A 45,180-nucleotide genomic window follows, 5' to 3' on the forward strand; every position below is an offset into this window, starting at 1 on the left:
CTGGCTGCGACTTCTTCCATGCCGCGCAGCGCCACCCGCTTGATGATCCAGAACACGGCCATGTAGATCAGCATCGAGACGAGCAGCCACATTTGAAACAGCAGCCGGATGTTCGTCAGTAGCATCGCGCCGCCTGTCAACCAGAGCGTCCAGTTGGCGGCGGAGTCGAATTTTTTATATTTCGCCAGGAACGACTGCACTTGCGCGACGTTTTTCAGCCGCGGGATCATAAACAGCAGTCCCAGCTTGCATGCCACAGCCGCCAGATGCAAGGCCAGCACCAGGTAAAAGGTGATTTTCAATGGCGGCTCCTCCCCTCGTAACAAATGAAAATTGGTTTGCACCCTTATTGTAGCAGATTTACAAGTTGATTTCCTATCTTGCTATCGTTGGAAAATTAGAACTTTGCGAACTGCAAGAAACCCCTCTGTTCAACCGATCGGCCGGCGTGTAGAATGTAAACAATTGGGAAGAGGGAGGGAGAACATGAGTCGATTTTCACTGCGAACCATCGTCAACCGGTATGATACGGCCATCTGGGTGAGGGTGTTCGGGACGATCCTGACGACGGTGGCCGGTTTTATGATCAAGCCCTTTCTCGTCCTGTACCTGTACAACAAGCTGGGCGGAGCCGTGTTGTTGCCGATGGTGATTTTGGGACTGCAGTCGGCGAGCGGTGTGCTGCTGAATCTGTGGGGAGGGAGCCTCACCGACCGGTATGGCCGGAGACCGTTGATGCTGATTGCGTTATCGATTGAAATGCTGGCGATGATCGGCTTTATGTTTGCTGATTCGGTTTGGGAATTTGCCTTGTTTGCCACGCTCAACGGGGTGGGCATGGCGTTATTCTTCCCGGCGGCCAACGCCCAGGTGACCGATGTGGTGCCGGAGGAAAAACGGGCGGAAGTGTTTGCGCTGCTGCATACGGCATTGAACGTGGGAGCTGCTGCCGGACCGTTGTTGGGGCTAGCCGTGTTTAAGTACAGCCCGCAACTTGTATTTGCCATCTCGGCCGGCGCGTTCCTGATTTATACGTTGATCGTCTGGTGGAAAGTGCCGGAAACCCTGCCTGTCGGAGTCAGGGACAAGAAGCTCCGCAGCCAGGCGCCGAAGTTGCGGTTTCGTGAGCACCGAAAGCTGTTTTGGCTGACGTTGTACGCTTTGCCGGTCGGGATGCTGTACGCACAGGTGGAATCCACGTTTCCCCTACACTTAAAGGACACGTTCGAAAATTACCAGTCGGTGTTCGCCTGGTTGATGACCATCAACGGGACAACGGTGATCCTGCTGCAGATGTGGATCGCCAGATACACGGAACATCTGGCTCCGCACAAGGTGATTTTTGCTTCCTATTGCCTGTTCGCGATCGTGGCCGTCGGCTACGGGTTTGCGCCGGCCTTCGCGCTGCTCGTGCTGGTCGAGTTGGCGTTCACGCTCGGGGAGATGATGAACGGGCCGCATATTCAAAAAGCGGTGTCGCTGATGGCGCCGCCCGAAATGCGCGGACGGTATTTTTCAGTATTTAGCTTGAATTGGCAGTTGTCCAGGGCGGTCGGGCCGTTCCTGGGCGGACTGGTGCTGACCGAATGGGGCGGACAATCGCTGTTCGCGATTCTCGCGGGTTGCCTGTTGGCGGCCGGCTGGGCGCAATACCGGCTGATCCGTAGTCTGCAGGCCAAGCAATCCGAACCTGTCGGAATGGCGGTGGCGGCCGAGTAACGAAAAAAATCGAAAACCCCGCTATTCACAGCGGGGTTGATTTTCGGAAGGATCATCCTGCGTTTTTTGCTTTTTCGCAGATCGATGCGAAAGCTGCTTTGTCGTTCACGGCGAGATCAGCCAGCATCTTGCGGTTGACTTCGATGCCCGCTTTTTTCAGGCCGTTGATCAGCTTGCTGTAGGACAAACCGTTGGCGCGCGCTTGTGCGTTGATCCGCGTGATCCACAACTTCCGGAAATCGCGTTTGCGCTGACGACGGTCGCGGAACGCATACAGCAAGGATTTCATGACCTGGGCGTTCGCCGTCTTGAACAGACGATGTTTCGAACCGCGGTAGCCGCGGGCCAGTTTCAGGATTTTCTTATGACGACGGCGTGTAACCGTACCACCTTTGACGCGAGGCATTTGCCTTCACTCCTTCGACGAGATTAGATGTAGGTAACGATTTGCTTGATCCGCTTGTAATCACCGGGCGAAACGAGCGCCGCTTTGCGCAGATGGCGCTTTTGTTTCTCCGATTTGTTCAGGAACAGGTGACTGGTGTAAGCGTGCGAACGCTTCAGCTTGCCGGAGCCGGTGCGCTTGAAACGCTTGGCAGCGGCGCGTTTGGTTTTCATTTTCGGCATGTGTATTTCAACCCTTTCTTGGAGCAAGAATCATAATCATCTGGCGCCCGTCCATGTTCGGGGCACGTTCCACAAGCGCCAATTCGCTGGTTTGCTCGATCATGCGCTCGAGTACTTTCTTACCGATATCCGCGTGCGTTATCTGGCGTCCGCGAAAACGAACGGTGACCTTCACTTTGTCGCCATTTTGGAGAAACTTGACTGCGCTCCGGAGCTTGGTTTGAAAATCATGCTCGTCGATCGTCGGAGACAGCCGAATCTCCTTGATGTTGATCACTTGCTGATTCTTGCGAGCCTCTTTTTCTTTCTTTTGTTGTTCAAACTTGTATTTCCCGTAATCCATGATTTTACATACGGGGGGCTTTGCGGTGGGTGCAACATTGACCAGATCCAGGTTGCGTTCTTCTGCGATTTGCAGAGCCTTGTGGAGAGGCATGATGCCAAGTTGTTCCCCTTTATCATCGATCAATCGCACTTCCCGTGCACGAATCCCTTCGTTGATCTGAACTTCGTGATCGCGACTAATAGTGAGTCACCTCCAAATAGAATGAAAAAGCGGACGCACGTGCGCCCGCGGAACATACGAACCATATCGTATCCCATCCGAAACCCGATCGCATGTTGCAGCGAGTAGGTGAGAAGCGAGCGCTTCTGCTTTCTAATCAATAAGAATAGCGGAACGTTATGCGATTGTCAACGAAATTCTTACCCTTCGACCGTGTACGGCAGCAGCGCAATGATGCGTGCGTTCTTGATTGCTTTCGTGACTTGCCGTTGGTGGTGCGCACAGTTGCCAGAAATCCGCCGCGGCAGGATTTTTCCGCGTTCGGTGATGTACCGGCTCAAACGGTTGACATCCTTATAATCGACATGCTGCACTTTGTCAACGCACAGCTTGCACACTTTACGGCGTTTGCCGCGTTTTTTCTTGAAATCGCTCATGTTCAAAATCTCCTTCCTCGTAGAATTAGCGCTCCGTCACAGTCGTCAGGATCCGAATCACGTCATCGCTGATGCGAAGAACGCGTTCGAGTTCCTGCGGGACTGTGGTGTCCGCCTTGTAGTTCAACTGGACGTAGTAGCCTTGCTTGAATCCTTCGATCTCATACGCAAGACGACGCTGGCCCAGCTCGGTCACTTTCTCGATTTCACCGCCGTTGTCGGTGATGACCTTGTTGAACTTCTCTACGAGGGCTTTGCGTGCTTCTTCATCCAGATCGGGACGAAGAATGTACATCGTTTCGTAAGAACGCATTCGGCTGTTTCCTCCTTTTGGACATATGACCCTCACTCGGACGCAGCCCGCCAGGCAGTTCAGCGTGGCGTACCAGTGCCCTTATCGCAATAAGGGGTGAGAGTAAGGTGGGCTGATACACAGATTTAAATTATATGCGGTTGTGGCGGGAAATGCAAGTGTGTATTTTGAGCTGTGTGTCAGCAGGTATCCAGCCGGGGGATTATTGACAGAATAATCGGATAGAATTAAAATTTATATTGAACGTTCAATATAGAAAAGGAGACGCCTATGCCAAAGATAGGAATGGAGCCAATCCGCAAGGAGCAGGTGATCGAAGCAACAAAGCGATGCATTGTCAGAAAGGGACTTGCCAACCTGTCGATCAAGGATATTGCGGCGGCGGCCGGAGTGAGCACAGGAATCATCTATCACTACTTTGAAAACAAGGAGGATGTATTACTGCAGGTTCTGAAAGAATCATTCCGAACATCGCACGAGAAAGTCATGCAAACGGTGGAACCCTTGCCAAACCCAGTCGACAAATTTTTTGCACATCTGGAAAATATCAACGCAGTGCCAAAAGACAATCCCGAATTTTACATCGTGTTGCTGAACTACCTGGGACAGTCGACACACAATCCGCAGATCAGGAAAATTGTAACCAAATTTTTCTATAACTTGCGGTCGTATACCGAGAACTATTTGCGCATCAAAACGGAAGCCGATCCGACAGCCGCGTGCCATCTGAAAAATCTGCCCGTCATTCTCTATGCTTTGGGGTTGGGGCTGGGCATCATGTGGACACTGGACAACGATTTCTATGATATCGAAGAAATGGGAGAGAGTCTGAAGGAATGGTTGGCCAAGTACCTCGACCTCACCGGAAAGGGGCCTCAGGATGGAAGTGTTGGTTGAAAAAAAAGGAAAAGTTTGCACGATCACGATCAATCGGCCGCATGTGAAAAATGCTGTGAACCGGGAAACCGCCAAGCAACTGGCCGATGCTTTCCGTACGTTTGAACGGGACGACGGGCTGCATGTGGCGGTTCTCTATGGGGTAGGCGGCACATTTTGCGCAGGTGCGGACCTCAAGGCGATTGCTGAAGGAAAGGGGAACCTTATGGAGACCGACATGACGAAGGACGGTCCGATGGGGCCGACCCGGATGCGTCTTTCCAAGCCGGTGATTGCGGCCGTTTCGGGGTATGCCGTTGCCGGAGGGCTTGAACTGGCTCTGTGGTGTGATCTTCGTGTGGTCGAACGTAACGCCGTTTTTGGAGTCTTCTGCCGCCGCTTTGGCGTACCTCTGGTGGACGGAGGAACACAACGGTTACCAAGGCTCATCGGGATGAGCAGGGCGCTGGATCTGATTCTGACGGGCCGTCCGGTGGGAGCGGAGGAAGCACTAGCAATGGGGCTGGCGAACAGAGTGGTGGAGCCCGGAATGGCGAAAGAAGAATCGGAAAAGCTGGCCGCCCAAATCGCGGAGTTTCCCCAACGATGCATGCGCAGCGACCGTGAAGCGGTTTACCGCGGGTTTGACCTGGATTTTGACAAAGCAATGGAGCTGGAGTTTCGACTTGGTTTGAACGTCATGAACAGCGGAGAAACGCAGCAAGGCGCGATCCGTTTTGCCGCCGGGGAAGGCAGGCACGGACAATTTTGATACACCCGACAAAGGGGGAAACGGGAATGGTTGTCAAAGAGTTGATTCAGCGGGGAACCAAGTTCTATCCTCGACAAACCGCCGTTTTATACCAGGGAGAGACGCTTACGTTCGAACAGGTGTACAGCAACAGCAACCGGCTTGCAAATGCCTTGCTGAAACTTGGCTTGCGAAAAGGGGACCGAGTGGCGTTTTTACTTGCCAATTCACTTCAGAGCATCGAAATCGATTTTGCTCTCCTGTTGAGCGGGTTGGTGAGGGTTCCTCTGAACACCCGTCTCTCGGAGGCAGAACATCTTCACATGATCCGGGAAACGGAGGCCAAAGCGATTCTCTTTACGGAAGAGTTCAGCGGTCGGGTAGTCTCGTTGCAGCCGAACCTGACGACTGTCCAATTTTATTGCCAGACCAATGGAACGCCGAAATTTCCATGGATTCTGTCCATGCCGGATGTGGCCAGCTCGGTCACCGACTCGGAACCTGCCGTTAAGGTGGAGGAAAGCGATCTGGCTACGATCCAGTACACTTCAGGGACGACGGGAAAATTGAAAGCGGCCGTGCATACACAGGCAACATGGGTGGCCATCTGCAACAATATCCTGTCATCGGTTGATATTGAGCACGGGGACAGCATGCTGCATGCGGCGCCGTTGACGCACGCCTCAGGGACGTTGGTGCTGCCGCATTGGGTCAGGGGAGCGTCCAATATAGTGCTGCCGGGTTTCAATCCGCAGGAATATTTGGAAACGGTTGATCGTGAGAAGCCGACTACCCTGAACCTGGTTCCGACGATGATCGTGATGCTCCTGAATTTTCCCGGAGTCGAACAATATTCGTTCGCATCGGTTAGAAACATCATTTACGGCGCTTCACCGATGCCGAGAGAAGCATTGCGGCGAGGGTTGGCCTTATGGGGTGCGAAGTTCGTCCAATATTATGGACAGACAGAAGCTCCCTTGATCCTTACACTCTTAAGCAAACGAGATCATCTCGCCGACGGGCCTGAAAGCGAGCGTAGACTGTTATCCTGCGGCCGTTGCGACCGAAATCCCCCGCGGCTATGCGGGGGATTCGTTTTCGCCCAAGCTGTGTATGCATCCCGCCTATACGGAACGGTTCGTGTTTTGGCCCGTGATCTGTTCAATCGGGTACACGCGCCAGACGGCCACTGTGACGGCTGCACAGATCAGCGCTTTCAGGAAGTCGCCTGGCAGGAACGGCCACATGCCGGCAACCAGCGCCTTTGCCAGCGGCAGGTTCAGTTTGTGTGCCAGCCAGCCCACTCCTGTGGGATACAGGAACAAAGACCCGAACAGGAAATTGACGGCGGTCAGCTTCCAGAAAGAAGGCCTGTCCGCCCGCATCCGCTCTGCAAAAAAACCGATCAATAACGCAGCGATTGGTTGTACCCAAACAAACCCCCCGGTCGGCCCCAGCATCAAAGACACGCCGCCGCTCCCCCCGATCACCGGCAATCCGGCCGCTGCCACGCCAACCGCCAGCAGAAGCGCCAAAAATCCGTATCTCGCGCCGAGAATCGAACCGGCGATCATCGGCCCGAAGTTGATGAAGGAAATCGGAACCGCCGTAAAGGGCAGCTTGAATTTGAGAAAGCTGAATGCCATTGTGATCGCGGCGAACAAGGCGCTGAAGACAAGGCCGCGGATCGTCCATTTGCCCATTTTTTTGTTGCCCCCTTTATTGTTAACCGATTAAGATTGATGTAGTTGACCAACCGAATCATACCATGTGCACCTTTTGGTTGTGAAGAGAGGATTTTCGATGATCGACGTGCAAAACGTAACCTATATATACCGCGACGGGACACGGAGAGTGCCCGCCCTGCGCGGCATCGACCTGCAGATCCGGCGGGGCGAATGGGTGGCGGTGACCGGTCCCAACGGATCGGGAAAATCGACCCTGGTGCACCTGCTCAACGGACTGGCGGTCCCGGCGGAAGGCCGGGTATCGGTGGCTGGCCTGGATCTGGCAGTGCCGGCGCACCGGGAACGGGTAAAGCAACATGTGCAGGTCGTGTTTCAAAATCCGGATGCGCAAACGGTCGGCACAACGCCAGCGGAAGACGTGGCGTTTGGCTTGGAGAACCGCGGCGTGCCACGGGAGGAGATGGAGAGCCGCGTCGAGCGGGCGCTGCGGCAAGTCGGGCTGCTGGACAAGCGGTTTGCACCGGTGTCCAGTTTGTCGGGCGGCCAGAAACAGCGGCTGGCGATTGCGAGCTGTCTGGCGCTAGAACCGGATTGCCTGATTTTTGATGAAGCGACTTCGATGCTCGACCCGGCCGGGCGCCGGCAGATTTACGCGATCGCCCGTTCCCTGTGGGAATCGGGTGTCACGGTCGTCTGGATCACCCAGCGTTTGCCGGAACTGCTGGAGGCCGGTCGGATCGTTGTGTTGGAAGCCGGCCAGATTGTATACGGCGGGGATGCGCGGACGCTTTTTTACGATTCGGACATTCCGCAACGTTGCCAATGGGACGTGCCGCCGCTTGTCAAAATCGGCCTGTGGCTGAAACAGCGCGGCCTGCCGCTGGAATCGCTGCCTCTGCGGGAGGAGGAGGTGGAGGAACTGCTATGCGCGTGGAGCTGTCAAACGCAGGATTTCGCTATGAAAAAGAGCTGATTTTGCAACATGTAGACCTGCAGATTCTACCGGGCAGCCTGACGCTGGTTTGCGGGCAAACGGGCAGCGGCAAGTCGACGTTGCTGCAATTGCTGGCCGGGCTGGAGACTCCGACAGAAGGCCGGATTCTGTATGCGGCCAGGTCGGGAAAGCTGGCGGTACGGGTGGACGATCAGAGGGATGCGGGCGGTCCGCATGCTGCGGGCGAGTCGGTGGTTCTCGATCGTCGCTTGGCCTGTGAGCGGATCGCGATCGTGTTTCAGATGCCGGAAACGCAGCTGTTTGCAGCCACGGTGCGAGAAGATGTCGGGTACGGATTGAAATTGCGGAAAGTGCCGCAGGAGGAACGGATGCGGCGGGTGGCAGCGGCGTTGCGGGCAGTGGGGCTCGAGCCGTCCGAATTTCTGGAGCGATCGCCTTTTTTGTTGAGCGGCGGCGAAAAACGGCGGGTGGTACTGGCTGGTGCGCTTGTTCTGCAGCCGGAAGTCCTCTTGCTCGACGAACCGACAGCCGGGCTCGATCCGCAGGCGCAGCGCGAGTTGCTGGAAGTGATCGTCCGGCTGCGGCAAACGGGGGTTACATTGGTCGTGGCGACGCACGATCTCGATTTGTTTTTCCCGTTGGCCGATCAGGTGGTCGTGCTGCAAAAAGGGCGGGTCGCGTTCGCGGGTTCGGTGAGGGAACTCGCGGCACAGCCGGATTTGTTGGAAAACGCCGGCCTGCAACCGCCGTTTGTCGCACGCATCGCCTATCGCTTGCGAAAAAAAGGACTCGATCTGGGAAATCCGCTGACTGTTGAGGAGTTGCTCGGGCGGCTGGAGGATTTTACCGCAGGCTGCGTGCCGTTTGATTCGCCTGCGCCCTCGTCGATAACAACGCCATCGTTGGCAGCGCGATCGCCTGCAGCACCATGGCCGGCGACGCGCAGCTTTCCGCCATTGCCCGTCGAATCGCCGATTCACCGGCTCGATCCACGCATGAAATGGTTTGCGATGATCGCTCTTTCGTTCGCCTGTCTCAACGTAACCGGTGGAATCGGACTGGCGGTGTCGCTTGGGGTTGTGATCGCCCTTTTCTGGTTGGCAGGCGTTTCGTGGCGCAAAACGCGGGCGTTTTTGCGTCCGTTTTGGCTGATGTTTCTGTTGTTGCTGGCGGTGTCGGCGATCACTCTCAACCATCCGGACGTACCGCTGTTCGGCCCGGTCGGTTTCAGCTGGCAAGGAGCGGCATCTGGCGGTTTGGGCGTCGCCCGTTTTCTGCTGGTGATTCTGCTCGGATTGCTGTTTACCGAGACGACCACCGGCACACCCTTGCGGGAAGGGTTCGAATGGGCGATTCGTCCGCTCCGGAAGGTGAAGGTGCCGACCCGGGACCTGTCCCTGGCTGTTTCGATTGCGCTGCAGTTTGTCCCCTGGATTTTGCAGAAAATCGGGCAGCTGCAAAAAGCGCTTGCGGCAAGGGGGCAAGCGCCCATCGGCTGGCGCAAATGGACGCCGCGCCAGATTTCCGTACTGGTGGTGCCGCTGCTGATCTCCTTGCTGAAAATGGGCGACGAGTTGGCGACTGCCATCGAATCGCGCGGCTACGACAGGCAAGCGGAACGCACCGCCTGGCACCCGCTGGAGTGGAACCGCAGTGATTCGCTCGCTTTGGTGGTGACAGCGGCGATCGCCGGTTTTATCTGGTGGCTCGGATAGAGGTGAAATGATCGGATAGAGCGAAACAGAAGGAGGGATCGCGAATGACGACCCTTTTTGTCAATGGGCGGATCTATACCATGGAGAGGCCCGGATCGTGCTATGCAACTGCGGTGGCGGTGCAGGAAGGGCGGATCGTCGCGGTGGGAGATACGGAGGAGATCAAGCTGCAATTGGGACGGGCCGGGACACGAGTCATTGACTTGGAAGGCGCCGCCGTTATCCCCGGGCTGATCGATAACCACTTGCATTTGGCGAGCTGCGGGATGAAACTGGCGATGCTCGATTTGTCGGATGCGGCCGATTCGCGGGAGATGCTGCTCGCATTGCGAAGATGGGCGGAAAAAACGTCTGCCGGTGAGTGGATTGTCGGAATCGGGTGGAACGAAAACCGGTTTGCCGACAAACGGATTCCGACGATTGCGGAACTGGACGAAGCGGCACCGAATCATCCCGTTTTGCTGACCCGCATTTGCAACCATGTGTACCTGGCGAATTCGCTTGCGTTTGCGCGGGCGGGCATCACCCGCGAGACGGCCGATCCGGCGGGCGGCGCATACGGCCGGGATACCGCCGGCAACCTGAACGGACTGGTTTACGAAAATGCGAGTCAGCCGTTGCGGGACGCGATTCCGAAACCCGGCTACCAGGAACTGAAAGGGATGCTGCGCCGGAGCATCCAACACGCGCTGGCCAGCGGATTGACCTCGGTGCATACCGAGGATGTCCGCGAACTGGGCAGCTTCGCCGACGCCTGGCGGATGTTCCGGGAATTGGTGGTGGGAGAGAATCTGCGGTTGCGCAGCAATCTGCTGATTTACCACCCGCACCTGCCGGAGCTTCGGGAATTGGGACTGACGACCGGCGATGGGGATGAGTGGGTGTCGGTCGGCGCCCTGAAAATTTTTGCAGACGGAGCGCTGGGCGGACGTACGGCGCTGCTGTCGAGATCCTATGCCGATGCACCGGGCACATACGGAACGGCGATCCACACCCGGGAGGAATTGAACGAGATTGCGGCCAAAGCGCGGGCGCACGGGATGCCGGTTGCGGTGCATGCGATCGGGGATGCCGCAGCCGACCTGGCACTGACAGCGATGGAACAAAATCCCCTCCCCGCTCACCGGCACCGGCTGATCCACGCGCAGGTGTTGCGGCCGGAGCAAATCGAACGGATGCGGCGATTGGGAGGCCGGTTGGCGGTGGATATCCAGCCGCGGTTTGTGGCAAGCGATTTCCCTTGGGTGCAGGAACGAATCCCGGCGGAATGGCTGCCCACTTGCTACGCCTGGAAAACCCTGTTGGATGCAGGCTTGCTGTGCGGTGGCGGCTCGGATGCGCCAATCGAACCGATCGACCCGCTGCTCGGTTTGCACGCCGCCGTGACGCGCAAGCGGCCGGGCAAGACGCACGACGAGTACCAACCGGAGCAAAAATTGACCATCCAGCAGGCGGTCAGGCTGTTCACGCTGGGCGGCACGTACGCCACCCGGGAAGAAGCGGTGAAAGGGACGATTGCGCCGGGCAAGTACGCCGACCTGACTGTGCTCGACCGCGACATCTTCGCTGATCATCCGGACGTACTGCTCGAAACCAACGTGATCCGTACAGTAATCGGCGGAGAAACGGTGTATGAAAAATAACCGGATAGAAAAAATTGAATCGAAATTTATACAGAAAGGGCACCGTTAAGGGTGCCCTTATTGATTGCCATACGACGTTACTCCGTCGGCCCTGCAGCGCGGATTTCCGCCGGCACATCGGCGAATTTTTCGAAGTTCTTGGCGAAGCGGGCTGCCAACTCACGCGCTTTTGCATCGTATGCGTCCTTGTCGGCCCACGTGTTGCGCGGATTGAGCAGTTCGCCCGGTACGCCTTCCACCCGGTCGGGCACCAACACGCCAAAAATCGGATCGGCTGCAAACGTCGCCTGTTCGATGCTGCCGGTAATCGCCGCTGTCACCATTGCCCGCGTATAGGCGAGATTCATCCGTTTGCCAACACCGTACGGACCGCCCGACCAGCCGGTGTTAACCAGGTAGACGCGGACGTTGTGCGAGTCGATTTTTTCGCCCAGCATTTCGGCGTAGACGCTCGGCCGCAGCGGCAAAAACGGGGCGCCAAAGCAGGTCGAAAACGTCGCTTCCGGTTCGGTCACTCCCCGTTCGGTCCCTGCCAGTTTGGACGTGTAACCGGACAGGAAGTGGTACATCGCCTGCTCTTTCGTCAGCTTCGAAATCGGCGGCAGTACGCCGAACGCATCGGCTGTCAGGAACAGGATCACCTGCGGATGGCCGGCGACGCCGGGGATGACCGCACCCGGGATGTAGTCGATCGGATAGGCGGCGCGCGTATTTTCCGTCAGTGTTCCATCGTCGTAGTCGGCGACGCGGGTTTTCGGATCGAGCACCACATTTTCCAGCACGGAGCCGAAGCGGATCGCGTTCCAGATTTGCGGCTCTTTTTCTTCGGACAGGCCGATGCATTTCGCGTAACACCCGCCTTCAAAGTTGAAGATTCCGCGCTTCGACCACCCGTGCTCGTCATCACCGATCAGGCGGCGGTTCGGATCGGCGGACAGGGTCGTTTTGCCGGTGCCGGACAGGCCGAAAAACAGCGCCACATCCCCTTTTTTCCCGACGTTGGCCGAACAGTGCATCGGAAATACGCCCTGGAACGGCAACAGGTAGTTGAGCACGCTGAAGATCGATTTTTTCATCTCGCCGGCATATTCGGTTCCGCCGATCAACGCCACTCGTTTTTCAAAGGAAAGCGCGATGAATGTTTCCGAATGGGTGCCATCCAGGCTGGGATCCGCTTTCAGGCCGGGAATTGAAATCACCGTAAACTGCGGTTGGTGTTCTTCCAGTTCCTCCTGTGTCGGTCGGACGAACAGCTGGTGAACAAACAGATTATGCCATGCATATTCATTGATCACGCGGATGGGCAAGCGGTAAGTCTCGTCCGCTCCGGCAAATCCGTCAAACACAAACAGTTCCCTGTCTTTCAGGTAGTCGAGCGCCCGCTGACAAAGCCGTTCAAATTGCGCCGGCGCCATCGGCTGGTTGACAGAACCCCAGGCGATGTGGTCATGCACGGACGGTTCGTCGACGATAAACTTGTCCTTTGGTGAGCGGCCGGTGTATTTGCCGGTGGTTGCACGAAAAGCGCCGGAAGAGGCGAGGATTCCTTCGTTCCGGGAGAGAGCGGCTTCCACCAACTCTGCGACGGACAAATTGTGATATACCCGTTCCGATTGCAAAATATCCTTCAATTCAACCGTATAAGCGTTCGCTTTCATGCAATTCCTCAGATCCTTTCTCCGGATATAGGGTGAACCTGTACTGGTTACGATTGTAATATAATATGTCATATTCATCAATTAGTACATACTAATTGATTTTTTGGCGAATGTGTGAACGATTATGGGTTCGGCTGTAACCGATTTTTGGCAAGTGTCGTCTGTAGTGTGAGACAACAAACGGGAGGTTATGTCGGACGCGTAAAAAATTGCAATCCGGCAGCAGGAATCCGATTAATAATACCAAATTTTCATAGTATACTTTATTTTGTGAACTATATGAGGGGAGGAAGAGGATCGTGTTGCTGACCACACCATTTTTGAATACGGTGCAAAATCGGGCGGGCAAGCTGGCGATCATTGACGGCGATGTCAGACTGACGTACGGAGAATTTGGGGAGCGGGTGAAGCGGTTGGCCGGCCGGCTGCAGGCGATGGGCGTCGAAAAAGGTGACCGGATCGGCCTGCTGATGCTGAACAGTTTTCGCTATCTGGAGATTTATTATGCCAGCTTTTTGCTGGGGGCGGTCGTGGTGCCGCTGAATATTCGGCTGGCGGCGCCGGAAATTTCGTTTATTTTGCAGGATGCGGGAACGAAAGTGCTGTTCTTCCACCGCGAGTTTCTGCCGGTGGTGTTGCAACTGCGACCGGAATTGCTGTCGATTGAACAGTATATTTTGGCGGAAGACACACCTGTGACGGACTCAAATGCCGTTTGTTATGAGGACCTGGTGAGCCAGCCGGCCGGGTTGCGGCTACCGGAGCTGCACGAGGACGATTTGGCTGGTATTTTTTACACGGGAGGCACGACCGGATTGCCGAAAGGCGTGATGCTGACGCACAAAAATCTGGCGGTCAACGCCTACCAGGTGGCGCTGGCTATCGGATACCGGAGCGACGACATCTATCTGCACGCGGCGCCGATGTTCCATCTGGCGGATGGTGCGAGCACGTTTGCGGTGACGATGGTGGGAGGCGCCCACGCCCACATCCGCTCGTTCGAGCCGAAACGGGTCGCGGAGACGATCGAGCGGGAAAAAGTCACGGCCGTTCTGTTGGTGCCGACGATGATCAACATGGTGGTCAACCATCCGGAGATCGGCAACTGCGATCTGTCCTCGCTGCGCAAGCTGCTCTACGGCGCTTCGCCGATTCCCGCCGAACTGCTGAAAAAAGCGATCTCCGTTCTGGGATGCGAGTTCTATCAGGCGTACGGAATGACGGAAGCGGCGCCCGTTTTGACTGTGATGATGCCGGAGCATCATGTGGTCGATGGAGATGAGCGGGAGACACGGCGGCTGTCTGCTTGCGGGCAGCCGGTGTACCATGTGGAGCTGAAAATCGTCGATCCGGAGGGCAACGAGCTGCCATACGGCGCAGTCGGCGAACTGATCGCCCGTGCACCGAACATTATGAAAGGCTACTGGAACCGTCCGGAAGAGACGGCCGCCGCGCTGCGGGACGGCTGGTACTGGAGCGGTGACATGGCGGCGATGGACGAAGACCGGTTCGTCTACATCGTCGACCGCAAGAAGGATATGATTATCACCGGCGGCGAAAATGTGTACTCGGTGGAAGTGGAGAATGTGATTTACCAGCACCCGGCTGTGCTGGAGGCGGCGGTGATCGGGGTTCCGGATGAAACGTGGGGCGAGGCGGTGAAAGCGGTCGTTGTCACGAAACCGGGCCACAGCCTAACGGAGGAGAAACTGATCCGGCATTGCCGGGAAAAATTGGCCAACTATAAAGTGCCGAAGTCGGTCGATTTTGTCGATGCACTGCCAAAATCGGGCGCAGGAAAGATCCTGAAACGAACACTGCGGGACCAATATTGGCAAGGAAAGGAGCGTCAGGTGCAGTAGCCAAGCCCTGCCGCAGTCTGAAACCCGCCCGGGCAGAGGGGGTGCAGAACGGCTCGTTGGACTCGCAGTGAATACCGCGATTTGATAGGGTGGAGATGAGGTCACAGCATGCACTACGTATTTGTCTATGGCACTTTGCGGTCGGGGCAGAAGTACCACTCTTTGGTGAAGAAATTTGTCGTCACCGTCAAACCGGCATTTGTGCAGGGCAGATTGTACCATTTACGGGAGGGGTACCCGGCATTGGTTTTGGCTCGCGACCTGCCCCGTGCGGAGGCGGACGGACCGCAGCCTGCCGGGGGAGACAACGGCCGGACTGTCCGGGTGGCGGTCGCCGTCACACGAGTTCGAGGCGATCTGTTGGGCTTTGCCGATTTGAAGCCGGTGCTGCCGATCCTCGATGAGCTGGAAGACTACTATGGTCCGGGCGATCCGCGGAATTTATATGAACGTGTGACGGTTTGGGCGGCAGCCGGCGGCGGGCGCCGGGTGAGGAGCCTGGTGTACGCGTTCCCTTCCGGCAAACTCGGCTGGTTGGAGCGACATGCAATCCCGATTCCGGGCGGCGATTGGGTGAAATGGAAAGCCGGGCGGTGACTTCCAGCGGCATATTTTGCGATTCCCCGTTGGCTGCCCGGTTCGCCGAAACCCGGGGCCGCGTACTATATCCGAAAAAGCATTCGGGAGGCGAACGCAGGTGCGCACAAAACGGCGGCGTTTGGCAGCGGACACCCCATTTTCTCCCTCTTATTACATCGTGCAAGGACGCCAAGGGGGGTCGGTCTGTTTGGTCACCGGCGGCATTCACGGCCGGGAAATCGCGGGGATTTCCGTATAAGGCAAACGAGAAGCCGCTCCATCCCCTGGCAGCCGGGCTGTTGGGATACCCCGCTGTCACGGTGGAAACTTCGATGAATCTGCTGCTGGCCGATCGCGTCCGCTATCAGATGCGCATCGTTCGCTATTTTTTGCGCGAAATCGGCTTGGTGTGAGGGGTGATCCAATTTGAACAAACCGGACAGACGACCGGAAATGGGAAAATGGGGACTCTGGAAATTTTTTTCTTCCGTTCGCTCGATCCGCCCCTTTTTGCCGCCGACGACCTTGTTGACCCGCTCATCGCTCGCCGCCTATTTGGCGAATTACAAGGCGGTCTATATCAAACCGACCGGCGGTTGCCAGGGGCGGGGAGTGATCCGGGCTTGGAAAACGGACAGCGGCTATTCGTTCGTGCGGGAGCGGGGTGCGCCGGTCGCCTGCCCGTCGATCGATGATTTGTACCGAAAAATCAAGCCCGGCGGCCGCAGCTATATCGTGCAAAAAGCGATTCGGCTGGCGGAAGTCGCGGGCCGCCCGTTTGACATCCGGCTGATGATGATGCGGGGACCGGACGGCAAATGGCAGTATGTCGGAATGGTCGCGAAAGTGGCCGGACCTGGCAGCGTTATCACCAACCTGGGACGCGGCAAAGGATACGTGACGGAAGTGGAAACCGCCTTGCGCCGTTCGCTCGGCCTAAGACCGCAGGCCATCGAGGCGGTCAAGCAGCAAATGATTCGGTTGGGGTACGACACCTGCCGCCGGTTCGACGATTACAAACGGTACTGGCAAATCGGACTCGACCTGGCGGTGGACAAACGGGGCAACGTCTGGATGATCGAGGAAAATACTGGTCCCGCCCATTTTCTGTTTGCCAAATTGCGGGACAAATCGACCTATCGGAAAATCAGGCAGTTTGCCAAGGCCCACTGGGCCCGTGGCCGACGGAGGGTAGCCGCCTCATAGATTTCGTTTTCCTTGGTAAGCGCAAAGACCGAGTTGATCGGTCTTTTATTTTTGGAGAGAGAACCCTTGGAATCAGCAAGGCATTCCGTTGCTTTTGCGGATTCAGGGGTTATTTTTTGACTGCAAACGCTGGCCACAACAGGCCAACCGTGCCAGAAATTACAGGCTGACAAGCCCAGGCGTCCCATGTTACCCTTATCACGAAAAAAGAAGCCGAAGCTCAAAACGAGCGCGGGGGATCCACTTTTGGGGTGAAACTGCTGTTGCAGTCGGGGAATCCCTTTTTCCGAACCCGTCAGCTAACCTCGCAGGCTTGAAAGGGAGTGGTGTGCATGTTGAAACGCAAAGTGTTGTCGCTTGTGGCGGCCGGGGTTGTGGCTGTCTCGCTGGCCGGTCCCGTATCTGCGGAAACAGGGTATCGTTCGGCGAATCTGCCGCCTGGAGTCAGTTACGACCAGAATGTAATACCGGTAGCCCCGCTGGATGCGGATTATCAAACCAAGTTTGATGCGGTGCTGAAAGTGGCCGAAAGCAAGCTGGGCACCCCGTACCGTTGGGGACATAATGAAGACCGGGGCCAGTTTGGATTCGATTGTTCCAATTTTACCGCTTATGTGTACCACCACGCATTGGGATACAAGATGAGCGGGTCTTCGCAGGTTCAATACCGTTCGGTCGGCACGCCGGTGCCCAAGTCGGAGATGCGTCCGGGCGATCTGGTCGTGTTTGACCAGGGCCACCATGTCGGAATCTATATCGGCAACGGCCGCATGATCCAGGAGGGCGGCGGTTTGGGCAAAGTCGGCTATCTGCCTCTGAAACCCGGTTCCTACTGGTACAAGCACATAACGGTTGTGAAACGGATGTTTTAAGTGGAACTCCCCGGTGACGGCCGGGGAGTTTTGCTATGCACCCAGAGGGCATATAGGGCGACTTGCCAATTCATTGCCATAGCGCCACTGATACTCTTTGAGTGCAAGTCACGTCACGACGGCACAGCCGTCGGATCGTGCTATGCAAGAGCGGCAGGAGATCGGCGGTCCATGCGGAATTATATCTATACCAATCTGAAAATTTGCAATTGGCAGCCTGCCCGGTGTGACTGGTTGCATCCAACGGGAGCTGGTTGCGTGCCGGTCGTGAAGCCGCCGGATCGTGCATGCGCCGCATAGCGTCGGCCAGCGCTCGATAAAAAGTAGGAGGGGTAGCATCTGAAGCAAAAGGTCCTGATTGCGACACTCACCGGATTGTTGCTTCTCTCGCTTCTGCAGACCGTGTATTATACCGGCAAAATCTGGTCTGTGCAAGACACCGAAGAAAGCAAAATGTACGAAAAACCGCGCTATCACTTCATCCTGATTTCGCAGGAAATCAACAACCCGTATTGGAAATTGGTGTTAAAAGGGGCGGAGGATGCAGCCCGCAACAACAATGTGGCGATCGAATTTCGCGGTCCCGTGGAAAGCAACTTGGAACAGCATATCCAGTTGATCGAGATGGCGATCGCCAGTCGGGTCGATGGCATTTTGACACAAGGGTTGGAGGAAGCCAAGTTTCAGCCGGTCATTGACAAGGCGATCGCGCGCGGGATTCCGGTGATCACCGTCGACACCGACGCCCGCACTTCGAAACGGCTTACCTATATAGGAACAAACAATTACCAGGCAGGGTACCAGGCGGGCAAACATATGGCGGAAGCGCTGCACGGACAGGCAAAAATCGGCATTATCACCGGCAGCTTTGAAGCGTCCAATATGATCGAACGGCTGCAAGGTTTTCAGGATGCGATCCGTGATGAGCCCGGCATGCAGATCGTGGCAATTGAATCATCGAACATCAGTCGGATCCGGGCGATGGAAAAGACCGCCACCCTGCTCAACCATCATCCGGAAATCAACGCCCTGTTCGGGGCGAGCGCTCTTGACGGGATGGCGATGGCGCAGGTTGCCTTCAACCGGGGCAGACATGATTTGTATATCCTGGCATTTGACGGATTGCCGGAGACGATCGACTGGATGAAAAAAGGAGTGATTGCCGCAACGGTCGTCCAGGAACCGTACCAGATGGGTTACCACAGTGTGGAGCAATTGATCGACGCAATTCAGGGAAAGCGGTTGCAGCCGTCCTATTATACAGACATTCACATTTTGACAGCCGACCAATTGAATCGTCGCGGTGTCGGGGCAAAGGAGTGAAGGAACGATCCGCATTCACATCAAGCTTTTGTTGTTTTCCGCAAGCGTCATCCTGCTGTTTGCCGGTGTATCCGTCTTGATTCTTTGGAACAAGGAAACGGCGCTTCACCGGTACGACCAGATTGTCCGCCGGCTGTTGCTTTTGAACGAAATCTCCTGGCAAACCAACCAGATGATGACGCTCGTCACCAACTATATGAACGCTCCGTCTGCGGACACGGAAGCCCAGTTCACGCATGCGTATCAGCAGTTGCAGCAAAAGCGTTCCGAACTGGCTTCGCTCGAAAATCAGACCAACTTTCTGACCGTCCGCAACTATGAAAATCTAATCAACAGCTTTCTCGAGCAAGCGGATTTGTTCTTGCGGGATTACAAGCGAAACGAAATTGAGCGATATACGTCAGACTACGAGGAAATGGCAATGATCGCCCGATTTGTCAAAGAGACAACGCTTGATCTGATCGACAACACGTTGACCGGCTACCAGATCCTGTACGAACAATTGAAATCGAAAGAGGAAGACTACCGCCGGTTGATTGTCAGTCTGCTGCTCGCCTCGATTTTGCTGATGGCGTTGGTGATGCTCCTGTTCGCACAGAGCATCACGCGGCCGATCCGTCAGTTGGAGCATGCCGCCCGGCTGATCGGTCAAGGTGATTTTTCCGGCGAGGATGTGCAGGTGACCTCGAAAGACGAAATGCAGGTCCTGGCGCATGCGTTCAACGTGATGAAGCGCAATTTGCGGCAGCACGTGCAGGCGATCCAGGAGCGGGCGGAAATGGAACGGCTACTGCAGGAAGCGGAGCTGAAAAGCTTGCAAAGCCAGATCAACCCGCATTTTTTGTTCAACACGCTGAACACCATATCCAAACTCGCCTATCTGGAAGAGGCGGAGGAGACGAGCGAACTGATCGACGCGGTCTCCTCGATGCTGCGCTACAGTTTGCGCAAGCTGGATCATCCGGTGACGATCGCGGAGGAAGTCGAACATGTCGAACACTATTTTTACATCCAGAAAAAACGGTTTGGCGACCGGGTGGCAACCCAGGTGACGGTCGATCCGGCCTGCCGTGACTTGCCGATTCCCAACCTGACCTTGCAGCCCCTGGTTGAAAACGCGTTTATTCATGGCGTCGATGACCTGGAGTCCGGCGGCAGGATCAGCATCCGGATTTATCCGGATGCGGACGACTGTGTGATCGAGGTGGAAGATAACGGAAAGGGTATGTCGGACGAGCTGCGAGCGCAGCTGCTGGCGTTCGAACATCACGCCGTCCGGCAGGGCCACTCAACGGGGCTCGGACTGCACAATGTGTGGCAACGGCTTGCCCTGTTTTACGGGGATCGGGTGAGGTGGGACATTCGCTCGCAAGCGGGAGCCGGCACCCTGATTCGTCTGCAATTTCCGATGGCCAGAAAAGAGGTGGGATCCGTATGAAAGTATTGATTTGCGACGACGAACAGATTGAACGCATGGCGCTGCGGCAGCTGCTGAACCGACACCTGCCGGAGCTGCAGGTGGTGGCGGAGGCGGCCAATGGCCGGCAGGCGATCCTGCTGGCAGACCAGCACCACCCGGATATCATCACGATGGACATTAAGATGCCCGGGATCAACGGGTTGGAGACGATTCAGGAAATCCAGTCGCGGCATCCGCATGTCCGGTTTCTGATGATTTCCGCTTACGATACGTTCGATTATGCACGGGAAGCGATCCAGCTGGGCGTAAAAGATTACATTCTGAAACCGAGCAAAAAAGAACTGATTCTGGCCAGCTTCCGCAAGGTGATGCAAGATATCGAGCGGGAACGGGCGGCCCGGCAGGAGCGGCTCGAATTACTGGAACAGGTGGCTGCGATGACGCCCCTGGCGGAGCAAAAAAGGGTGGAAGAGCTGTTGAACGATCCGGCGGCCCACCAGTTGGAAGCGGATGTGCCGGGCGACTTGCGAAGCGGGTATGTACTGACCGTCTGGCTGGACACGACACAGCGGCACGATCTGCAGCCCATCCTGTATGACCTGTTGAAAATGTGGGGTAACGTGTGGGTGGGGCCGTACCGGGATGGACGAATGCCGGTCATTATCTGGAAAGCGGGGAACCGGCAAGCGGGAACAGACGCTCCTCCGACCGGTTTCCTGCGCTCCGAGGTGCACGCATTGGCTCGCAAAATCAAACAGAGGTTGCCTGAACAGAACGTTTGCCTGACGGTCGGCCGGTTTGCCAGCGATCCTGCGCAATTTCCCAGGTCGTACCGGGAATCGCTGCTGGTCAGACGGTGCATGGGCCAGCGGCAAGCGATCGGATTTTATGAGGATCATGCGGCGGACGGTGGTGACCCGTTTGTGACCGTTGATCCGTTCATCCGCCAGATCATCGAGCAGGTGAAGGAAGGCAACGAGCCGGAGGTGGCAGCCGCATTTTCCCGGATGATGCAGGCCGTTCGCCGGCAATCGGGCGATGACTGGGCTGCCGTGCGGGACACCCTGCTGTCGTTTGTCGCGGTTGTCGGGCACATTTTTTACGATTCGTGCGCCATCAAGGCGCCTTCTCCCCTGGCGGTAGACGGGGGAGTGATGCAGGCGCAGGTGGAAGACTATCTGCAGCGACTGACGGCCCATTGGGCGGAGCTGAACCGGGACCGGTCCAAACAGGCGGCGGCGCTGGCGATGAGCTATCTGCAGCAGCGGTATGCGCAAGATATCCGGCTGGAGGATGTCGCGTCCCATGTCGGGCTCAGTCCAAGCTACTTCAGCCGCGTCTTCAAAGAAGCGTACGGCGTCACGTTTACCGATGCGCTGACACAGATTCGCATGGAAGAAGCAAAAAAACGGCTGCAACAAGGCGAGTCCGTGAAAGCGGTTGCACTTTCGGTCGGCTACCGCGATCCGAATTATTTCACGCGGATGTTTAAAAAAGTCACCGGCCGTTCCCCCCGCGCCTACCGGGAGCAAAAAAATCCCCCCTCATCCTGAGCCGGGATTGCCGATATGATGCGGGATTCCGGCTGATCCCCAATTTTTTTAAAATCAAAAAATGCTAGTTGCGGGAAGCCCCTACTCCTCTGTCGGTTCTGAATCGGATGCCCCGGCAAGAAAGTGCTGGCACTTGCTGCGTAAGTACAGATAGTCGCTGCCCTCTCACAGCGCAGGACATGGTATCGTCAAGTTGTAAGCGCTACCATATCTGAATTGTGAAAAAGGGGGCAGAAGAATGAACTTTCGGTTGAAAAAATGGGTGGCAGCCGCATCCGCCACAGCTCTCACGTTGGCTTTGACTGCTTGCGGCGGGGCGAACCAATCCTCACCCGCGACTTCATCCTCATCTTCAAACAAATCGAAAGGCAAAATCACGATCGGTCTGTCGCTTTCCACGCTGCAGGAGGAAAGATGGCAGCGGGATCGCGACAGCTTTGTCGCCAAGGCGAAGGAACTGGGAGCCGACGTGTCGGTGCAGGCGGCCGATCTGGATGACGCAAAGCAGATTGCGCAAGCGGAAAACCTGATCAGCCAGGGGGTCGACATCCTGGTGGTCGTGCCGAACAACGCCAGCGCGGCTGCTGCAATCGTGGAAAAAGCGCATGCGGCGAAGATTCCGGTGATCGCGTACGACCGGCTGATCAAGAACTCCGATGTCGATTTGTACATCTCATTTGACAACGAACGGGTCGGTCAACTGCAGGCGGAAGCGATCACCAAACTGGTGCCGAAAGGCAACTATGCGCTGATCGAAGGTGCAGATACCGACAACAACGCCCATCTGTTCAAGCAGGGGCAGATGAAAGTCCTGCAGCCGCTGATCGACAAAGGTGACATCAAGATCGTCTACGACCAGTGGACGAAAGATTGGCAGCCGAACAACGCGCTGAAAAATATGGAGAACGCGCTGACCGCCAACAACAACAAGATCGATGCGGTGATCGCAGCCAACGATGGAACCGCGGGCGGCGCCATCATGGCGCTGATGGGCCAAGGGTTGGCGGGCAAGGTTCCCGTATCCGGCCAGGATGCGGAACTGGCCGCTTTGCAACGGATCGTGGCCGGCACGCAGACGATGACCGTCTACAAGCCGGTGAAAAAACTGGCGGAAAAAGCGGCCGAACTGGCGGTGCAAATGGCCAAGGGCGAAAAGGTGCAGACCGATAAGAAGATCAACAACGGCAAGATTGACGTGCCTTCCATCCTGCTGGATCCGATCGTGGTCACCAAGGAGAACATCGAGCAAACAGTGGTCGCTGACGGCTTTCATAAGAAAGAGGACATTTACATGAACAAAAAATAGCCAGTCCGTTTTTCAATGAAAGGTACGAGGCAGCGACCGTTGCCTCTCCTTTCATTTCTGGCTCAACCGGCCTGGGGGGGAGAAAGTCGTGAATGCATATGCGCTTGAAATGGAGAACATCAGCAAACAGTTTCCCGGGGTCAAAGCGCTCGACCGCGTCACCTTCAAGGTGGCGAAGGGAGAGATTCACGCCATCTGCGGCGAGAACGGAGCCGGCAAATCGACATTGATGAAAATTCTCAGCGGATTTTACCCGCACGGGACTTATGACGGGACGATCCGCATCCACGGGCAGGAGCAAATGTTTCGCTCCATCAAGGATGCGGAACAGGCGGGAATCGCGATTATCTATCAGGAACTCGCGCTGGTGAAAGAACTGTCGGTGGCGGAAAATATGTTTCTCGGCAACGAATTGGCGACGCGGGGCATTGTGAATTGGCACGCGACGCATGCGGAAGCCGGCAAATGGCTGGAGCGCGTGGGATTGCAAGCGGTCGATCCGCGAACGATGATCGGCCAGTTGGGGATCGGCAAGCAGCAATTGGTCGAAATTGCAAAAGCGTTGGCGAAACGGGCCGACATCCTGATTCTCGACGAGCCGACCGCCGCATTGACCGAGCGGGAGGTCGAGGTGTTGCTGGACATCCTTCAGCAATTGAAACGGGAAGGTGTCACGTGTATCTATATTTCCCACAAATTAAACGAAGTGTTTCAAATCGCCGATTCGGTGACGGTGTTGCGGGACGGCCAAACGATCGCCACCCGCCCGGCGGCCGAATTGACGGAAGAGCAGGTTATTTCGTTGATGGTCGGGCGGGAGTTGACCGACCGGTTTCCGCCGCTTGATCATGAAATCGGCGATGTGGTAATGATGGTGGAAGCGTACACCGTGCCCGATCCGGAGCTGCCGGGCCGGAATGTGGTCGATCGGGTGCATTTCCAAGTGCGGGCCGGTGAAATCCTCGGCATTGCCGGCCTGATGGGCTCCGGTCGGACGGAACTGGCGATGAGTCTGTTTGGCGAGTATCCGGCGAGAGGTAGCGGCAAGGTGACGATCGACGGGCGACCGGTCACCATCCGCTCCGCCAGTGACGCGATTCGCGCCGGTATTGCGTTGGTGACGGAGGATCGCAAACGGTACGGCCTGGTTCTCAACATGGACATCAAATCCAACATCACGCTGTCCAGCCTGCGACAGGTGGCACGCGGCGGCGTGATCGAAACGAACGGGGAAATCCAGGCGAGCCGCTCGTATGTCCGGCAACTACGCGTCAAAACACCGTCGATCGAAACGATCGTGGGCACCCTGAGCGGCGGCAACCAGCAAAAAGTGGTCCTGGCGAAAGCGTTGATGACGCGGCCGAAGGTGCTGATTTTGGATGAGCCGACGCGCGGCATTGATGTGGGTGCCAAATACGAAATCTACCAGATTATCAACGAATTGGCGAAACAGGGCGTGGCCATCATTTTGATTTCGTCCGAGCTGCCGGAAGTGATCGGCATGAGCGACCGCATTTTGGTGATGAATCAAGGGCGGATCAATGGAGAATTTACGCGCGGGGAAGCGACCCAGGAAAAAATCATGCAAAAAGCAACGGGGGGGAAATGACGTGGAAACGGTCAAACAGGAACACATCGTTCGTAACGGACAGAGTTCGTTTTGGCAGCAGTGGAAGGCAACGCTCGATGTCCGTTCGTACACAATGATTTTCGCGCTGATTGCGATTTGGGTCTTGTTTTCGCTGATGAGCGATTCGTTTTTGACCGCCCGCAACCTGTCCAACCTGTTCGTGCAAATGTCGGTGACGGCGGTGTTGGCGGTCGGCATGGTGCTGGTGATTGTGGCCGGACATATCGATCTGTCGGTCGGTTCGATCGTTGGGCTGACCGGAGGGATCGCCGCCATCCTGCAGGTGTGGGCGAAGTGGCCGACCCCGGCGGTGATTGTGGTGACGATTCTGGTCGGCGTGTTGATCGGATTGTTCCAGGGCTGGTGGGTGGCCTACCGGGCGGTTCCCGCATTTATCGTGACACTCGGCGGCATGATGGCATTTCGCGGTATCCTGACCGGCATCACCAAGGGTCAAACGGTGGCGCCGCTGCAGGACAGTTTTCGCCTGATCGGACAGTCGTATTTGCCGCAGGCGGTCGGTTGGGGATTGGGGATGCTGGCGGCCGCCGGTTTGCTCTATGGGGTATGGAACGCCCGCCGTTCCCGGATGGCGTACGGGCTGGAGGTGGGGTCGCCGCTGGCCGAATGGGGCAAGGCGCTGTTTTTTACCGCTCTTACCTTTCTCTTCATCGCGCTGATGAACAGCTATAAAGGCGTGCCGTTTCCGATTCTGCTGGTTGCGCTGTTGGCCGTGATGTTTTCGTTCCTCGCCAACCGGACGACATTCGGCCGGCACATCTATGCGATCGGCGGCAACAGCGAGGCGGCCCGGCTGTCCGGTATTCCGATCAGGCGGCGGACGCTCGCGGTGTTTGTCCTGAGTGCCACGATGGCGGCGATTGCCGGCGTTATGCAGGTGGCCCGGCTGAACGCTGCGACGATCAGCTCCGGCACGATGTATGAGTTGGACGCGATCGCCGCTTGCGTGATCGGCGGCACCAGCCTGATGGGCGGACGCGGCAAGATCAGCGGCGCGATTATCGGGGCGCTGGTGATGGCCTCGCTGGATAACGGGATGAGTATCATGAACGTCGAATCGTTTTGGCAGCAGATTACGAAAGGCGCGATCCTGCTGTTGGCCGTCTGGATCGATATTTACAGCCAGAACCGCAAAAAACACACCGTGACGGCGTAAGTTTAACCGGCCATGAAAATTGCCATGCGTTCGATCGGTATGGCGCTGTTTACGATTCAAAAGGTGAAAGAGCGGGGCGTCGACACATCCAACCTGCTTGTCAACATGGACTGGCAGCACCTGATCATGAACGGAGAAAACCTTGCGGAATACGCCCGTTTGCTGGCGATGGAAGGAAAATTGGGCCACCAGCACGGCAACAGCGGATGGGGCGATTTTGACGACGACAATATGGTCGGCGCATTGCGATTCATGGAAACGTTGGAGCTGGATCCCGCCGTTTGGTGGGAGGCAACCGCTGATGCGTTAGCCCGCCTGTTACGTAACAGCGACATTGATCCGAATCTGATTGAGGGAATCGGCCTGTCCGGCCAAATGCACGGTTCCGTTTTGCTGGTTGAAAACAAACGGGTGCTGCGGCCGGCGATTTTGTGGTGTGACCAGCGGACCGTCGAAGAGTGCGATTGGATCGAAAGGATTATCGGCCCGGAAAAATGGAACCGGTGGGTGGCAAATCGGCCGTTAAACGGCTTTACGGCACCGAAAATTTTATGGGTGAAGCGGCACGAACCTCACATCTATTCGCAAATCCGCCATGTCTTGCTGCCGAAAGATTACATTCGTTTGCGATTGACGGCACACAGTGACCAACCGTTTGTCGACCCGGAAAATCGGCTGCACGCGTTTTGCCACGCGGTGGCCGGCAAATGGCACACGATGGGTGTGATTCTCTCAGCGGCCGAATGCTTGAAGTGGTGGAGAACGAATGTCGGGCAGCAAGCGGAGCAAATCGCCAAGCACAGTGGACGCAGTGTGTACGATGTGCTGTGTGAAGCGGCCGGCGGCGCCAAATCCCCCGTCTGGAGGCAAATCATCGCCGATGTGACGGGGATCGAAGTGGTGGTCCTGGCTGCCGACGAAGGCCCTGCTTACGGGGCAGCGTTGTTAGCGGGTGTGGGAGCGGGGTGGTTCGCAAGTATAGAGGATGCCTGCGAACGTTTGATCGCAATCAGAGATCGGATTGCGCCGGATCCGGAGCGGCACGAACGGTACAACGACTATTACGAGGTGTACCGGCAGATGTACGGTGTGCTGCAGGGACAGTTTCACCGTTTGTCTGAGCTCGAAAGGAAAGGAATCCACTGAACGGAGGAGGAGCGACAGATGAGTAAAGTGGCGATCATCACGGGGGCCGGCAAAGGCGTCGGACGGGCGCTTGCCAAGGCGCTGTATGAAGATGGGTATCGCTTGGGATTGGTCACCCGTGCGGAAGCGGATTTAGCTTCACTGGTCGAGGAGTTGGGCGCATCGTCCGAACGGGTCATCTGGCGGGCCGGCGATGCGGCGGACGAACAGTTGGCGCGGGAATTGGTGGACGCGGTGCTGGCGGCGTTCGGCCAGATCGACGTGCTCGTTAACAACGCCGGGATGGGCAAATACGGGCTGCTTGAGGAATTGACGGTGGCCAATTACGACGAGATGATGAACAGCAATATGCGCAGCACGTTTGTCTACACGTATTATGCGGTGCCGCATATGAAACAGCGGGGACAGGGAAATATCGTCAATATCGCATCGGTTGCGGGGGTCAAGGGGTTGCCGCAGGAAAGCGTTTATTGCGCGACCAAGTTCGCACAGGTCGGGTTTGGGCAAGCGCTCGACCAGGAGTTACGCCCGTTTGGAATCAAGGTGACCAACATTTGCCCCGGCGGGATTCGCACCCATTTTGCGATCGGCACCGGCCGTACGGAGAGGGATCCCCGTCTGGGCGAATTCCTGGATGCGGATGATGTCGTGAAGGCGGTTCGGTTCGTGTTGGAGCAAAGTCCCAAGAGCCGGATCATGGAACTGTTGATGCGGCCAATGTCGGAAGCGCATTAATGGCGGTTGATTCGCATGGTAAAAATCGCCCTCTTTCTTGTCTGGCGGGGGAGGGCGATTGCTTGTCCACTTGTAAGGCAAAACCCGATCTCTGTTATAGTTTCGGACTTCCAAGAGTGTTTCGCAAGCAGCCTCGTTTACCGTTTTTCGCTGATCGTCTGAATCGCGTCCGCTTGCAGCGATTCGTCAAGCTGCGCCAGGAAGCCGTACAGCAATTTTCGCACTTGCTCCTTCGAAAGGTTGCCGGTCGGGTAAGGAAAGCCGATCTCTTTTAGGGAGGCTTGCACCTCTTTTTTCGGCATCGTCTTTAATGTTTGCTCCCAGAATCGTTGCAGTATCGGAGAGACACGGGTCACTCGTTTTCACCCCTTGCTTCGGCCATGCCGGGATTCCGGCGCCGAAGGATCGCTTGCCGTTTTAGTTTCCTCTTATATTGGAAGGTTTATGCAAGCGAAGAGGCTGGGCCCCGAGGCATACGTCCACAGTTGTGAAACGGATGTTTTAAGCGGAACTCCCCGGTGACGGCCGGGGAGTTTTGTTATGTACCCAGAGGTACAAGTCACGTCACGACGGCACAGCCGTCGGATCGTGCTATGCAAGAGCGGCAGGAAAGGGGCCTGATGCTCTTTTCGTCGGCGATCAAGTAAGGGCGATTGGGGGAGGCAGATCTTCATTTCGGATAAAAAAGGAAAAACGATAGACATACAGGAGTTTTCCGATAAATTGATACTTCCTTTGAACAAGCTCCATTCTTACTCAAATTTTATTCGAAACTTGTGTTCATTATATGCCCGTTTTTGTTGAGGGGAATTTGAAATGTATATTGTCTAAAATAATCGAAATATTTTTGTTGACAAAAAATATGTCATTTGATATTCTTTATGCTAAATAGAAAAACATTTATATACATACGTTATTTTTACTGTAATTTCGTAGCACAAAATTTCCTCTTCAATGGACGTCTGTCCTACTAACTGTCACTTAAAAGGAGGAAATGTTAATGAGGAAAGTAAAATTGTTACTTTCTGTCGCGTTGACTTCAATGATTTTGAGTTCAGTAACTCCATTGGTGACTGCAGCTCAGCCAACGTGCTCCAAACCGGCTATTGTGATTACGGATGAAACAAATCAATCTTGGGGTTCCAATGTTTCACGTGTTTACAATTGGCATAGTGCAAAGTATGACTTTACTGGTGCTAAGGTTATTGTAGTGAATAGAAATTTGGTCGATGGTCCATCAACAGCGCTGGCAGCATCAAAAGAACAAAGTGAAAAATACGACGAGCAAGCATTTAACAAACTCGCCAATTCGCCTTTTATTGCAAATTTGCGTGAAGCTCTAAATAACGGAGCGATGATAGTCTTCCACGGAAATGAGGACAAAAAATTAAACGATTCTTTGGTGTATAAACTGTTTAATGTCACCGGACCCGTGGAAACTCACAGTGATAACTTCCAAGCCGTTGCCATCTATAAGCCGGCGGGCCAACAGACCACATCACTAACAGCTTTTTACTATAACAAAAAGGTAAGTACGGATCAGATTGTAAAAGATGCGGTAAAACATTTTAATACAGGGAACCAGTCACCATCAATCATGACTGTACAGCCGCAAAGTACTACTCCCGGAGGGGGTTCTCTTAATGGTAGTGGGAATTACTTTTATTACAGTAATCTTTATACCTGTGTGGATGGTCTTGGAAATACTGTCGGTCAGTTAAAAGTTTACACGGAACTACAGCGGGGTTATCACGATAGCACCTATAGCAAATGGGAAATCAAAAATTCTGGACAGACACAAGCTCTAAACGCCGGTACAATAAAAGCAACCTGGTTTGGAGTTACAAACAATTATTCAGGACAAAAAATATTGCAAAGTTTACCTGATACAACAAATCCAACGCTTACTATTGGAGCTACGTGGAATTACAGTTTACCCGCTGTCTATGTAACGCATTCATGGAGCGGATATACGTCTGCAGGTTGGAACCATGACTACAAACCTGGCTCTAGCGCTTCAACTAGTACTTACACGTACCAACCTGGGCTCATAATGGATAATACCTGGGGCAATCTGGTTGTTGCTATGGATAATGTACTAACCTGTAATGAAACCGTTTGGGATCCGAATTTAGGTTGGACAACTGCTACACTGACCACTGGGGATGAGTACGATACCCTTTATGTTCCTGACTTTTAATCAAATTTCTTCTCAGGTATGATTACAAACTGCCTCTATATATCTTATAATGGTGTATAGAGGGATTTTAAAATTATTAAGAATCGCTTTCTGTAAAGGTATAGACAATGGATTTCGTGGGGGAATACGGATGAATTCAACAGGCAAAATAGTTGCTATTGGACTGGTAATTTTGGTCCCAGAATTGTTGCAGTATCGGAGAGACACGGGTCACTCGTTTTCACCCCTTGCTTCGGCCATGTCGGGATTCCGGCGGCCGAAGAATCGCTTGCCATTTTAGTTTCCTCTTATATTGGAAGGTTTATGCAAGCGAAGAGTCGGGGACGCTTGGTCCACCCGCTTATGGTAGCGGCAAATCGCCTGGCAGAGCGGCCACCAGAAGAAAAAATAGTGGTTGAGATAAGCGGTTCCGACGTGCAGTAGCGAATGAAACAGATTGGCATGTAGCACCGCGATGCAGACGGCGGCCGGCATCAGCAACGGGGGACGGGCCCATTTTTGCGGAACCCTGGGAGCCAGCAGACGCCCCAGCAGCCCTCCCAGAATGCATACCGCGACAAGTGAAAACGCAACAAGCCAGAACGAAGACCTCGCGAACTCCATCGGACAGCCCCTTCTTTCGTAAAGGATAGATAGAAAATTCGATCCTCTCAGAAAAAGTTCCTTTTTTGTTCACAGATTAAATACTGGTTGATATACTAAAAAGTGGAAGTGGGCGGCGAGATTCTGAAACTTGTTGGGCAGCAATTCGGATATAGAGATGTCGCGTGACGATCGCAAAGCGGAAATGGGATGCTGGAGGTGTCGGAACGCGTGGTAAAATGTGCTGTTTCTATGAGGAGAGCAAATGCCGAGTTTTCTGTTGGTTCCAAGGATTGTCGTAGGAGTTGTGATCGTCATGGGGCTCGCCTTCTGGGTCCGCTGCTGGTCCGCAAGGAACTGACGCAAACCACGTCCGCACCGGAGGCGGCCGCAGCGGCCGCGGCAGGCACTGAAACGGACGACCCGATTTTTTGGTGAAACCTTTTTTCGCCTGATCCGTACTAAATCATCAGAAACCCGATAATCCGATCACATGTTGAGGAGGAACGCTCGATGTCACTGTTTAAACGTTTGCGCGACCTGACACTGGCCAATCTCTACACGCTGATTGAAAAGGCGGAAGATCCAGTGAAGATGACCGACCAGTACCTGCGCGACATGCAGGAGGACCTGGAAGAAGCGGAAAAAGCTGTGGCCGCCCAAATCGTGCTGGAGAAAAAATTCAAGCAGCTGTATGAAGAGCAGGAGGCGTTGGTCAAGAAGCGCGACGAACAGGCACATGTGGCCGCGCAGGCGAAAAACGTGGAACTCGCCCGCCGAGCGCTGGAAGAGAAAAAAGCGGCCGAGCAGAAGATGAACGAGTACAAGCTGAGCTATGAAAAGAACAAGCTGGCGGCCGATCAGTTGCGTGCGAAGCTGGAAGAGATGCGCAAGCAGATCACGGAACTGAAGAACAAGCGGGAAACGCTGGTCGCCCGCGCTAATGCGGCGAAAGCGCAGAAAGACATCAACAAGGCGCTGTCCGGCATCGGATCCGATTCGGCGATGGCCGGTCTTAAGCGGATGGAAGAAAAGGTGCTGCAAATGGAAGCGGAGGCGGAAGCCAGCGGCGAAATCTACAAAAAGGAAAAATCGCTCGACGAGGAGTTCGAGAAGCTGAGCCGTAACAAAGAGATCGACGACGAATTGGCGGAACTGATGAAGAAATACGAATAGGGGGCAAACCGCTCGCGCGGTTTCCCTTTCTTCTTGAACGGTTGATTTTGCAAGATGCCGCGAAGCGGCGCGTTTTTTCGCGGGATCAGGAGGAAGCGGGATGACTTGGCAGAATATAGTAGGCATGTTTGTATGGACGGGCGCCGGGGCGGTGCTGTTGGGCGTCCTGATGGCGATTGACAGCCTCTTTACCGGCTATCGCGATGTGGCGGAGATGCGAAACGGAAACACGGCGGTCACCACCCGGTTTGTGATGAAACTGTTTGCGCAAGGGTATATTTTGTCCCAGTCGATTGCCAAAGCGAACGACCTGTGGCAGGCGTTGCTGGCCTCGGCGGTCTCATTTGTCATCCTGTTTATTGTCGAGATGATCGTCCGCCGGGCGCTCAAGACCGCTGTGGGACTTGATTTGGACGAGGGCACGCGGCAAGGCAAAGTGGCGCACGCTTTGCTGGCAGGGTCGCTGCATCTGGTCGGCGCCCTGATTTTGGCGGCGTGTCTGTAACGGACAGAAAGGAGTACGGATGATGAGTCTGTTCGGTCGGATCAAAAATCTGCTCAAGCAGCCGGAACCGCCGAAGCCGGAAAAAAGCATCCTGACCGTCGGCCCGGGCGACGTGATTGAAGTGTCGCTGGTCACCTACCAGGTCACGGGCCGCACGCGCAATTCGCAACGGAACGCTGTTTTGCTGACGCTGCAGGACGGCAACACAGTCCGCTATCTGCACATCGAGGAACGGGAGCGCACCGTCTACGCGCTGTACGAACCGATTGACGGGCGGCTCGATTCGTTCAACGAAGTGCCGACGACGATCGAACTGGACGGCACCGCCTACCACCTACAGGAGCAATATGCGGGACGGGTGACGGTGGCGGGAAAAACTCCGTTTTCCAGTGGAGGCGAACAGTACGTCTGGCAGTTTCAGTCGGATGACCGGAAGCTGTTGAGGATCGAATGGCAGGACGGGCGGTTTATGTTGTACGAAGGAACGGCGGTGCTGCCCGCCGATGTGCAGGTGTTACGCGGGAGCTAAGGGGGAAGCAGGATGCAGCGGCTGGCGCAATCTCTCAAGTTACTGATCGCGGTCGCCCTGTCGGTGTCGCTCTTGACCGGGTGCGGCAGCAATCCGGTCGGCTCGTTGTATCCGCTCGAATCGGTCACGCAAAAAGGGGCGAAAACGTCCCGCGTCTACCGGGCGGAAAACATGACGGTGCCGGAAGTGGCGCAGGAACTTGCGGAACAGCGAAAACCACAGGAAATGTCCCGACAGGATCCCGAGCGGATGTTTCTGATCTATCCGGACGAATTGTACCATCTGCAGCGGGATCCGCAGAAGCCGGGCGATACGCTGATTGAGGTCGATAGCAAGGAATTTGTCCGGAACAATTACAGCCCGGGATTTTTGGAAGGGTACATTCTCGGCAGCATTCTGGATGACTTGTTTGATTCGCACAAACATCATCCTGGCAGCTACCGGGGCTACACCAGCCGCGATATCTACAAGCCAAACGTGCCGTACCACACGCCGACGCCGGAAGAGAAAAAACAGTTCCCGCCGCTGACCAAGCCAGGGACCGGATCGATCATCAGACGCGGCGACAAACCCGCCGCATCTGGCGGTTCGGACGGACCTGGCACGTCGGTGGGAGCAGGCAGCAGCATCACGAAAAAAGAGCCTTCCTCCGCGACGAAGGATCCCGGTCCGCCGCCGACAACCGGCGGCAGCGGCTCGATTGTCAAATCGGGCGGAAGTTCCGGTTCCGTCAGCGCAGACACCGGGCCGAAGTCCGGTTCTTCCAGCTTTTCCCCGCCGAAGAACAACTCTCCTCCGAAAACGCGAGTCGGCGGTTCCGGTTCGATCACCCGGCGAAAGTAAAAAAGAAGCTACCGAAGATACAAAGAAGAAGCCCTAGACAATTTGAAACCGCTCCCGGGGGAGCGAGTGCCGCCCCGGGAGCGGTTTTTGTGGTACGCCCAGCAATCAGCCGATTTTCAGGTCGGTCGCGGCCGGATCGGTCGGTTCAGCCGGCGGGGTCAGCTTACGGTAGACGAGCGTGGCCCAGACAGGGAGCAACGGAATCAGGTACAGTCCGAGCGGAATTGCGATCAGTACGGAAATCACCGGATGGGTAACCGCCCCGATGCCGACCAGGGTGAACACGATGATCATGCCTGCTATGAACAACCCGATCACGGGCAGAATCGTTTCCAAGAAAGCTTGCCAAGCGAACCGGAAACTGGTACCCAGCGCTTTTCCGAACTTTTCCTTCCCGTCGATCAGCGCCGGATAGAAAAGGATAAGCAGATATTGCACAACGATGCCCAGGAGAAACGAGACGATTTTTTCAGCGTTTTTTCCATTCTGATTGCCAAGCAGCACTAGTGAGCCGACGATGTCGGCCAACAGGTTGATGCCGAACGAAATTAGGACAAACAGCACGCTCCATCCCAAAAAACGGAAACCGCCCTTGAAATACGAGCGCCAATAGTGCCTATTCCTGTCCAAAACGGACGATGCCAGTTGATACAAGCCCGCATTGAAAAATGCGGTGACGAACAATCCCAACAAGAGAAACAGCAAGAACAGAACGAACAACAGCACGAGAACGCCCGGACCCAGCACGCCAAACAACAGATCCGGATCAAACTGATCCCGCCGCAGACCATGCTCGAACAGGCCTCTGAACGAAACGGCGAGGAACACAACGGGAATCAGCAGCAGCAGCAGAAATCCCAGAGCGGTCACCACCGGCGGCCAAATCATGCCGAGGTTGCGGTTAATCGTACGGAACGATTCAAATAATAATTTCATGGTTTCACTCCCTTAAGCGAAATCCTGAACCACCATTCTATCATATATCGAGTATGGCACGTCCGATTCCTGCAAGCAAACCGATTTTTCAGGGTTCCCGTGTCAAATGCCCAGCAGATTTGGTACAATCAGACAATAGGCACCTTCCTAAGCAGATACAGTTTCGCCGAAAGGAGGAGACCTGCATGCAACAGATCGCAACGAGCAGCCGAACGCCGCTGTTTTGGGGCGGTGACGGTTATCATAAAAAACGCTATCATACGTGGAATCATCATCTGCGGCAAATGTTCAACGAGAAAGTGTTCAAAGTGCCGCTCGATGCGGGCTTTACCTGCCCCAACCGGGACGGGACGAAAGGTACCGGCGGCTGTACGTTCTGCTCGGCGGAGGGCTCGGGCGATTTTGCCGGCGATCGACGCGATCCGCTGGAGGAGCAGTTTCGCAAGATCCGTGACCGGATGCACAAAAAATGGCCGCGCGCCAAATATATCGGCTATTTTCAGGCGTTCACCAACACGTACGCACCGGCGGCCGAATTGCGCGCCATGTACGAAACGATTCTGGCACAGGATGGCGTTGTCGGCCTGTCGATCGCGACCCGGCCCGACTGCCTGCCGGATGATGTGGTGGAACTGCTAGCCGAGTTGAACGAGAAAACCTACCTGTGGGTGGAACTGGGATTGCAGACGGTGCACGAGCGCACGGCGCTGCTGATCAACCGCGGCCACGATTACCAGTGTTATCTGGATGCGGTGGAGAAACTGCGCAAGCACAACATCCGCATCTGTTCCCACATCATCCTTGGGCTGCCCGGTGAATCGGAGGAAGACATGATGGAGACGGCCAGGGCGGTTGCCAACCTGCCGGTGCAGGGGATCAAGATTCATCTGCTGCACCTGCTGAAATATACGCCGCTGGTCAAACTGTGGGAGGCGGGCGGCCTCAAGTTTCTGGAAAAAGATCAATACATCCGGCTGGTGGTGGACATGCTGGAGATTTTGCCGCCGGAGATGGTGGTGCACCGGCTGACGGGGGACGGCCCGCCGGATCTTTTGATCGGACCGATGTGGAGCCTGGATAAGTGGGGGGTCTTAAACGGCATTGACGGGGAGCTGGAACGCCGCAACACCTGGCAGGGCCGCCTCTGGATCCCGCAACAGGCCTGGACGCCGGAGACAGGACCGCTCTGCAACCCGCAGGCATCGTTTACCGAATTGCCGGTGTTAAAGGAGACAATCCTGTGAGCGGCTGGCGGATCCCGTCCGTGCTGCAGCAGGCGAAGATCTTGTTGAGTGAGCGGCTTTCCGCCGGTTCGATTGCGGTGGATGCGACGGTTGGCAACGGATACGATACGCTTTTTCTGGCAGAATGTGTGGGCGAGACGGGGCACGTCTACGGGTTTGACATTCAAAAACAGGCGCTCACTTCGGCGGAAGCCCGGCTGTCCGAAGCGGGGCTGCTGTCACGTGTGACCTTTTTTCATACGGGGCATGAGCGGTGGGTGGAGCTGCTGCCGCCCGATTTGCGGCGGCAGATTCAGGCGGTGACGTTTAATCTCGGGTACTTGCCGGGCGGGGACAAGGCGGTCGTCACCCGGCCGGAAACGACTCTGCAGGCGTTGCAAGCGGCGTTTGACTGGCTGGCGCCGGGCGGGATCATCACCGCCGTGCTGTACAGCGGCCATCCGGGCGGCAAGCAGGAGGCCGAGCGGGTGCTCGCCTGGGCCGGCGGGCTGGATCAGAAACAGGCGCAAGTGTTGTGGTACCAATTTTTGAACCAGAAAAATCAGCCGCCTACCCTGCTGGCGGTCAGCAGACATTCGTAGTCTATACAAACCACCCTTTCCGGGAGAGGGGTTCTTCGGGCTGCCGCTGGCGATTTTCTTCTTTGCTTTGCTGCTGCTGGTGCCTTTGCTGTGGCCGTTTCGGTAACTGGCGGACGGGTGTTGCGAATTGGGCGCACCTGTCTTTTTGTGCGTTCGTATGGTGCGGATCCGCCCGGCCGGTATCCGCTTGGGGCGGCGCACGACGGGGGCGAGCTGCACGGAGCGGACCAACCTGGCACCCATCAGCTTGTCGCGAGTGAAAACGGGGCGGCACAATCCGTGGGCGCCGCTGACCGTGTTGTTGCAGCAGCCGCTTTACATTTCCAGTTACCGGCTGACCAGGGTAAGGTAATGGGGCGATCAGTGCAGCGGCCGGTCGTTTTTCGGCCAAAAAGGGGTTGCCGTTCCAAGCGGCGAAATATTTCTTGCAGGATCAGCAGTTTGCAGCGGAGGTTCTCATGAAGCGAATCTACACCGGATGGTATACAGACCAGTTGCGGCAGCGTTGGACGGACCAATGCAGACAGGCGCTGCGGGAAGGACGGCGCAATTTTCGCTTTCTGCTGCCAACGCGCCACTTGATTCGACAGGTGCGGGAGAGCCTGGCCGAATCGGACCTCGGGTTGTCCGATCAGATCGGTACGTTCGACGACATGGTCGATCTCGGGTTGTCGAAGGAACCGCGCGTCATCCGAATCGATGAACAGGCAAAATTGGCCGTGCTGACGCGGGCGTTGGAACTGGCTGGCGATGAGGCCGCCGCTTTTGGGCGGATTGCGGACAAGCCCGGTTTTCTCCGGTCGCTGATGGAGGCGATTGAGGAGATGAAGAGCTCGGGGATTTTTCCGGAAGCGATGCAGACGTGGCTGGCAGCGGGCGGTTCGGCGGCTGTTGGAGGTTCAGGTGACGCTGTTGCGGGCTGTTTGCGTCCGAACGTGGAAGGTGATGCGGGTGACGCGGACCGGAAGTATGTTCGCGCGTTTGTTTGCGTCTATCGTTTTTATCAGCAGTTGCTGCGGGATCATACGGCCGGGCGGCTGCTCGACCGGCAGGAAGGGTACCGGGTGGCGGCGGAGCATCTGCTGCGTTGCGGCGAAGAGCTGTTGGCCGGAATCGACACCGTGTATATTGACTTTCTGACGGTGACACCGTTGCAGTTTCCGATCGTCGAAGCGATCTGCCGGCATGTGCCGCATGTGGAGATTTTTATGCCGTATCCGTCCCGGGCGGAGGGGACAAGCCTGCTGCAGCAAAGCCGCAGCCGTCTGATCGCCGCTTTGCACGCGATCGGTGTGGAACATGTGGAGCTTGGTGGGGAGGCGGGCGCGGGGGGGCCGAGTGCGGACGGATGCGGTTCCGTGATCGGCACTGGTTCCGACCCTGCCCCTTTCGTCCGCTTGGCGCGGGCTTTGTTTGAGGACCAGCCGGAGCGGATGGACGCCAGCGGGGTGGAACTGATTCCGAGCACCTCGCCGCTGCAGGAAGTGCGGGCGGTCGCGAAAGAAATCAAGCGGCTGGTCCGGCAGGGCTGGGATCTCAGTGAGATCGCCATTGTGACGGCGGATGATGCCACCTATCGGCCGCTGATCCGGCGGGTGTTCCGTGACAATCGGATCGCCGTGCGGCTTGCCGAGATCCAAAATCTGGTCGAGGTGCCCGTTGTCCGCTACATCCTGCAGGCCGTCGGCGAGGCGCAGGCCGAATTTCCGGAAAAAACGACCTGTGCGAAACACGCGGAAGCGCTGTGTCAACTGGTTTCTCGCCTGCGATTGGTGGAGGAACTGTATGAGCGGGCGGCGCAGGGCGGCGTCTACCGGCTCGAAGATTTGCGCCGGGATCTGCGGGCGTGGCAGACCTGCCAGGACATCCTGGCTAGCATGGTACGGGCGAAACGACTGTACGGAGACCGGGAAGTGCCGTTTGCCGCGTTTTGGCAGGAATGGCGGGAGTTGTTGCACCAGATGAAGGTGCAAGTCGATGCCGGAGCGGGGGAAGGCGTTCGCGTCTATCGTCCGGAGGAAATGCGGGGTCTCAGCTACCGCGGCGTGTTTCTGCTCGGACTGAATGAGGGGCGGTATCCGAAAAAGCCGGCCGATCATTGGCTGATCGAACGAATCGTACGGGCGGCGGACGGGCAGGCGGCCATTTTGCAGCGGTGGGAACAGACGGAGTTGCAAAATCTGCTGTTCCGCTACTGCGTGCAGGCGGCGGGCGAAAAATTGTATCTTGGTTATCAGAGCCCGGAAGCGGACGAGCGGAACTTGCCGTCGCCGTATCTGGAAGCGGTGATTCGCTGTTTGCAGCCGGGAGAGTGGACAGCCCCGCCCCGTTTTCGCAGCGCGATGTCCAGCTTGCCGATTGCGGATCGATGGGAGGAGTTGTCAAGCCACCAGGAATGGCGGGAACGGGCAGCGATCTGGCTGGGCGGGCAGCCGTCCCTGCACGTGGCGGAGGAACCTGATGAACGGGCGCTTGAGCGGCTGCAGGCGGCACCCGAACTCTCGTGGGGCCAGATCCTGGACCGGTTGGCGGTCGAGTGGGAACGAAGCAGCGGTTACCCCAGCCGGTTTGCCGGGCGGTTGCAGGATCCGGCGATCAAGGCGATTTTGCGCGAGAAGTTTGGCCCGGACTACCCGTGGAGCGTGTCGGTTCTGAACGATTATGCGGTCTGCCCGTTCAAGTTTTTTGCTGCCAGGATTTTGCGGATTCAACCGCGGGAAGCGGCGGAGGACGGGATTCCGGTGCAGGACAAGGGAATCTTTCTGCACACGCTGACGCGTCGCCTGCTGCTGCCCCTGACGCAGGAAAATCAGGTCGGTGCGGAACAGGTACAAATGGTGCTGGAACGGTTCGAGCCGGTTTTTGAGCAGACCTGCCTCGAGTGGGAAGGCACGCAGTTGGCGGCGTCGCCTTACTGGCCGGCGGAAAAGCTGCGTCTCAAGCAAGAGTTGCGGCTTTGGCTGGAGCGTGAATTGGAGCGGCTGATGCAATCGCGGATGCGGCCGGCCCATCTGGAATGGTCGTTCGGCGGCCATATTGGGGAGGACGAGCGGCATGCGGTGGATGCCGGATCGACGGATGAACCGGTGGTTGTCCCGGTGGGCGGCGAATGGATGCGGCTGCGCGGCCAGGTTGACCGGATCGATCTGACGGAGGACGGGTCGCAGTTTGCCATCTATGATTACAAGACCGGCTTACACCCGAAGAAATACAAAGGGATCAAGGATTTGCAGGACGGCACCAACTGGCAGCTGCCCTTGTATCTGGCCGCATACGCCGAATGGGCGAAACAGCAGGGACGCGAGCTGGCACCGCTTGGCGGCGGCTTCCGCCAACTGTCTCCGCTACCTGTCAAAATGGTCGGCGTATGGGCGGCGGAGGCCGGGATGTGGGGAATAACCGACACGAAAAAATCGGACGTGCAGGACGACCTGCAGGCTGTGCTGGATGAGGCCCTGCAACGGATCGCCGAACAGCGGGAAGCTTTGCGCGACGGGGTATTCGACGCGCGGCCGCGGGTGGAATGCGATCCGCATTGCAAGTATTTGGCTGTCTGCCGGTTTGACGCGGCGAAAAAGGAGGGGGCGGAATGACGTTTGATGCACCGATCCGGCGGGTAAGAAACCCGCAACCGAACGAGGCGCAGGCGAAAGCGATCGAAAATCTGGATCAGGATCTGTTGGTGGCGGCCGGAGCCGGTTCGGGAAAAACGTGGGTGCTGACCGAACGCTATATGGAGATGCTGGTCCGCGGCGCCCGGCCCGGCCAGATCGTGGCGATCACCTTCACCGAACTGGCGGCAGCCGAGATGAAACGGCGGATTCGCACGGCGGTCGAGAAATGGATCGCGGAAACGGCCGACCTCCTGGAAAAAAAGCGCTTGCGCCGCATTCGCAGCGAACTGGACTCGGCGATCATCTCGACGATCCACGGATTTTGCATGCGGATTCTGAAGGAGCATCCGGTGGAGGCGGGGGTCGATCCGCTGGCAGAGGTGCTCGAGCCGGATGAGGCTCGACGCTTGCTGGAAGAGGCGGTCGAAGAGGTGCTGGAAGCGGCCCTGCGCGAGCGGTTTGCCGAGGTGCAGCCGCTGTATTTGGCGTGGGGTGGTCGGCGGGGAATGACCGAATCGCTGTTGCAGGCATATGAGGATATGCAGATGTTCGATTACCCGGTCGACCGGGTGTTGGCCGATACGGAGCGGTCGCTGGCAGCCATGCGGGCGGAGATTGAAACGATGGTCGATGAGATCGACCGGCTCGTGAATACGATCGTCAGACCGGAGTTGGGGGAGCTGCTGGCCAACAAGAAGCAGCTGCCGCAGTACGCCGTCCAGATGGAAGCGTGGGTTCGCCGGTGGGAGGAAAAATCGGCCCTGCTCCGCACCTGGGACGGGGTGACCGATCCGCAGGTGCGGCGGACGCTGCGGGATTTGCGGAACACCATTTGGCGCAAATACGGTTCCGAGTCGTTGCGGGATGCGCACGAACGGTTGAAAGAAGTCTTGCTGCCGAAGCTGATGAGACTGGAAGTCGGGCCGGACGCAATGGATCGTGCGCGCTCATTTTGCAGATTGCTGGAGGCACTGGAAGCTCGTTATCAGCAGAAGAAAGACCGGCGGCACGCGCTCGATTTTCACGATCTGGAACGGATCACCGCCAGGATGCTGGAACGGTACCCGGATGTGGCGGCGCTGTACGGGAAACGGTTCCGGTTTGTGATGATCGATGAGTTCCAGGACACCAACCGCCTCCAGAAATCGATCCTCGACCGCATTACGAGCGCCAGCGGCAACGTCAAACGCTTCCTGGTGGGCGACGGCAAACAGTCGATCTACAAGTTTCGCGGCGCCGATGTGGACGTGTTTCAGGAAGTGGAAGAGGAGCACCGCAGGGCCGGCGGCGATCGGCTGATCGATATGGGCGTCAACTTCCGGACGCAGGCGGGAATCATCAACTACATCAATGATTTTTTTGCGAATCTGATGCAAAGCGCCGATACCGAACATGTCAAACAGGTCCGGTTCGCTCCGCTGCATGCGGCGCGGAATCCGGCACACGGCAACCCGTGCGTGGAGATTCTCGTCCATTCGGCCGATGCGGAGGCAGCTGCGCGCGACGGGGAGGCCGATTTGATCGCCCGCAGAATTCGCGAATTGGTGGACAACAGGTTGCCGCTTGTGTACCGGAAGCGGGCGGGGGAACGGGAGGAAACGCCGCAGCCGGTTCGCTACGGGGACATCGCGATCCTGTTTTCCGCCACGACCCATTTGCAAGTGTATGAGCAGGCACTGCAGCGGTACGGCATCCCTTATACGGTGGAAAAAGGGCGGCAATTCTATAAAAAACAGGAAATTGCCGATCTTTGCGCATGGCTGACCGCGATTGTCGACCCTGCCGACGAAGTGGCGTTGGCCGCTCTGCTGCGGTCTCCCGTGGTCGCTTTGTCGGACGAAACGCTGTTTTGGCTGGCGCAGGAGGGCTCGATTCAGCAGGGGCTGGCAGTTATGGCGGCCGCCGACGCAGTCTCCCGCGTCCGGTTGCAAGCGCGGCTGGGAGAGGCGGAATTTGCCAAGACCGTCCGGGCGGTTCGGAAGCTTTCGGAATGGCGGGAAAGTTGGCGGTTGCGGCGGTTGACCGATTTTCTCGAATCGATCTTGCGGGAAAGCGGTTATCTGCAAATGCTGCTGGCCGGATTCGGCGGCGAGCAGCGGTATGCGAACGTGCTGAAACTGCTGGAGATTGCCGAGCAACTGCAACGAAAAGAGGGGTATGGCGTCGCGGAGTTCGTCGAATATTTGAAGCGGATGCGGGACGAGGAAGTGCAGGAGACGGAAGCCCAATTGGGCGGCGGAAGCGGTTCCGGCGGTGGGGCGGTTCGGCTGATGACCGTGCATGCTTCCAAAGGGCTTGAGTTCCCGGTGGTCATTTTGCCGGATTTGAAACGCCCCCTGCAAACGGGGGATACCGCCCGCTGCCTGATTCGGCCCGGCATGGGGATCGGGTTGAAAGCGGAGCGGTATGGCGAAACGGCTGCCGACGGCGAGCTGGAGGTACAAGGAGACGGCCTGTTCCTGCGCATGAAAGAGCAGGAAAGCGAACGGGAACTGCTGGAAGAACACCGAAAACTGTACGTGGCGATGACCCGAGCCCGCGACTATTTGATTCTGGCGGCGACGAAACCGAAACGGGAGACGACCTCCTGGCAAAAATGGATTCTGGAGCACGCCGGCTTCCCGAAGTTTGACGAGATCGCCTGCGGCATTTTGGAAAAAGGGGACCCGAGCACTGGCTATCGGATTTTTGTGAATGGGGAAGTGGGCTGGCCGGCGGTCGGTTTTGACCGGGACCGGCAAATGCCGTGGCAAGTGTGGCGGGAGCGGATGGGTTGTTGTGAGGGAAAGGAGGCAGGCGGGGTGCTTACCAGTGACTCGTTCGCTCTCCTGTTCCCGGCCGGCAACCCCGACTCGCTGCATGTGCCGATGCTCTCGGCGTCCGCCTATATGGCGTATCGGACGTGTGAGCGCCGATTTTTCCTGAAATATTTGTTCCGTTTGCCGGAATTGCGGAGGAGCGGCGGACAGTCGGCACTGGCGGATCTTTCGGCTGACAGCCTGCCTGACAGGGAGGAAGAGGAAATCGATCCCGAACCGGGCATCGCTCCAGGTGGAGCGGACGAGTTGGCTGCGGAGGCGCCGGACATCAACCATCGCCGGGTGCATGCCGATTTGCGGGGCACGTTGGTGCATGAGTTGTTCGAACAGTTGCGGGAACCCGAACAGGCGGCGGAACTGATCCGCAAGCAAGTGGAGAGCACGGCGGGAATCCGCCCGGAGGAACGGCCGGCTGTGATCGCCTATCTGCAAAAAATGGCCGATCGCTACCTGAACAGCCGGTGGTTTCATGGCGACTCGCTGCGCGAACAGCCGTTTTATCTGAAAATCGGCCCGACGATGCTGCACGGTTTTATCGATTTGATCCTCCCGGAAGCGGATGGGAGTCTGACGGTCGTCGATTTTAAGACGAACGAAATTCGCGGCGGCGAACAGATCGCCGAACTGGCGAAGAGCTACGAGGTGCAGCTGCAACTGTATGCGCTGGCGGCACGATCCGTTTTTCAAAAGCCGGTGAAACGCGCGCTGCTCTTCTTCCTGGATGTGGGTGAATCGGTGGAAGTGAATGTCAGCGGGCCGACGCTCGACCGTTTGCTGGACGACCTGCGGCAAACTTGCAGCCAACTGCTGGAACGTTGTACCATAGACTCATATCCGATGACGAATGAACGGGCTGTGTGCGGCCGGTGCGGCTACCGGACCCTGTGCGGCAGAAGTGAGAGTGGAGCATGAATTTAAAGCGAATTCGAACATTCAGGATGGTTGTCGACCACAAAAATTTTTCGATCGTCGCCGAACTGCTCGGCATCAGTCAGCCGGCGGTCAGCAAACAGATCAAAACGCTCGAGGAAGACCTGGGGGTGGTGCTCTTGCACCGCGATTCGGTCGAGCCGACGGAAGCGGGGCGGATTGTCTACCGGAAGGGAAAAGAGCTCTTGTATGCCTGGGACGAGCTGGTGGCTGAATGCCGGGCGATGCAAGGGGAACTGACGGGGCTTTTGCGAATCGGGACGAGCACGATCCCCGGTTCGTATCTGGTGCCGCCGCTGCTTCGCGAGTTTCGGAAACGCTATCCGCGGATGGAAGTCTGCCTGACGGTGCATGATTCGGAAGAAGTGACGGGGCTGTTGCGGGACGGACGATTGGACGTCGGCATCGTCGGCAAGGAGCCGGACGACGACCCGTTCGAGTCGCACGTGGTGGCACAGGATCGGATGCTGCTGGTCGGTCCGATCGACAGCGACGAAATGGACGGATTCGGCGATCTGAAAGGCAAGCCGTTTATTTTCCGGGAAGAAGGGTCGGGGACGTGGCACGCGGCGAAAGAAGGGCTGCGAAAATGGGGCGGATCGGTTGACAGACTGAATTGCGTGGCGCAGGTGGACAGTACGGAAGCGGTGATTTCGCTGGTGGAAGCGGGGCTCGGCTATTCGATCGTGTCGAGTCTGGCCGCCCAACCGGCCACCCGCCACGGCCGCATCAAAATCCTGGCGGAACTGCCGGTGGTGCGCTCGTTTTATCTGACCTACCTGTCGTCCAAACGGCAAAACCCAGCGATCGCGGCGCTGGTGAACCTGTCGGGGAGTTTACTTGGAGAGGCGGGCGAGGATTGAACGAGGAAACCGCCGCCTGGAAGAAGGCAAACCGGAGGAGGCACTGAACCGAGCGAAAAAAGGAGGTTGTCATGCAATACGAAAAAATTCCGCCCGTGCTGCTGCGCGATTTTCGCCGGGATATGGCGCGTGTCCCGTGGCCTGCGTTCCTTGCGTGGCCGCAGCGGGAGCGCGACCAGATCATCACGCTGATGGCGCAGGACTTCGAGCATTTGATGGACCAGGAAGAGCATCTGGCGTTGCGGGAAGCGTATCTCAGCACGGAGGACGACGAGTCCCGCAAGCGGATGCTGTACGAACACTATCAACGATTGTTGAAAAAACGGGGACTGGATCAATAGGCGAACGCCGTATCGCCATGCGACGGCCGGCGGCGGGAGGGAAATTCATCCAAACGAGCTTTTTGCGATGTCCGGGAAGCCAAACGGGACAAGGGCTGAGAAATAAGCGAAAATAATCTTTCCCCCAAAAATCAGCGGAAAACGTACCCTTTCAGACACAAAAATAGGCCGGGTTCCGAAATTCCACCCCAGCCTCTTGATGTGGTTAAAAATAGTAAACAGGCGAGTTCATCCGTGGTAAAATTGTAGTTGACGAAGCCACAATTTTATTTTCTGGAGGGTCGCCTGCTATGGCTATTATACCACAACTGAAACTGTTTG

General features: G+C 56.6%; 42 protein-coding genes, 1 pseudogene and 1 riboswitch (1 of these 44 cut by a window edge). Of the genes and pseudogenes, 32 read left to right on the forward strand and 11 right to left on the reverse strand.

Annotated features, from left to right (window positions below; genetic code table 11):
• On the reverse strand, positions 1-302 hold the 5' portion of the coding sequence (locus C230_RS0116490) for a hypothetical protein (protein WP_018133161.1). The gene continues 121 nt to the left of window position 1, outside the view; the window shows 302 of its 423 coding nt (coding positions 1-302); the start codon lies at positions 300-302; the stop codon falls past the left edge of the window.
• A gap of 184 nt (positions 303-486) precedes the next feature.
• Here C230_RS0116490 and C230_RS0116495 point away from each other — a divergent pair, with 184 nt between their 5' ends.
• A complete protein-coding gene (locus C230_RS0116495; RefSeq protein WP_018133162.1) occupies positions 487-1,719 on the forward strand; it encodes an MDR family MFS transporter in 1,233 nt (410 codons plus the stop codon).
• A gap of 52 nt (positions 1,720-1,771) precedes the next feature.
• On the opposite strand, the gene rplT is transcribed toward C230_RS0116495, so the two are convergent.
• From rplT to rpsF, 5 genes are all read right to left on the reverse strand, one after another.
• Complete coding sequence (rplT, locus tag C230_RS0116500; protein ID WP_018133163.1) at positions 1,772-2,125, reverse strand: 50S ribosomal protein L20; 354 nt, start codon at positions 2,123-2,125, stop codon at positions 1,772-1,774.
• 23 nt (positions 2,126-2,148) lie between these two features.
• Complete coding sequence (gene rpmI / locus C230_RS0116505) at positions 2,149-2,346, reverse strand: 50S ribosomal protein L35 (protein WP_018133164.1); 198 nt, start codon at positions 2,344-2,346, stop codon at positions 2,149-2,151.
• Between the two features lie 7 nt (positions 2,347-2,353).
• Positions 2,354-2,848, reverse strand: coding sequence for a translation initiation factor IF-3 (infC, locus tag C230_RS0116510; RefSeq protein WP_026174379.1), 495 nt, complete (start codon positions 2,846-2,848; stop codon positions 2,354-2,356).
• A 203-nt stretch (positions 2,849-3,051) separates the two neighbouring features.
• Positions 3,052-3,288 (reverse strand): 30S ribosomal protein S18, encoded by a 237-nt coding sequence (gene rpsR, locus C230_RS0116515; RefSeq protein WP_018133166.1) that lies wholly within the window; start codon positions 3,286-3,288, stop codon positions 3,052-3,054.
• Between the two features lie 25 nt (positions 3,289-3,313).
• A complete protein-coding gene (gene rpsF, locus C230_RS0116520) occupies positions 3,314-3,601 on the reverse strand; it encodes a 30S ribosomal protein S6 (protein ID WP_018133167.1) in 288 nt (95 codons plus the stop codon).
• Between the two features lie 270 nt (positions 3,602-3,871).
• Between rpsF and C230_RS20810 the strand changes: the two genes are divergently transcribed.
• The 3 genes and pseudogenes from C230_RS20810 to C230_RS22110 all read left to right on the forward strand — a co-directional run.
• Positions 3,872-4,498, forward strand: a complete 627-nt coding sequence (locus C230_RS20810) for a TetR/AcrR family transcriptional regulator (protein ID WP_051074276.1) — start codon at positions 3,872-3,874, stop codon at positions 4,496-4,498.
• A complete protein-coding gene (locus C230_RS0116530; protein WP_018133169.1) occupies positions 4,482-5,249 on the forward strand; it encodes a crotonase/enoyl-CoA hydratase family protein in 768 nt (255 codons plus the stop codon). Before C230_RS20810 ends, C230_RS0116530 begins: the two co-directional genes overlap by 17 nt.
• A 26-nt stretch (positions 5,250-5,275) precedes the next feature.
• Positions 5,276-6,274, forward strand: a pseudogene (locus C230_RS22110) (class I adenylate-forming enzyme family protein); the annotation flags it as partial.
• A 78-nt stretch (positions 6,275-6,352) separates the two neighbouring features.
• Here C230_RS22110 and C230_RS0116535 read toward each other — a convergent pair.
• Positions 6,353-6,931, reverse strand: a complete 579-nt coding sequence (locus C230_RS0116535) for a biotin transporter BioY (RefSeq protein ID WP_018133170.1) — start codon at positions 6,929-6,931, stop codon at positions 6,353-6,355.
• A gap of 100 nt (positions 6,932-7,031) precedes the next feature.
• Between C230_RS0116535 and C230_RS20815 the strand changes: the two genes are divergently transcribed.
• The 3 genes from C230_RS20815 to C230_RS0116550 are packed head-to-tail and all read left to right on the forward strand — an operon-like array spanning position 7,032 to position 11,229.
• Positions 7,032-7,889, forward strand: coding sequence for an ATP-binding cassette domain-containing protein (locus C230_RS20815; RefSeq protein ID WP_018133171.1), 858 nt, complete (start codon positions 7,032-7,034; stop codon positions 7,887-7,889).
• The gene (locus tag C230_RS21535) at positions 7,841-9,586 is read left to right on the forward strand and encodes an ATP-binding cassette domain-containing protein (protein ID WP_018133172.1); all 1,746 of its coding nucleotides are present in this window, start codon (positions 7,841-7,843) and stop codon (positions 9,584-9,586) included. Before C230_RS20815 ends, C230_RS21535 begins: the two co-directional genes overlap by 49 nt.
• A 44-nt stretch (positions 9,587-9,630) precedes the next feature.
• Positions 9,631-11,229 (forward strand): amidohydrolase, encoded by a 1,599-nt coding sequence (locus tag C230_RS0116550; protein ID WP_018133173.1) that lies wholly within the window; start codon positions 9,631-9,633, stop codon positions 11,227-11,229.
• Positions 11,230-11,306: 77 nt separating this feature from the next.
• Here the strand turns inward: C230_RS0116550 and pckA are convergent, their stop codons facing one another.
• Positions 11,307-12,887 (reverse strand): phosphoenolpyruvate carboxykinase (ATP), encoded by a 1,581-nt coding sequence (gene pckA, locus C230_RS0116555; protein ID WP_018133174.1) that lies wholly within the window; start codon positions 12,885-12,887, stop codon positions 11,307-11,309.
• Between the two features lie 299 nt (positions 12,888-13,186).
• Between pckA and C230_RS0116560 the strand changes: the two genes are divergently transcribed.
• The 13 genes from C230_RS0116560 to C230_RS20835 all read left to right on the forward strand — a co-directional run bounded on the left by C230_RS0116560 (position 13,187) and on the right by C230_RS20835 (position 27,696).
• Positions 13,187-14,749, forward strand: a complete 1,563-nt coding sequence (locus C230_RS0116560) for a fatty acid--CoA ligase (RefSeq protein WP_018133175.1) — start codon at positions 13,187-13,189, stop codon at positions 14,747-14,749.
• Positions 14,750-14,857: 108 nt separating this feature from the next.
• Complete coding sequence (locus C230_RS21540; protein WP_018133176.1) at positions 14,858-15,346, forward strand: gamma-glutamylcyclotransferase family protein; 489 nt, start codon at positions 14,858-14,860, stop codon at positions 15,344-15,346.
• Between the two features lie 100 nt (positions 15,347-15,446).
• Positions 15,447-15,587 carry a hypothetical protein gene (locus C230_RS22715; RefSeq protein ID WP_156807495.1) on the forward strand — a complete coding sequence of 47 codons (141 nt, stop codon included), beginning with the start codon at positions 15,447-15,449 and terminating at the stop codon, positions 15,585-15,587.
• A gap of 167 nt (positions 15,588-15,754) precedes the next feature.
• Positions 15,755-16,534: a YheC/YheD family protein gene (locus C230_RS0116575; RefSeq protein ID WP_018133178.1), complete on the forward strand. Its 780-nt coding sequence runs from the start codon at positions 15,755-15,757 to the stop codon at positions 16,532-16,534.
• Between the two features lie 201 nt (positions 16,535-16,735).
• Positions 16,736-16,863, forward strand: a riboswitch (cyclic di-AMP (ydaO/yuaA leader).
• A 3-nt stretch (positions 16,864-16,866) separates the two neighbouring features.
• Positions 16,867-17,406, forward strand: a complete 540-nt coding sequence (locus C230_RS0116580; RefSeq protein WP_018133179.1) for a C40 family peptidase — start codon at positions 16,867-16,869, stop codon at positions 17,404-17,406.
• Between the two features lie 453 nt (positions 17,407-17,859).
• Positions 17,860-18,729, forward strand: coding sequence for a sugar-binding protein (locus tag C230_RS20830; RefSeq protein ID WP_156807496.1), 870 nt, complete (start codon positions 17,860-17,862; stop codon positions 18,727-18,729).
• The gene (locus tag C230_RS0116590) at positions 18,710-20,167 is read left to right on the forward strand and encodes a sensor histidine kinase (protein ID WP_156807497.1); all 1,458 of its coding nucleotides are present in this window, start codon (positions 18,710-18,712) and stop codon (positions 20,165-20,167) included. Before C230_RS20830 ends, C230_RS0116590 begins: the two co-directional genes overlap by 20 nt.
• Entirely contained in the window at positions 20,164-21,702 is a 1,539-nt protein-coding gene (locus C230_RS0116595) for a response regulator (protein ID WP_018133182.1), read from the forward strand. The genes C230_RS0116590 and C230_RS0116595 overlap by 4 nt, the downstream gene beginning before the upstream one ends.
• A 238-nt stretch (positions 21,703-21,940) precedes the next feature.
• Positions 21,941-23,008, forward strand: a complete 1,068-nt coding sequence (gene xylF / locus C230_RS0116600; protein WP_018133183.1) for a D-xylose ABC transporter substrate-binding protein — start codon at positions 21,941-21,943, stop codon at positions 23,006-23,008.
• Between the two features lie 88 nt (positions 23,009-23,096).
• Positions 23,097-24,617 carry a xylose ABC transporter ATP-binding protein gene (locus tag C230_RS0116605; protein ID WP_018133184.1) on the forward strand — a complete coding sequence of 507 codons (1,521 nt, stop codon included), beginning with the start codon at positions 23,097-23,099 and terminating at the stop codon, positions 24,615-24,617.
• 1 nt (position 24,618) lies between these two features.
• Positions 24,619-25,815 (forward strand): ABC transporter permease subunit, encoded by a 1,197-nt coding sequence (locus C230_RS0116610; protein WP_018133185.1) that lies wholly within the window; start codon positions 24,619-24,621, stop codon positions 25,813-25,815.
• Between the two features lie 12 nt (positions 25,816-25,827).
• Positions 25,828-26,961, forward strand: a complete 1,134-nt coding sequence (locus tag C230_RS0116615) for an FGGY family carbohydrate kinase (RefSeq protein ID WP_018133186.1) — start codon at positions 25,828-25,830, stop codon at positions 26,959-26,961.
• A gap of 18 nt (positions 26,962-26,979) precedes the next feature.
• Complete coding sequence (locus C230_RS20835; protein ID WP_018133187.1) at positions 26,980-27,696, forward strand: SDR family oxidoreductase; 717 nt, start codon at positions 26,980-26,982, stop codon at positions 27,694-27,696.
• Between the two features lie 137 nt (positions 27,697-27,833).
• On the opposite strand, the gene C230_RS0116630 is transcribed toward C230_RS20835, so the two are convergent.
• Complete coding sequence (locus C230_RS0116630) at positions 27,834-28,052, reverse strand: hypothetical protein (protein WP_018133188.1); 219 nt, start codon at positions 28,050-28,052, stop codon at positions 27,834-27,836.
• Between the two features lie 644 nt (positions 28,053-28,696).
• Here C230_RS0116630 and C230_RS0116635 point away from each other — a divergent pair.
• Complete coding sequence (locus tag C230_RS0116635; protein WP_018133189.1) at positions 28,697-29,896, forward strand: hypothetical protein; 1,200 nt, start codon at positions 28,697-28,699, stop codon at positions 29,894-29,896.
• A gap of 276 nt (positions 29,897-30,172) precedes the next feature.
• On the opposite strand, the gene C230_RS0116640 is transcribed toward C230_RS0116635, so the two are convergent.
• The gene (locus C230_RS0116640; protein ID WP_018133190.1) at positions 30,173-30,499 is read right to left on the reverse strand and encodes a hypothetical protein; all 327 of its coding nucleotides are present in this window, start codon (positions 30,497-30,499) and stop codon (positions 30,173-30,175) included.
• Between the two features lie 492 nt (positions 30,500-30,991).
• On the opposite strand from C230_RS0116640, the gene C230_RS0116645 reads away from it, so the two are divergent.
• The 4 genes from C230_RS0116645 to C230_RS0116660 all read left to right on the forward strand — a co-directional run bounded on the left by C230_RS0116645 (position 30,992) and on the right by C230_RS0116660 (position 33,531).
• The gene (locus C230_RS0116645) at positions 30,992-31,654 is read left to right on the forward strand and encodes a PspA/IM30 family protein (RefSeq protein ID WP_018133191.1); all 663 of its coding nucleotides are present in this window, start codon (positions 30,992-30,994) and stop codon (positions 31,652-31,654) included.
• A 100-nt stretch (positions 31,655-31,754) separates the two neighbouring features.
• Positions 31,755-32,159, forward strand: coding sequence for a DUF350 domain-containing protein (locus C230_RS0116650; protein ID WP_026174386.1), 405 nt, complete (start codon positions 31,755-31,757; stop codon positions 32,157-32,159).
• Between the two features lie 22 nt (positions 32,160-32,181).
• On the forward strand, positions 32,182-32,688 hold the full coding sequence (locus C230_RS0116655; protein WP_018133193.1) for a DUF4178 domain-containing protein: 507 nt from the start codon (positions 32,182-32,184) through the stop codon (positions 32,686-32,688).
• A gap of 12 nt (positions 32,689-32,700) precedes the next feature.
• Positions 32,701-33,531 carry a DUF4247 domain-containing protein gene (locus C230_RS0116660; protein WP_018133194.1) on the forward strand — a complete coding sequence of 277 codons (831 nt, stop codon included), beginning with the start codon at positions 32,701-32,703 and terminating at the stop codon, positions 33,529-33,531.
• A 105-nt stretch (positions 33,532-33,636) separates the two neighbouring features.
• On the opposite strand, the gene C230_RS0116665 is transcribed toward C230_RS0116660, so the two are convergent.
• Positions 33,637-34,467, reverse strand: coding sequence for a hypothetical protein (locus C230_RS0116665; RefSeq protein ID WP_018133195.1), 831 nt, complete (start codon positions 34,465-34,467; stop codon positions 33,637-33,639).
• Positions 34,468-34,652: 185 nt separating this feature from the next.
• Here C230_RS0116665 and C230_RS0116670 point away from each other — a divergent pair, with 185 nt between their 5' ends.
• The 7 genes from C230_RS0116670 to C230_RS0116700 all read left to right on the forward strand — a co-directional run bounded on the left by C230_RS0116670 (position 34,653) and on the right by C230_RS0116700 (position 44,859).
• Positions 34,653-35,711 (forward strand): TIGR01212 family radical SAM protein, encoded by a 1,059-nt coding sequence (locus tag C230_RS0116670; protein ID WP_018133196.1) that lies wholly within the window; start codon positions 34,653-34,655, stop codon positions 35,709-35,711.
• Positions 35,708-36,292 (forward strand): tRNA (mnm(5)s(2)U34)-methyltransferase, encoded by a 585-nt coding sequence (locus tag C230_RS0116675; protein ID WP_018133197.1) that lies wholly within the window; start codon positions 35,708-35,710, stop codon positions 36,290-36,292. The genes C230_RS0116670 and C230_RS0116675 overlap by 4 nt, the downstream gene beginning before the upstream one ends.
• Before the next feature lie 127 nt (positions 36,293-36,419).
• Complete coding sequence (locus C230_RS0116680; RefSeq protein WP_026174387.1) at positions 36,420-36,644, forward strand: hypothetical protein; 225 nt, start codon at positions 36,420-36,422, stop codon at positions 36,642-36,644.
• A gap of 106 nt (positions 36,645-36,750) precedes the next feature.
• Positions 36,751-39,885, forward strand: coding sequence for a PD-(D/E)XK nuclease family protein (locus C230_RS0116685; RefSeq protein WP_156807498.1), 3,135 nt, complete (start codon positions 36,751-36,753; stop codon positions 39,883-39,885).
• Positions 39,882-43,637 carry a UvrD-helicase domain-containing protein gene (locus C230_RS0116690; protein ID WP_018133200.1) on the forward strand — a complete coding sequence of 1,252 codons (3,756 nt, stop codon included), beginning with the start codon at positions 39,882-39,884 and terminating at the stop codon, positions 43,635-43,637. Before C230_RS0116685 ends, C230_RS0116690 begins: the two co-directional genes overlap by 4 nt.
• Positions 43,634-44,518: a selenium metabolism-associated LysR family transcriptional regulator gene (locus tag C230_RS0116695; protein ID WP_018133201.1), complete on the forward strand. Its 885-nt coding sequence runs from the start codon at positions 43,634-43,636 to the stop codon at positions 44,516-44,518. The genes C230_RS0116690 and C230_RS0116695 overlap by 4 nt, the downstream gene beginning before the upstream one ends.
• A gap of 71 nt (positions 44,519-44,589) precedes the next feature.
• Positions 44,590-44,859, forward strand: a complete 270-nt coding sequence (locus C230_RS0116700; RefSeq protein ID WP_018133202.1) for a hypothetical protein — start codon at positions 44,590-44,592, stop codon at positions 44,857-44,859.
• Positions 44,860-45,180 lie beyond the last annotated feature (321 nt).

It is taken from the genome of Effusibacillus pohliae DSM 22757 (genome assembly GCF_000376225.1).
Lineage (GTDB): Bacteria > Bacillota > Bacilli > Tumebacillales > Effusibacillaceae > Effusibacillus > Effusibacillus pohliae.

Excerpts from the sequence above, each read along its gene's own strand:
- C230_RS0116535 (WP_018133170.1), bottom strand. The coding sequence starts at position 6,931 with ATGGGCAAATGGACGATCCGCGGCCTTGTCTTCAGCGCCTTGTTCGCC.
- C230_RS0116665 (WP_018133195.1), bottom strand. The coding sequence starts at position 34,467 with ATGAAATTATTATTTGAATCGTTCCGTACGATTAACCGCAACCTCGGC.
- rplT (WP_018133163.1), bottom strand. The coding sequence starts at position 2,125 with ATGCCTCGCGTCAAAGGTGGTACGGTTACACGCCGTCGTCATAAGAAA.
- C230_RS0116660 (WP_018133194.1), top strand. The coding sequence starts at position 32,701 with ATGCAGCGGCTGGCGCAATCTCTCAAGTTACTGATCGCGGTCGCCCTG.
- C230_RS0116635 (WP_018133189.1), top strand. The coding sequence starts at position 28,697 with ATGAGGAAAGTAAAATTGTTACTTTCTGTCGCGTTGACTTCAATGATT.
- rpmI (WP_018133164.1), bottom strand. The coding sequence starts at position 2,346 with ATGCCGAAAATGAAAACCAAACGCGCCGCTGCCAAGCGTTTCAAGCGC.
- C230_RS0116655 (WP_018133193.1), top strand. The coding sequence starts at position 32,182 with ATGAGTCTGTTCGGTCGGATCAAAAATCTGCTCAAGCAGCCGGAACCG.
- C230_RS0116640 (WP_018133190.1), bottom strand. The coding sequence starts at position 30,499 with ATGGAGTTCGCGAGGTCTTCGTTCTGGCTTGTTGCGTTTTCACTTGTC.
- C230_RS0116695 (WP_018133201.1), top strand. The coding sequence starts at position 43,634 with ATGAATTTAAAGCGAATTCGAACATTCAGGATGGTTGTCGACCACAAA.
- C230_RS0116700 (WP_018133202.1), top strand. The coding sequence starts at position 44,590 with ATGCAATACGAAAAAATTCCGCCCGTGCTGCTGCGCGATTTTCGCCGG.
- xylF (WP_018133183.1), top strand. The coding sequence starts at position 21,941 with ATGAACTTTCGGTTGAAAAAATGGGTGGCAGCCGCATCCGCCACAGCT.
- C230_RS21535 (WP_018133172.1), top strand. The coding sequence starts at position 7,841 with ATGCGCGTGGAGCTGTCAAACGCAGGATTTCGCTATGAAAAAGAGCTG.
- C230_RS20830 (WP_156807496.1), top strand. The coding sequence starts at position 17,860 with ATGTACGAAAAACCGCGCTATCACTTCATCCTGATTTCGCAGGAAATC.
- C230_RS21540 (WP_018133176.1), top strand. The coding sequence starts at position 14,858 with ATGCACTACGTATTTGTCTATGGCACTTTGCGGTCGGGGCAGAAGTAC.
- C230_RS0116550 (WP_018133173.1), top strand. The coding sequence starts at position 9,631 with ATGACGACCCTTTTTGTCAATGGGCGGATCTATACCATGGAGAGGCCC.
- C230_RS0116645 (WP_018133191.1), top strand. The coding sequence starts at position 30,992 with ATGTCACTGTTTAAACGTTTGCGCGACCTGACACTGGCCAATCTCTAC.
- C230_RS20810 (WP_051074276.1), top strand. The coding sequence starts at position 3,872 with ATGCCAAAGATAGGAATGGAGCCAATCCGCAAGGAGCAGGTGATCGAA.
- C230_RS0116595 (WP_018133182.1), top strand. The coding sequence starts at position 20,164 with ATGAAAGTATTGATTTGCGACGACGAACAGATTGAACGCATGGCGCTG.
- C230_RS20835 (WP_018133187.1), top strand. The coding sequence starts at position 26,980 with ATGAGTAAAGTGGCGATCATCACGGGGGCCGGCAAAGGCGTCGGACGG.
- C230_RS20815 (WP_018133171.1), top strand. The coding sequence starts at position 7,032 with ATGATCGACGTGCAAAACGTAACCTATATATACCGCGACGGGACACGG.
- C230_RS0116615 (WP_018133186.1), top strand. The coding sequence starts at position 25,828 with ATGAAAATTGCCATGCGTTCGATCGGTATGGCGCTGTTTACGATTCAA.
- C230_RS0116690 (WP_018133200.1), top strand. The coding sequence starts at position 39,882 with ATGACGTTTGATGCACCGATCCGGCGGGTAAGAAACCCGCAACCGAAC.
- C230_RS0116580 (WP_018133179.1), top strand. The coding sequence starts at position 16,867 with ATGTTGAAACGCAAAGTGTTGTCGCTTGTGGCGGCCGGGGTTGTGGCT.
- C230_RS0116495 (WP_018133162.1), top strand. The coding sequence starts at position 487 with ATGAGTCGATTTTCACTGCGAACCATCGTCAACCGGTATGATACGGCC.
- C230_RS0116530 (WP_018133169.1), top strand. The coding sequence starts at position 4,482 with ATGGAAGTGTTGGTTGAAAAAAAAGGAAAAGTTTGCACGATCACGATC.
- C230_RS0116685 (WP_156807498.1), top strand. The coding sequence starts at position 36,751 with ATGAAGCGAATCTACACCGGATGGTATACAGACCAGTTGCGGCAGCGT.
- pckA (WP_018133174.1), bottom strand. The coding sequence starts at position 12,887 with ATGAAAGCGAACGCTTATACGGTTGAATTGAAGGATATTTTGCAATCG.
- rpsR (WP_018133166.1), bottom strand. The coding sequence starts at position 3,288 with ATGAGCGATTTCAAGAAAAAACGCGGCAAACGCCGTAAAGTGTGCAAG.
- rpsF (WP_018133167.1), bottom strand. The coding sequence starts at position 3,601 with ATGCGTTCTTACGAAACGATGTACATTCTTCGTCCCGATCTGGATGAA.
- C230_RS0116650 (WP_026174386.1), top strand. The coding sequence starts at position 31,755 with ATGACTTGGCAGAATATAGTAGGCATGTTTGTATGGACGGGCGCCGGG.
- C230_RS0116670 (WP_018133196.1), top strand. The coding sequence starts at position 34,653 with ATGCAACAGATCGCAACGAGCAGCCGAACGCCGCTGTTTTGGGGCGGT.